This is a genomic window from Luteolibacter algae, assembly GCF_042683045.1.
GTDB lineage: Bacteria > Verrucomicrobiota > Verrucomicrobiia > Verrucomicrobiales > Akkermansiaceae > Luteolibacter > Luteolibacter algae.
This window is the reverse complement of the sequence record NZ_JBHUIT010000008.1, coordinates 66,923-123,938: the sequence shown is the minus strand read 5'-3', so window position 1 is coordinate 123,938 and position 57,016 is coordinate 66,923. Positions and strand designations below refer to the sequence as shown.

At 54.4% G+C, this 57,016-nt stretch carries 53 protein-coding genes (2 of these 53 cut by a window edge); 17 read left to right on the top strand and 36 right to left on the bottom strand.

Annotated features, from left to right (window positions below):
- Positions 1–1,488 carry the 5' portion of a uroporphyrinogen-III C-methyltransferase gene (cobA, locus tag ACFSSA_RS07330; RefSeq protein WP_386819746.1) on the bottom strand. The gene continues 21 nt to the left of window position 1, outside the view, so 1,488 of the gene's 1,509 nt are visible here — the first part of the coding sequence; the start codon lies at positions 1,486–1,488; the stop codon falls past the left edge of the window.
- On the bottom strand, positions 1,485–2,438 hold the full coding sequence (gene hemC, locus ACFSSA_RS07325; RefSeq protein WP_386819744.1) for a hydroxymethylbilane synthase: 954 nt from the start codon (positions 2,436–2,438) through the stop codon (positions 1,485–1,487). Before hemC ends, cobA begins: the two co-directional genes overlap by 4 nt.
- A gap of 206 nt (positions 2,439–2,644) precedes the next feature.
- Between hemC and ACFSSA_RS07320 the strand changes: the two genes are divergently transcribed.
- Genes ACFSSA_RS07320 through ACFSSA_RS07310 form a run of 3 tightly spaced genes read left to right on the top strand, consistent with a single transcriptional unit; the run spans position 2,645 to position 6,617 of the window.
- Positions 2,645–3,136 (top strand): PTS sugar transporter subunit IIA, encoded by a 492-nt coding sequence (locus tag ACFSSA_RS07320; RefSeq protein WP_386819742.1) that lies wholly within the window; start codon positions 2,645–2,647, stop codon positions 3,134–3,136.
- Between the two features lie 16 nt (positions 3,137–3,152).
- Complete coding sequence (argS, locus tag ACFSSA_RS07315) at positions 3,153–4,898, top strand: arginine--tRNA ligase (protein WP_386819740.1); 1,746 nt, start codon at positions 3,153–3,155, stop codon at positions 4,896–4,898.
- A gap of 21 nt (positions 4,899–4,919) precedes the next feature.
- Entirely contained in the window at positions 4,920–6,617 is a 1,698-nt protein-coding gene (locus ACFSSA_RS07310; protein WP_386819738.1) for a putative manganese-dependent inorganic diphosphatase, read from the top strand.
- A 228-nt stretch (positions 6,618–6,845) separates the two neighbouring features.
- Here ACFSSA_RS07310 and ACFSSA_RS07305 read toward each other — a convergent pair whose 3' ends face one another.
- A complete protein-coding gene (locus tag ACFSSA_RS07305; protein WP_386819736.1) occupies positions 6,846–8,132 on the bottom strand; it encodes a hypothetical protein in 1,287 nt (428 codons plus the stop codon).
- 104 nt (positions 8,133–8,236) lie between these two features.
- Here ACFSSA_RS07305 and trpE point away from each other — a divergent pair, with 104 nt between their 5' ends.
- The 4 genes from trpE (at position 8,237) to ACFSSA_RS07285 (ending at position 11,552) form a co-directional block, all read left to right on the top strand.
- On the top strand, positions 8,237–9,736 hold the full coding sequence (gene trpE, locus ACFSSA_RS07300; protein WP_386819735.1) for an anthranilate synthase component I: 1,500 nt from the start codon (positions 8,237–8,239) through the stop codon (positions 9,734–9,736).
- Between the two features lie 44 nt (positions 9,737–9,780).
- A complete protein-coding gene (locus ACFSSA_RS07295; protein ID WP_386819733.1) occupies positions 9,781–10,344 on the top strand; it encodes an anthranilate synthase component II in 564 nt (187 codons plus the stop codon).
- 77 nt (positions 10,345–10,421) lie between these two features.
- Positions 10,422–11,135, top strand: a complete 714-nt coding sequence (locus ACFSSA_RS07290; protein ID WP_386819731.1) for a 16S rRNA (uracil(1498)-N(3))-methyltransferase — start codon at positions 10,422–10,424, stop codon at positions 11,133–11,135.
- Positions 11,136–11,177: 42 nt separating this feature from the next.
- Complete coding sequence (locus tag ACFSSA_RS07285; RefSeq protein WP_386819729.1) at positions 11,178–11,552, top strand: aspartate 1-decarboxylase; 375 nt, start codon at positions 11,178–11,180, stop codon at positions 11,550–11,552.
- An 8-nt stretch (positions 11,553–11,560) separates the two neighbouring features.
- Here ACFSSA_RS07285 and ACFSSA_RS07280 read toward each other — a convergent pair whose 3' ends face one another.
- A complete protein-coding gene (locus tag ACFSSA_RS07280; protein WP_386819875.1) occupies positions 11,561–12,496 on the bottom strand; it encodes a calcium/sodium antiporter in 936 nt (311 codons plus the stop codon).
- Between the two features lie 197 nt (positions 12,497–12,693).
- Here ACFSSA_RS07280 and ACFSSA_RS07275 point away from each other — a divergent pair, with 197 nt between their 5' ends.
- Positions 12,694–13,995, top strand: a complete 1,302-nt coding sequence (locus ACFSSA_RS07275; protein ID WP_386819727.1) for a dihydroorotase — start codon at positions 12,694–12,696, stop codon at positions 13,993–13,995.
- A gap of 47 nt (positions 13,996–14,042) precedes the next feature.
- Here the strand turns inward: ACFSSA_RS07275 and ACFSSA_RS07270 are convergent, their stop codons facing one another.
- From ACFSSA_RS07270 to ACFSSA_RS07245, 6 genes are all read right to left on the bottom strand, one after another.
- A complete protein-coding gene (locus tag ACFSSA_RS07270) occupies positions 14,043–14,384 on the bottom strand; it encodes a zinc ribbon domain-containing protein (RefSeq protein WP_386819725.1) in 342 nt (113 codons plus the stop codon).
- A 154-nt stretch (positions 14,385–14,538) separates the two neighbouring features.
- Positions 14,539–14,661, bottom strand: coding sequence for a type I restriction enzyme endonuclease domain-containing protein (locus ACFSSA_RS07265; protein ID WP_386819874.1), 123 nt, complete (start codon positions 14,659–14,661; stop codon positions 14,539–14,541).
- Between the two features lie 86 nt (positions 14,662–14,747).
- Positions 14,748–17,846 carry a type I restriction endonuclease subunit R gene (locus ACFSSA_RS07260; protein ID WP_386819723.1) on the bottom strand — a complete coding sequence of 1,033 codons (3,099 nt, stop codon included), beginning with the start codon at positions 17,844–17,846 and terminating at the stop codon, positions 14,748–14,750.
- A 52-nt stretch (positions 17,847–17,898) separates the two neighbouring features.
- The gene (locus tag ACFSSA_RS07255) at positions 17,899–18,282 is read right to left on the bottom strand and encodes a GxxExxY protein (RefSeq protein WP_386819721.1); all 384 of its coding nucleotides are present in this window, start codon (positions 18,280–18,282) and stop codon (positions 17,899–17,901) included.
- On the bottom strand, positions 18,269–19,504 hold the full coding sequence (locus tag ACFSSA_RS07250) for a restriction endonuclease subunit S (protein WP_386819720.1): 1,236 nt from the start codon (positions 19,502–19,504) through the stop codon (positions 18,269–18,271). Before ACFSSA_RS07250 ends, ACFSSA_RS07255 begins: the two co-directional genes overlap by 14 nt.
- Positions 19,501–21,057 (bottom strand): type I restriction-modification system subunit M, encoded by a 1,557-nt coding sequence (locus tag ACFSSA_RS07245; protein ID WP_386819718.1) that lies wholly within the window; start codon positions 21,055–21,057, stop codon positions 19,501–19,503. Before ACFSSA_RS07245 ends, ACFSSA_RS07250 begins: the two co-directional genes overlap by 4 nt.
- A 446-nt stretch (positions 21,058–21,503) precedes the next feature.
- Between ACFSSA_RS07245 and ACFSSA_RS07240 the strand changes: the two genes are divergently transcribed.
- Both ACFSSA_RS07240 and ACFSSA_RS07235 read left to right on the top strand, forming a co-directional pair.
- Positions 21,504–21,677, top strand: a complete 174-nt coding sequence (locus tag ACFSSA_RS07240; protein WP_386819716.1) for a zinc ribbon domain-containing protein — start codon at positions 21,504–21,506, stop codon at positions 21,675–21,677.
- Positions 21,678–21,761: 84 nt separating this feature from the next.
- A complete protein-coding gene (locus ACFSSA_RS07235; RefSeq protein ID WP_386819714.1) occupies positions 21,762–22,841 on the top strand; it encodes a M42 family metallopeptidase in 1,080 nt (359 codons plus the stop codon).
- Positions 22,842–22,936: 95 nt separating this feature from the next.
- Here ACFSSA_RS07235 and ACFSSA_RS07230 read toward each other — a convergent pair whose 3' ends face one another.
- A complete protein-coding gene (locus tag ACFSSA_RS07230; protein WP_386819713.1) occupies positions 22,937–23,179 on the bottom strand; it encodes a glutaredoxin family protein in 243 nt (80 codons plus the stop codon).
- Positions 23,180–23,248: 69 nt separating this feature from the next.
- A complete protein-coding gene (locus ACFSSA_RS07225) occupies positions 23,249–25,042 on the bottom strand; it encodes a chloride channel protein (RefSeq protein ID WP_386819711.1) in 1,794 nt (597 codons plus the stop codon).
- Between the two features lie 127 nt (positions 25,043–25,169).
- Between ACFSSA_RS07225 and ACFSSA_RS07220 the strand changes: the two genes are divergently transcribed.
- On the top strand, positions 25,170–26,462 hold the full coding sequence (locus tag ACFSSA_RS07220) for a mechanosensitive ion channel family protein (protein WP_386819709.1): 1,293 nt from the start codon (positions 25,170–25,172) through the stop codon (positions 26,460–26,462).
- Positions 26,463–26,529: 67 nt separating this feature from the next.
- Here the strand turns inward: ACFSSA_RS07220 and ACFSSA_RS07215 are convergent, their stop codons facing one another.
- Positions 26,530–27,828, bottom strand: coding sequence for a glycosyltransferase family 4 protein (locus tag ACFSSA_RS07215; protein WP_386819707.1), 1,299 nt, complete (start codon positions 27,826–27,828; stop codon positions 26,530–26,532).
- A gap of 102 nt (positions 27,829–27,930) precedes the next feature.
- On the bottom strand, positions 27,931–30,087 hold the full coding sequence (locus tag ACFSSA_RS07210; protein ID WP_386819705.1) for a glycoside hydrolase domain-containing protein: 2,157 nt from the start codon (positions 30,085–30,087) through the stop codon (positions 27,931–27,933).
- Between the two features lie 90 nt (positions 30,088–30,177).
- On the opposite strand from ACFSSA_RS07210, the gene ACFSSA_RS07205 reads away from it, so the two are divergent.
- Positions 30,178–31,131 carry a ThuA domain-containing protein gene (locus tag ACFSSA_RS07205; RefSeq protein WP_386819703.1) on the top strand — a complete coding sequence of 318 codons (954 nt, stop codon included), beginning with the start codon at positions 30,178–30,180 and terminating at the stop codon, positions 31,129–31,131.
- A gap of 61 nt (positions 31,132–31,192) precedes the next feature.
- On the opposite strand, the gene ACFSSA_RS07200 is transcribed toward ACFSSA_RS07205, so the two are convergent.
- From ACFSSA_RS07200 to ACFSSA_RS07175, 6 genes are all read right to left on the bottom strand, one after another.
- Positions 31,193–31,783: a PqiC family protein gene (locus tag ACFSSA_RS07200; protein ID WP_386819702.1), complete on the bottom strand. Its 591-nt coding sequence runs from the start codon at positions 31,781–31,783 to the stop codon at positions 31,193–31,195.
- Positions 31,780–32,787 (bottom strand): MlaD family protein, encoded by a 1,008-nt coding sequence (locus tag ACFSSA_RS07195; protein ID WP_386819700.1) that lies wholly within the window; start codon positions 32,785–32,787, stop codon positions 31,780–31,782. Before ACFSSA_RS07195 ends, ACFSSA_RS07200 begins: the two co-directional genes overlap by 4 nt.
- The gene (locus ACFSSA_RS07190) at positions 32,780–33,565 is read right to left on the bottom strand and encodes an ABC transporter ATP-binding protein (RefSeq protein WP_386819698.1); all 786 of its coding nucleotides are present in this window, start codon (positions 33,563–33,565) and stop codon (positions 32,780–32,782) included. Before ACFSSA_RS07190 ends, ACFSSA_RS07195 begins: the two co-directional genes overlap by 8 nt.
- A gap of 13 nt (positions 33,566–33,578) precedes the next feature.
- A complete protein-coding gene (locus ACFSSA_RS07185; RefSeq protein WP_386819696.1) occupies positions 33,579–34,691 on the bottom strand; it encodes an MlaE family ABC transporter permease in 1,113 nt (370 codons plus the stop codon).
- A gap of 125 nt (positions 34,692–34,816) precedes the next feature.
- Positions 34,817–35,521 (bottom strand): hypothetical protein, encoded by a 705-nt coding sequence (locus ACFSSA_RS07180; RefSeq protein WP_386819694.1) that lies wholly within the window; start codon positions 35,519–35,521, stop codon positions 34,817–34,819.
- A gap of 200 nt (positions 35,522–35,721) precedes the next feature.
- Positions 35,722–36,174: a DUF2383 domain-containing protein gene (locus tag ACFSSA_RS07175; protein WP_386819693.1), complete on the bottom strand. Its 453-nt coding sequence runs from the start codon at positions 36,172–36,174 to the stop codon at positions 35,722–35,724.
- 227 nt (positions 36,175–36,401) lie between these two features.
- Here ACFSSA_RS07175 and uxaC point away from each other — a divergent pair, with 227 nt between their 5' ends.
- Together uxaC and ACFSSA_RS07165 are read left to right on the top strand one after the other, a co-directional pair.
- On the top strand, positions 36,402–37,805 hold the full coding sequence (gene uxaC / locus ACFSSA_RS07170) for a glucuronate isomerase (protein WP_386819692.1): 1,404 nt from the start codon (positions 36,402–36,404) through the stop codon (positions 37,803–37,805).
- Positions 37,806–37,844: 39 nt separating this feature from the next.
- Positions 37,845–38,915, top strand: a complete 1,071-nt coding sequence (locus ACFSSA_RS07165) for a lactonase family protein (protein ID WP_386819691.1) — start codon at positions 37,845–37,847, stop codon at positions 38,913–38,915.
- 16 nt (positions 38,916–38,931) lie between these two features.
- On the opposite strand, the gene ACFSSA_RS07160 is transcribed toward ACFSSA_RS07165, so the two are convergent.
- The 11 genes from ACFSSA_RS07160 to ACFSSA_RS07110 all read right to left on the bottom strand — a co-directional run bounded on the left by ACFSSA_RS07160 (position 38,932) and on the right by ACFSSA_RS07110 (position 48,322).
- Positions 38,932–40,044: a serine hydrolase domain-containing protein gene (locus ACFSSA_RS07160; RefSeq protein WP_386819689.1), complete on the bottom strand. Its 1,113-nt coding sequence runs from the start codon at positions 40,042–40,044 to the stop codon at positions 38,932–38,934.
- Positions 40,045–40,046: 2 nt separating this feature from the next.
- On the bottom strand, positions 40,047–41,231 hold the full coding sequence (locus tag ACFSSA_RS07155) for an AI-2E family transporter (RefSeq protein WP_386819687.1): 1,185 nt from the start codon (positions 41,229–41,231) through the stop codon (positions 40,047–40,049).
- Between the two features lie 17 nt (positions 41,232–41,248).
- Complete coding sequence (hemB, locus tag ACFSSA_RS07150) at positions 41,249–42,250, bottom strand: porphobilinogen synthase (RefSeq protein WP_386819685.1); 1,002 nt, start codon at positions 42,248–42,250, stop codon at positions 41,249–41,251.
- 61 nt (positions 42,251–42,311) lie between these two features.
- A complete protein-coding gene (gene acpS, locus ACFSSA_RS07145) occupies positions 42,312–42,701 on the bottom strand; it encodes a holo-ACP synthase (protein WP_386819683.1) in 390 nt (129 codons plus the stop codon).
- A complete protein-coding gene (locus ACFSSA_RS07140) occupies positions 42,698–43,444 on the bottom strand; it encodes a pyridoxine 5'-phosphate synthase (protein WP_386819681.1) in 747 nt (248 codons plus the stop codon). Before ACFSSA_RS07140 ends, acpS begins: the two co-directional genes overlap by 4 nt.
- A 52-nt stretch (positions 43,445–43,496) precedes the next feature.
- Positions 43,497–43,877, bottom strand: a complete 381-nt coding sequence (locus ACFSSA_RS07135; RefSeq protein ID WP_386819679.1) for a DUF2752 domain-containing protein — start codon at positions 43,875–43,877, stop codon at positions 43,497–43,499.
- Between the two features lie 6 nt (positions 43,878–43,883).
- Positions 43,884–44,378 (bottom strand): CD225/dispanin family protein, encoded by a 495-nt coding sequence (locus tag ACFSSA_RS07130; protein WP_386819677.1) that lies wholly within the window; start codon positions 44,376–44,378, stop codon positions 43,884–43,886.
- Positions 44,379–44,437: 59 nt separating this feature from the next.
- Positions 44,438–44,953, bottom strand: a complete 516-nt coding sequence (locus ACFSSA_RS07125; RefSeq protein ID WP_386819675.1) for a GYF domain-containing protein — start codon at positions 44,951–44,953, stop codon at positions 44,438–44,440.
- Positions 44,954–44,981: 28 nt separating this feature from the next.
- On the bottom strand, positions 44,982–46,061 hold the full coding sequence (gene mnmA / locus ACFSSA_RS07120) for a tRNA 2-thiouridine(34) synthase MnmA (protein WP_386819673.1): 1,080 nt from the start codon (positions 46,059–46,061) through the stop codon (positions 44,982–44,984).
- 31 nt (positions 46,062–46,092) lie between these two features.
- A complete protein-coding gene (locus ACFSSA_RS07115; RefSeq protein WP_386819671.1) occupies positions 46,093–47,382 on the bottom strand; it encodes an AI-2E family transporter in 1,290 nt (429 codons plus the stop codon).
- Between the two features lie 43 nt (positions 47,383–47,425).
- On the bottom strand, positions 47,426–48,322 hold the full coding sequence (locus ACFSSA_RS07110) for a class I SAM-dependent rRNA methyltransferase (RefSeq protein ID WP_386819669.1): 897 nt from the start codon (positions 48,320–48,322) through the stop codon (positions 47,426–47,428).
- Between the two features lie 77 nt (positions 48,323–48,399).
- Here ACFSSA_RS07110 and ACFSSA_RS07105 point away from each other — a divergent pair, with 77 nt between their 5' ends.
- The 3 genes from ACFSSA_RS07105 (at position 48,400) to ACFSSA_RS07095 (ending at position 51,252) form a co-directional block, all read left to right on the top strand.
- On the top strand, positions 48,400–49,362 hold the full coding sequence (locus tag ACFSSA_RS07105; protein WP_386819667.1) for a phosphoglycerate dehydrogenase: 963 nt from the start codon (positions 48,400–48,402) through the stop codon (positions 49,360–49,362).
- A 166-nt stretch (positions 49,363–49,528) separates the two neighbouring features.
- Positions 49,529–50,461 carry an aminopeptidase gene (locus ACFSSA_RS07100; protein ID WP_386819665.1) on the top strand — a complete coding sequence of 311 codons (933 nt, stop codon included), beginning with the start codon at positions 49,529–49,531 and terminating at the stop codon, positions 50,459–50,461.
- Between the two features lie 62 nt (positions 50,462–50,523).
- Positions 50,524–51,252: an N-acetylmuramoyl-L-alanine amidase gene (locus tag ACFSSA_RS07095; protein WP_386819663.1), complete on the top strand. Its 729-nt coding sequence runs from the start codon at positions 50,524–50,526 to the stop codon at positions 51,250–51,252.
- Between the two features lie 66 nt (positions 51,253–51,318).
- Here the strand turns inward: ACFSSA_RS07095 and ACFSSA_RS07090 are convergent, their stop codons facing one another.
- The 5 genes from ACFSSA_RS07090 to ACFSSA_RS07070 form a co-directional block, all read right to left on the bottom strand.
- Positions 51,319–51,867: an NADH-quinone oxidoreductase subunit NuoE family protein gene (locus tag ACFSSA_RS07090; protein ID WP_386819661.1), complete on the bottom strand. Its 549-nt coding sequence runs from the start codon at positions 51,865–51,867 to the stop codon at positions 51,319–51,321.
- Positions 51,868–51,915: 48 nt separating this feature from the next.
- Complete coding sequence (gene nuoD / locus ACFSSA_RS07085; RefSeq protein ID WP_386819659.1) at positions 51,916–53,172, bottom strand: NADH dehydrogenase (quinone) subunit D; 1,257 nt, start codon at positions 53,170–53,172, stop codon at positions 51,916–51,918.
- A gap of 80 nt (positions 53,173–53,252) precedes the next feature.
- Positions 53,253–55,292, bottom strand: a complete 2,040-nt coding sequence (locus ACFSSA_RS07080; RefSeq protein WP_386819657.1) for a hypothetical protein — start codon at positions 55,290–55,292, stop codon at positions 53,253–53,255.
- 121 nt (positions 55,293–55,413) lie between these two features.
- Complete coding sequence (locus ACFSSA_RS07075; RefSeq protein WP_386819655.1) at positions 55,414–56,394, bottom strand: hypothetical protein; 981 nt, start codon at positions 56,392–56,394, stop codon at positions 55,414–55,416.
- Positions 56,395–56,399: 5 nt separating this feature from the next.
- Positions 56,400–57,016, bottom strand: the 3' portion of a protein-coding gene (locus tag ACFSSA_RS07070) for a hypothetical protein (protein ID WP_386819653.1). Its footprint extends 313 nt past the window's final position; only the last 617 of its 930 coding nucleotides appear in the window; the start codon falls outside the window, past its right edge; the stop codon is at positions 56,400–56,402.

Below are 57,016 nucleotides of genomic sequence, written 5' to 3'. Positions count from 1 at the left end.
AATCGCCGAGACCAACCCTGTGATATCGTGTTGCACGGCTTCGACCGCAGGCTTGTGATTCAGCCCGCTAAGCGTCTTGGAAGTGATGGGCCCGATGCTAGCCGCGACACAATCCTCCGGCCACGGTAGATCCAGCGCAAAGAAATGCTCCGCTGTCGAACTGGAGGTGAAGGTCACCATGTCAGCTCCGTTTTCGATGAACTTGGCCTGGGCGCCGGTAAAATCCTCGGTTTCGGGAACTGTGCGATAGGCCACGCATTCGTCGACAATGGCACCGAGTTTCATCAGACCATCGTAAATCACATCACGCGATTCCGCGGCCTTCACCCAAAGCACCGTTTGATTCTCGATATTGATTTCCTTGAATGCATCCAAGAGCCCTTCGGCCACGTAGCGTTCGGGCATCAGATCGACACCGATGCGGTATTCGCGGATCTTCGCGGCAGTTGTCGCACCGATCGCCGCAATCTTCGGATTACCGAGACTACGGGCATCCTCATACGTTGCAAAAAAGGCATCGAAGAACTTCTCCACACCGTTCGGGCTCGTGAAGATCAGCCAATCGTATTCGTGGGCATGTGTCACCCCTTCGGCAAAACCTTCACGATCCTCCGGCAGCTCGATTCGAATCGTCGGCAGCTCGATCACATCCGCGCCAAGATTTTGCAGCCGCTTGGTGAGATCGCCCGCTTGCTCGCGAGTGCGAGTCACAACAATTTTCTTACCGAACAACGGACGTTTCTCGAACCAGTTGATCTTCGCACGTTCCTTCACGACGTTTCCGATCACTGCCACCGCCGGAGAAGAAAACCCTTCCTTCTCCGCAATATCCGCAATCGTTTCGAGAGTTCCCTCGATGGTCCATTGCGAGCCGGTGGTCGCCCAGCGAACCAAAGCGATCGGCGTATCGGCAGCGGCTCCGTTCTCGATGAACGAGCTGGTAATTTCCCGCAACCGCGCCACTCCCATCAGGAAAACCTTCGTGCCGGGAGTTTTCGCAAGCTGCGCGTAATCAATCGAGGAATAGCCTTTTGTCGGGTCCTCGTGTCCGGTGAAAATAGTCAGCTGGGTATTGTGATCGCGATGCGTCACGGGAATCCCCGCGTAAGCAGGGCCCCCGATCGCGGAGCTAATGCCCGGCACGATCTCAAAGGCAACTCCGGCTTCCGCAAGCTCCGCTGCCTCCTCGCCGCCACGGGCGAAAATCATCGGATCGCCACCTTTCAGGCGGGTTACGATCTTACCGTTTTTCGCATGGTCGACGATGATTTGATTGATCTGATCCTGTGGAACGGCGTGATCTTTCGCACGCTTGCCGACGTAGATTTTCTCACAGCCTTTCTTTGTCCAATGGAGCAGTTCCGGACTACTCAGCGCGTCGTAGACGAGGACATCCGCGATTTCGATGCATTCCTTTGCACGAAGGGTGACAAGACCGAGATCGCCGGGTCCGGCGCCAACGAGATAACAGATACCTTTGGAGTTCATTTGAGAGATTGAAAAAGTTCGAGTGCGACGGCGAGCGGGTCCGGGCCCTTGGCTTCACCAGTTTTCGGAGTGCCGCCTTCCTCAGGGAAGACACGGGCGTAGAGACTGATTTCCTCGCCTTCCAGGCAAGAGTAAACGCCGACAGGGGTATGGCAACCGCCATCGAGCAGACGCAGGAATTCCCGCTCGGCGGTGACTTTGATCCATGTTTCCCGGTGGTTGATCGCCGCCGCATATACTGCGGACGCATCATCGCCATCACGGATTTCCAGGCCGATCGCTCCCTGCCCGGCGGCCGGGAAAAATTCGCTTTCGTCCAGCCGCGTTGCGAAAACCTGCGGATGCCCGGTTACTGTTTCCGCATCCCCTGCCGGTCTTTCAGGCAGAAAGCCGAGGCGCACCAGGCCAGCCTCGGCGAGAAGAATCGCATCATATTCGTCATTGTCGGCGAGCTTGCGGATACGTGTCGGCACATTTCCGCGCAGATCGAGCAATGTCAGATCCGGGCGGAGAAATTCGATTTGCCTGGCACGGCGCACACTGCTGGTGCCTACCCGAGCTCCCTGCGGCAAGGCGGCCAGCCCACCGGACGCTTTGGATAGCAAAACATCCTTTACCGGCGCACGCTCCAAGGTTGCCGCGAGAATAAAACGAGGATCGAGAACCGTGGGCATATCTTTGAGACTGTGCACCGCAATGTCGATCGAGCCATCGGCCAGGGCTTCCTCGAGCTCTTTGATAAACACACCTTTATCGAAGATTCCCTCAGCCTTCGCGACATTGGCCAGAGACACATCCGTGCGCCTGTCACCGGTCGTCTTGATAATTTCCCGGCGGAAATCCGTCTCGGGAAACTTTTCTCCGAGCAAGCCCTCGGTCGTTGTGGCCTGCACGAGCGCGAGCTCACTGCCTCTCGTGCCGATGATGATTTCTTTCCTGGTGCCGCTCATAATTTCGTCCGCCCCTCAATGCAACGCGAGACGCTCCGGTGCAAGGCTAAGAAACGTCAGCCAACCGATTCACCCTTTATTTTCAAGGTTTTGCAATTACTGTATCCTTGCAAATTCTGCAAATCTTCTTGCCAAGAACCATTTGGAAAGATAATCCCGCCCACTCTTCCTGTGAGTGCATCTCTCGAAATGAACGCCTGATACTTATGAAGTTAGCTAAACTGCTCAATATCGACCGCATCCTTCTGGACATGAAGGCGACAGAGCATTGGCCTGCCATCGAGGAACTCGTCGATTTCCTCAGCGAAAAAGGCGACATTCCGGCCACCTGCCGGGAAGGGATTCTCACAGCACTTCAGGAACGTGAGGCCCAGATCAGCACCGGGATCGGCTCCGGCGTGGCGATTCCCCACACATTCTCCGACACGATGGAAGAAGTCGTGGCAGTTTTCGGCAGATCCAAGGCGGGGATCGATTTCGAGGCCCTCGACAATGCCCCGGTTCATTTCATTATTCTCTTCATCGTGCCCCGCAAGGACTACCACCTTCACCTCCGGACACTTGCCGCGATCGCAAAGATGTTTACCAACTGTGAAGTCAGGCGAAAATTAGGCGCGGCCGAAAGCAGGGATGAAATTTTGGAAATTCTTGACCCAAAACCCTTGCGTAAAGGTCAGGAAAGCGGCGAGCCTTGCTGACGCCACTTTTTTCCAAATGACTCTCCTTCAGAATCTCGAATCCCGCCTCGCTTCAGCCCTAGAAAAAGTTCTGGGCGAAGCCATCGCCCCCAATATCGCTCCCGCGGCGGATCTTCGCTTCGGCGATTACCAGAGCAATTCCGCGATGGTTCTGGCGAAACGCCAAAAGACCAACCCACGGGTGCTGGCGCAGCAAATTCTCGATGAGATTGATCTCGGCGAGCTCGCCACGGCAAAAATCGATGGTCCGGGCTTTCTCAATTTCACCATCCTGCCGGCCGCTTATGCCGCCCACGCAGAGTCTTTGCTGAAAGACCCACGCCTTGGTGCCCCGGAGCCAGGGAAAGGAATTCGCGTCGTTGTCGATTTCTCCGCGCCAAACGTTGCAAAACCGATGCACGTCGGCCACATCCGCTCCACAATCATTGGCGACTCACTCTGCCGCATCGCCCGATTCCTCGGCTACGATGTGATTGCCGATAACCACATCGGCGACTGGGGCACTCAGTTCGGCATGATCCTGCATGGTTGGAAGACCCTTCTGGATCACGATGCGCTGGCGGCCGATCCGATCACAGAGCTGGTCCGCGTATATCGCCAGGTAAACGCATCGGCGAAAGACGACCCCTCCGTTTTGGAAACCTGCAAGTCGGAGCTGGTGAAACTCCAGGCAGGCGATGCCGAAAACCTCGCCATCTGGCAACAATGCATCAATGTATCGAAGACCGGGCTTCAGAAAATCTACGATCGCCTGGATGTCCGTTTCGACCACTGGCTGGGTGAAAGCTTTTACAACGATATGCTCCCCGGGCTGGTGGAAGAATTTGTCGAGAAAGGCCTGGCAAAGGAAAGCAATGGTGCGATCTGCGTTTTCTCGGACGGAACGAAAGCCCAGGAACAGGACCCTTTCAAAGTTCACCGCGAGGATGGCTGGAACGACAACCCTGCGATCATCCGCAAGGCGGACGGTGGCTTTCTCTATGCCACCACTGACTTGGCAACCATCAAATATCGCATCGACGAATGGAACGCGGATCAGGTTTGGTATGTCGTCGGAGTGCCGCAACAGCTACATTTCCGTCAGATTTTCGAAGCGGCGGAGCGCTGGGGCAAAACCGGAGACTTCCGCCACATTGCTTTCGGCTCCATCCTTGGGGAGGATCGCAAACTGATGAAAACCCGCTCTGGCGATAATGTCGGCCTTGTGGATGTACTCGAAGAATCGGTCGAACGCGCAGCAGCAGCCATTGCGGAAAAGAATCCTGATCTACAAGGAAAAGAGGCGGAGGAAATCGCGGAAATCGTCGGCATCGGGGCGGCGAAATTCGCGGAACTTTCCCAGAACCGTCTTACCGACTACGTTTTCGCATGGGACAGAATGCTTGCATTGCAAGGGGACACTTCACCCTACCTGCAATATTCGAATGTCCGTATTCGTTCGATCTTCCGTAAGCTGGACAGTGAGTTTTCCGCAGAAGGCATCAAGATTATTCTGGAGAAGCCGGAGGAAATCCATCTCGCGCGTTTGCTGGCACGTTTCGGGGAAGTCGTGCCGCTGGTCCTTGAGGATTACCGCCCAAACTTGCTGACGAATTATCTCCTGGAGCTGGCACGCGCCTTCCATTCCTATTTCGAGGCATGCCCGGTTCTTAAATCGGAAGAACCCGTAAAATCCAGCCGACTGGCACTTTGTGAGCTAAGCTCAAGAACGCTGGAAAAAGGTCTCGGATTACTAGGAATCCGTTGCCCCGAGCGCATGTAACATTCATAGTTTAGCAAGATCATGTCTCCATTTTACGTTATTGGGCATAAAAACCCTGACACCGATGCCGTATGCTCTGCCATCGGTCACGCCGCCCTTCTACGCGCCTGCGGAGAAGAACCCGAAGCCGTCGCAGCACGCTGTGGAGAGGTTTCCCAACGCACGAAATGGGTCTTGGAAAAGGCGGGTTGTGAGGCTCCGGTCCTTTTGACCGACGCTCGCACGGATGCCGGCATGATCTGCAAGCGCGAGATCATCCAGGTCCGCCCCACCGATACATTCCTTGTCGCCTACAACCGCATGTTGGCAGCTTCCATCCGCTGCGTGCCGGTGGTGATGGACGATGGAAAAGTCATCGGAATGCTGCAGTATATCAATCTTCTCAAGCTCCTACTGCCGGAAAACACCGAGGGAATCAGCGTCCGGACAGTCCATGCCTCGCTCAACAACCTGGCCGCGACCCTCGGAGCGGAAAGCCACGGCGCGACGATCTGCGACAGTGATGCGGAGGAAGATCTGATTCTCCTCGTCGGCGCCTCCTCCCAGCAGACGGTGGAGTCCCGTCTCAAACAGGCGACCAATGAGGGCAATATCCAGCGCTTCCTGGTAATCTGCGGCGACCGCCCAATCGTCCAGCGGCTTGCAATCGAAAAGGGTGCAAGAGCCTTGCTGGTTACCGGCAGCAATCAGATTTCCCAGGAGATTAAAGACTTCGCCATTGCCAAAGGCACAGTGCTTTTGCGCTGCCGGCAGGATACCGCGAGTGCGAATACGCTGATCCGCTGTTCACGAACCGTCCAACACGTGATGGAAACCAATTTCATCTCCATCCGCGAGAATGAGCCGGTTTCAAAAATCCGCAAACAACTCGTCACCGTCGATCAGGACTTGTTTCCAGTCATGGAGCTGGGCACAAATACGATGCTTGGCGTATTGGCAAAATCCGATCTGGTCGATCCCCCGAAACTGCGTTTCGCCCTCGTCGATCACAACGAATACGCCCAGGCGGTTTCCGGGATCGAGGAAGCGACAATCACTGAGGTCATCGATCACCACCGGCTTTCCGGAGACCTCGTTTCACGCGAGCCCATTCGCTACCTGAACGAACCTGTGGGCTCCACCTGCACACTCGTCGCGCGGAAATTTTTCCACCGGGATCTCATTCCTTCACCTTCCGTCGCACTCTGCCTCTGCGGCGGAATCGTCTCGGACACCCTTTGCCTGACCTCACCGACAACGACAAAACTTGATCGAAAAATGCTCACCTGGCTGAGCGGCATCGCCCGGGTTGATGCCAAAGAGTTCGCGGAGGAATTTTTTGCCGTCGGCTCGTTGATCGCCAACGGCACCGCAGATGAAATCCTCAACTCGGACCGCAAGGAGTTCAATGAACAAGGCACGTTCCTGAGTATCTCGCAAGTGGAGGAACGGGATCTCCATGGATTCAAAGCACGCCGGGAAGAGCTGGAAAAAGCGTTAAAGGATCTACTGGATGCTAATAAATATGACATCGCCGTTCTGGTAATCACGGACGTCGCCCTGCTCAAAAGTATGGTCCTCGCAGTCGGTAAAGAGAGCATCGTGGCAGGACTTCCGTTCAATCGTCTGGATGATAACCTCTATGTCGCACCCGGCGTGGTCTCGCGTAAACGCCAGATCTTTCCGGCGGTTTGCGAGGCGATCGAGCACGCGCATCTACAGCCATCAGAGGATTCCTAGAGCCTTCCATATCTTTGCGGCACTGCGGTGAAGATATCGCCGCCATCTCCTCGCAGCGCCAAGTGGAATCCGAAGAGCAGCTGAAGCCCATGGTAGAGCTCATGAAACGCGACTCCGAGCTGACGGCACTTACCCATAGGTTGAGCTCTCACATAGATGAGCTCAGCTCCCAAATCCACGATCACATTATCGCCGGAAAATCCTAGATTCCGGCCACCTTTTCATGCGTTAATCCTCGCCAATTATGCAAGGGACCAGAACTCCGTCACTCATTCCATGGATTTTTTTCTTATCCGCGGGAACCAGCGTTGCCAGACAGCCGCCAAACGAAGTCTCGCCATTCCTATCGGTGAAAAAATACGGACATAGCCGGGCGCGCACATCGACCATTTTCACGCTGCCATCCTCCTGATAAATCGGATGCTCGAAGCGCCGGCCTTCGTGAAATTCCTGCATCAGCCATGCTTGCTCGCCCGTCTGCTTCAGAGCAGTATCCAGCCGTTCCTTCCACTCTTGGGCGGAAAGATCGTGGCCGATGAAAACCCCGCGAGAGCCCCAGGCGGATTCGTGGAACCCACTGATCTTCAATACCAGCTGGCGTTCCTTCTGGGAAAAGTCGGCGACTTCTTTCCACGAATGGACATCCAGTTTCGGCAACGCCGCATGCGGAGGCAAAGGCTCGGGATCGATCACCCAACCAAAGGGAACGAGATTTCTCAATCTCTGCAAATGGCTTCCCCGCATCGTTTGCTCCCAGAGCTTTTTCAACGAGGGTGACCACAAAAGTGCCAGCCACAGTTTTTCCTCCAGGTGCGGTTTGAAGGGTGGCGTGACATTGATTTCGCCTTTCGCTGATTTCCCGGCCAGATCGCGGAAACCCGGGATTGCCTTCCAATCAAAATTTTCAAAAAAGCGGTAAACGTCCCGTCCGTTTTCCACGTAGCTCTCTGCCGCTTCGGTCTTCCAGCCATCCCCAAGCCGGGAAGCCAGCCAATCCATTTCCGGACGATAATCCCTGGATTCCTCCGACACCAGGATATCGCCACCGTCCGGCATAAGAGAGCGGAAACCTTCCACCATCCCATCCGGCCCGCCGAGCACTTCAAAACCGGCGTCTGCGTAGACCTTCGAAAGCCATGCGGTGATTCCCATCCCGCCCGGCACGCTATCGAGCTCACTTGCCGCGAAATGGCCTTTTGCCAAAATCAGATCCGGGCGGATGACGCGCGGAAATTGCTCTGCCATCCCTCCCTCCCGCTGCAGCCCGGCCAGCCAGTCCGGCTTTCCCTGATCGAGCAGTTCAGCCAGCCACGGGGCGATTTTTCCCGCCGCAGACCGCCGATACAGCATATCACTCGCCTGCTGGAACTTTGCCAGTGGATGGCCCAGGGATGTCATTTCCCGTGCCTCGGCAGCACTGAGCTTCAGGGGCTGCGGGGACCACTGCCAGTTTCCACCGCCAAACAATCCGCCTTCCGGCAGAGCCTTCTTCAAATCTTCCAACGCAATCTCCACGCGCCAAACATCCCTGCATTAGGAAAAAATGCAAAGCCGGAAACCAACATGCTTTCCGCCATCAACATTGACCAAGCGCCACTTTCTGCACCATCCTCCCGCCCGTGAGTCATTTACCCGTCGAGCCATCCATCGAAGCCTTCGAGCAATTTTCAAAACAAGGAAACGTGATCCCTGTTTTCACTCAGCTTGCCGCAGATTTCGAAACACCCATCTCCGCTTACCTCAAGCTCCGCGACACGAAAAATTCCTTCCTTCTCGAGTCTGCCGAAGCAACTGACAAAGGCGGACGCTGGTCCATCGTTGGCTCCGGACCAAAACGTATTTTCACTGCCCATGGTAAGGAAATCACCATCAAAGACGGGAGCAAAACCCGCTCTTTAACTGCTCCGGATGATGTTCTCGCAGCGCTCGAGCGTGAAATGGCAGCCTTCAAACCCGTGGAAAATCCCGCACTACCACCTTTCTCGGGCGGAATGGTCGGCTACCTTGCCTACGATGCGATTCGCCAGTTCGAGCCATCTCTGGGCGAGCCACCTTCGGATCCCCTCGGCGTGCCGGATGCTCTGTTCATGCTCGCGGATACCTTACTGGTTTTCGATCATCGCCTCCGCCGCCTGCAGATCATCGCCAATGCTTTTCTCGATGAGCACGCCTCCCCCGCCGAGGCCTACGCGACAGCCTCCGGGCGAATTGCCTCCATCATCGAAATACTCAACCGCCCGCTCCACGTCCCGGCGCTCAACGGCCTCGCGAAGATCACCGACGAACCCGCCGAAAGTAATACGACCCAGGCCGAATACGAGCAAATCGTCCGCGATGGCAAGGAATTCATCGCGGCCGGCGATATCTTCCAGTTCGTTCCGAGCCAGCGCTTTACCGTGCCCTTCGATCAATCCCCGGTCGATCTCTACCGTGCGCTCCGCCATGTCAACCCATCGCCCTACATGTTTATTCTGGAAATGGAAGACTTCGCGCTCGTCGGCTCCTCTCCGGAAGTCCATGTCCGTTCCATCCGTGGCCGCATCGATATCCGTCCGATTGCCGGCACCCGCTGGAGGGGCAAAACCCAGGAGGAAGACGATGCCCTAGCCGCCGAGCTTCTGGCAGACCCCAAGGAACGTGCCGAGCACCTCATGCTTGTCGATCTGGCCAGAAATGACGTCGGCCGTATCGCGCAGCACGGCAAGGTTTTGGTCGATGATTTCATGATTATCGAGCGCTACTCCCACGTCATGCATATCGTCTCGAACGTCTCCGGCGTGCTCGATCCCGAACATTCCGCCTACGATGTGCTTCGCGCCACGTTCCCGGCGGGGACGGTATCCGGCGCACCAAAAATCCGCGCGATGCAGATCATCAACTCATTGGAAAAAAACAAACGTTGCGCCTACGCCGGAGCTGTTGGTTATTTCGGCTTCGATGGCTCGCACGATTCCTGCATCACCCTGCGGACTTGCCTACTAAAAGACGGCAAAGCCCATGTCCAGGCTGGCGCGGGAGTCGTCGCAGACTCCGATCCAACCTACGAATACAACGAAACCGTCAACAAATCCAAAGCCCTGCTCCGCGCCATCGCCTTGGCGAAGACCATCGAGGATTGACCGACCTCTTACCCTTAAACGATCACCAAGCACCGACTTTTCCCATGCTCCTCATCTTAGACAACTACGATTCCTTCACCTATAACCTTGTCCAATATTTCGGCGAACTGGGTGTGGAGATGAAAATTTTCCGCAACGACGCCCTGAGCGTTGAAGACGTGAAAAAGCTCGCTCCGGAAAGAATCTGTATCTCCCCCGGCCCATGCACGCCTAACGAAGCCGGCATCTCCCTTGATCTCATCCGGGAGCTCGGTCAGACGACTCCCATCCTTGGCGTCTGCCTCGGCCATCAATCCATCGGACAAGTCTACGGAGGCGATGTCGTCCGCGCCGACAGGCTGATGCATGGCAAAACCTCGGCAATCCATCACAACGGCAAAAGTGTCTTCGCCAATCTGCCGAATCCTTTCGAGGCCACCCGCTATCACTCACTCATCGTGAAGCGTGAGACTCTGCCGGATTGTCTGGAAATCACCGCTTGGACCGAGGAACAGGAGATCATGGGCCTGCGCCATAAGGAACACCCAGTGCATGGTGTCCAGTTCCACCCGGAATCGATACTCACGGAGAACGGAAAACAAATTCTCGAAACTTTCCTCAGCCTCTAAGCCCAGCTTTCCGGGGGTGCTTTCTCGAAGACCGTTCACCGCTTTCCCACCAAACGCTTCCTCTCCCTTTTCCCACCATGCCACGCTTTCACCTTCCTCCGGAACAATGGACTGAAACCCCGTTCCTCGACGGGACTGAAGCCAAGCACCTCGCCCAGGTGCTTCGGATCCAGCCAGGCCAGACGATCACGGTTTTCGATGGCCGCGGCAGTCGTGCCGAAGCGAAGGTGCTCAGTGTTTCCAAGCAACGCGTCGATCTGATGTTGGAGCTTGCCGAATCACACGACACGCCGCTACCGGAAATCACGCTCGCCCAAGCGATTCCAAAAGGAAAAAACATGGAGTGGATCGTTCAAAAAGCCGTCGAGCTGGGTGTTTCAAAAATCCAACCGCTCGTCACCCGCCACACCATCGTCAGCCCTGGCGATGACAAGGCGGAAAAATGGCGCCGCATCGCTCTGGAAGCCTGCAAGCAGTGCGGACAGGACACGATTCCAATTATTGAGGATCCACTTGATTTCACCCAATGGATCGCCAACCAGGACACAGCCGAGCTGAAAATTCTGGCGTCTCTTGCGGAAAATCCGAAAAATTTCCGCGAAACACTCCAGTCGCATCCGGATCTGGAGGCGATCACCGTGGCAATTGGTCCGGAGGGAGATTTTTCCGAAGATGAAACCACCGCCGCGATCGCCGCCGGCTTCATCCCGGTCACCCTGGGAAATCTGGTTCTCCGGGTGGAGACGGCGACGATGCTCTGCCTCTCCGCGATTCGTTTCCAATACATCTAAAACTTGACTAGAACGCCTTCCAAGGTGTTCGTTCCCCCCGAAATGAATGGCGATCAAGCATCAGGCAAGCTCTGGGTCCGTGAGGTCCTGAAGTCAAAGCTCCACCGCGCAGTCATCACCGAGGCTGATGTCGAATACGAGGGCAGTATCGAAATCCCCCGCGATCTGATGGATGCAGCCGATTTATGGCCCGGCGAGAAGGTCCTGGTTGCCTCCATTACCACCGGCGCACGGCTTGAGACCTACGTTCTCGAAGGTCCGCCAAACACCGGGAAAATTCTCATCAACGGTGGTGCCGCACACCTCATCAAAAAGGGAGAACGGGTGGCGATCATGGCTTTCGGTTACTCCGATACCCCATTGAAACCGAAAAACCTCCTCATGGGAGACAACAACGAGATTCTCCGGAATCGCTGAAATTCCATTCAGCGGGGCCAAAGCACCATCAGGTAACCCAGATAGCAGAGAAGCAATACGCTGCCTTCCCAGCGGGAAATTTTCATTCCGCTCATCGAAAATGGCAATAGAAGGCAGCTCAGCCCCAGCATTACCAATCCATCCCGCAGCTCGAACCCGGAGGAATCGATATCTCCGGAAACGGATGCTGTGAGGCCCAGGATACAGAGGATGTTGAAAATATTTGAGCCGACAACGTTCCCGATAGCGATGTCCGACTGCTTTCTGAAAGCGGCAACCACGCTCGTGGCCAATTCAGGGAGACTTGTCCCGGCGGCAACGATCGTCAGTCCGATGATTGCATCCGAAATTCCGATTTTTTTAGCGAGGAAGGTGGCACCATCAACAAATAGCCCGGATCCGTAGACGAGCAGCGCCAGTCCTCCGGCCACGAAGACGAGATCGATCAGAATCGACTTCGATGGCTGGAGATCAACCTCTCCGGGTGGCGCTCCCGATGCGGCAAAGCTCTTCCGCGCGGCTTTGATCGTGAAAAAAAGATAGATCAATAGGCCGATCACCAGCAGAATACCCGCAACTCTTGTGACATTTCCGGAAGCGATCAGAAACATGCCAACCAGCGATGTGCCAATCAAAACGGGAATATCGCGTTTCAAAATATCAAGATGGATGCCAAGCGGGTTGATAAGCGAGGCAATTCCCAGAATGACCGCGATATTGAAAATATTGGATCCGACGATATTACCGATGGCTATCCCTCCCCGGCCCTCCAAAGCGGCGGATACACTAACGCTCAGCTCCGGAGCACTGGTCCCGAAAGCGACCACAGTCAGGCCGGCGATCAATGGGTGAACTCCAAGGCGTAACGCAAGGCTCGCACTACCACGGACAAGACCCTCGGCTCCAAAAAATAACAATAACCCACCAATAATGATCAGAAACATAACGACGTGCTTTGGAAGAATGGTTGTTTCCGGATGTTCGTGGTTTGGTCGGCGACTGCCCACGATCTGGTGTGTTGGGCGCAACACAATCCGTATCCCGGTTCCCCGTCAAGCGCAGATTTTGAGGGCCTGATTCCTGTCCCCGGAGACAAACGCGGAGAAGGTTTTCATTTCGTTTGGGAGTTGAAGGATGGATTTTGAATCCTAACATCGGCGGCATGAACCTGCTGCTGCAAAACGCCCGTATCGCTTCCGAATCCTCAGCCGAGCTGAAAAGCGCCGACGTCCTCATCCAGGATGGTGTGATCCAGAAAATCGCTTCCGGCATCTCTCCCGCGGACGGCACGCGCGTGATCGATTGTAAAAATCAGATCCTCTGCCCAGGCTTCTTCGATGCCCACGTGCATTTCCGCGAGCCCGGCCAGGAGCAGAAGGAAAACATCGCCAGCGGCTCGGAAGCTGCGATCAACGGCGGGATCACCGGCGTGGTGATGATGCCGAACACCGCCCCGGCAATCGATTCGGGCGCCAGCGTCGCCGCCGTGTTGAACTCCGCTAAAAAGAACTCACGCATCCCCGTCTACACCTCCGGCTGCGTCACCAAGGGCCGCGAAGGCAAGGAGCTAGCCGCCATCGATGGCATGCGTGATCAGGGCGTGAAAATGCTCACCGACGATGGCGATACCACGATCAACTCCTCCATTCTCTACCGCGCGATGCAATACGCCTCGGAGTTCGGCATGTTCTTCGCCTCACATTGCGAGGTCCCGGAACTCGCCGGGCCGCGTGCGCTCAATGAAGGTCCCGTCTCCTACCGGCTCGGAATCGCAGGTTCTCCGGCATGCGCGGAGGAAATCATTATCGATCGCGATATCCGCCTCGCCCACGCCACCGGCTCGCATATCCATATCCAGCACGTTTCCTCAAAAATGGGCATGGAAACCATCCGTTGGTGGAAATCCCGCGGCGATGTAAAAGTCTCCGCTGAAGTCTCGCCGCACCACCTTCTTTTCACCGACGAGCACATCGGCGATTTTGACACGCATTACAAAATGAACCCGCCGCTGCGCACCAAAGCCGATAACGAAGCCTTACTGGAAGGCCTTCTCGATGGCACATTCGATATGATCGCCACCGATCACGCGCCGCACACACCTTTCGAAAAATCGCAGGATTTCGTCTCGGCGCCCAATGGAATCACCGGCCTCGATACCGCGGTCGTTTCCCTCTACCACCACTTTATCAAGGAAGGAAAATTCGGCTGGGATACCCTGGTTAAAAAATACTCCGCGGAGCCCCGCCGCATGATGTCCCTGGAGGTCCCGAGCATCGAGGAAGGCGAGCATGCCAACCTCACGCTCTTCAATACCGAGGCAACCACCACATTCACCAAGGATTTTATGAAATCCAAAGCGCAGAACACCCCGTTCCTCGATAAGACCCTCAGCGGCCGTATCGATCTCGTCGTGCTCGGCGATGAAATTCTCTTGGAGCGCTGATTGGCTGATCGTGCGTCCCAAGTAACTTATTGCCGTTCTAAAAAAACTTAGAACGGCATGTCCTTGAGCATCTTCGTCGCTTCGTCAAACTGCTGAACGAACCGGACAAAAGTCTGATACATTCCCCAGCAGATCAGTCCGATGATCACCGTGATCACCACCTTCCATACGATATTCAGCTTTGGATGGAGCCAAATCAGTGGCAGGGCGAACGGCGGCACGGTCAGCAAAGTCATGACGATGACCCCCGGCTTGCAATACCACGGCACCCCGTCCCCTACTGCCGCAACCGCCACCGGCCGTTTGGATTCATCGAGAAATTCCATGCAGTGCTTGCACTTCACCGCAGCATCCTGGATCTCCTCCGCACAATAAGGGCAATTTTTCATAGTCTGAATGCCCTATTACTAAACTTACCCTAACCGATGTCGATTGCCGATTCCCCCCCACCCGGACCGCGGGCTTCAGCCCGCCCCGTCGTCCCAGCCAACCCCTCCATTTTTATCCGGCTGAAAAATTCCGCCGCTTTGTTCTTGTTCAAACCTACTCCGCGCAAAACAACTCCGCCTGCGCCAGCATTGTCTTCACCGCGTCCTCCTGGAGATCCGGTAGGTAGCGGTATTTAATCGGTATCCGCTTCACCGTCACCTTGATCCTCGCCCGCATACTTTCGCGCAGCGGTGACAAACTTCAGCGGACTAGTGAAATCCCGGAAGCCGTAATGTGTCGCCGCCCTTGATGCGCCCCGAATCTCAAATATCCCCACCCACGCCTTTGAACTTTTCAACAAAGGCGGCGATTTTCTGGAAAACGCTTTGCTTCATGGTGAGATACTTGGGATTCAGCGGACTCATCTTGGGCAGGATGCTGTTGAGTTCGGTGCCGTTCTCGCTGGCGTATTCCCGCTTCAGCGAGGTGAGAAGATAGCGCTTGGCGGCTTCTTCGTTTAGGCTTTCGGCTTGGATGAGGGATTCAGCTTCACGCTTCTGCTCCGTTTGGGCGTAGGCGAAGAACGCTTCGATGATGCTCGTTTTCTCGCGGAATTGATCCAGATCGGCCTGATTAATGAAATCGACCACCAGACTCTCCTTGGCGCGGTTCCCGATGCTGGCGCGAATTACCCGGCGGACGTCTTCGATCAAGGCACCCTTGTCCTTCAGCTTCTGGTTCTTCTCGAAGATTAGTTCGAGGATGTAATCCAGGTTGATCTCCTGCGATTTTAGCAGGTCGATCTCAAAGACCACGTCATCCCAATCCACCGTGCTTTTCTCTTTCTCTTTGCCCTCTTTCTCGCGCCGCAACCAGTCGCGGATGTCGTTGTAGGTGGAACGGTAGTCCTGAACCTTGCGATCCGGCAGCACCTCGGTCGCCTTGATGTTTTCGAGATCCTCATCGCTCAGATAATGCTGCGCCTTGAAGGCATCGACGGCCTCTGCATCAGCCGGATCGACCTGTTGCCAGTCTTTCAGACTGACAAATTCATCGAAGTTCTGGAGCGCGTTCTCGATCTTCAGATATTCCCCGAAAAGTTTCGTGAAAGTCTTTTTGTCGGCTTCTTTCTCGATGGCCGCCGGATCGGGAAAACGTTCTTTCAGCTCCGCGACCACCTCGACGAAGCCGCGTCGCGCCTCACCAGTGGCCACTTCGGTGAAGCCCTCCATGTATTCCTTGTAGCTCTTCTCTAGAACAACGTTCTTGGTATTGGCATCGCCGAACAAAGTAATCGCGTCGATGGTCGCCTGCTCCAGATCGCGGAAGGTGATGATGTTTCCGAAAGTCTTGGTGGCGTCGTAGATGCGGTTGGTGCGGGAGTATGCCTGGATCAGGCCGTGGTAGCGCAGGTTTTTATCGACGAACAAGGTGTTGAGCGTCGGTGCGTCGAAGCCGGTGAGGAACATGCCGACCACGATCAGCAAGTCCACTTCCTGCCGCTTCACACGCTGGGCGAGGTCACGGTAATAATTCTGGAAGCCGTTGCTATCGACACCGAAATTGGTTTTGAAAAACCCGTTGTAGTCGGCGATCGCCGCGTTCAGGAACTCCTTGGCGCTGCTGTTCATGGCGGAGACTTCGAAGCTCTCATCGGGGATCGTGCCGATAGCTTCCTGCTCCTCATTGGGGGCGAAGGAAAAGATCGTGGCCACCTTGAGAGGCCGCTCACTCTCGCTTTGCAGGGATTTGAAGGTCTCGTAGTAGAGTTTTGCGGCGTCCACGCTGCTCACCGCGAACATGGCGTTGAAGCCCTTGCCGCCCGCTTGCAGGCGGTGGGTCTTTTGGCGGTAGTTGTTGAGGATGTATTGGCTGATCTCCTTGATCCGATCCGGGTGCAGCAGGGCTTGGCGGTTCTCGGCGGCGTTGAGTTTTTCCGTGTCCTGTTCGGTTTCGATGGCCTTGAAGCGCGGGCGCACGTCGTTGTAGTCCACCTTGAATTTGAGCACCTTTTCATCGCGGATGGCATCGGTGATGACGTAGGAGTGCAGCTCGCGGCCAAACACGCTGGCGGTGGTCTCCGCACCGCTGGCGTTCTCCGGGAAAATGGGCGTTCCGGTGAAGCCGAACTGGTAGAACCGCTTGAACTTCTTTTGCAGGTTGGCTTGCGCCTCACCGAACTGACTGCGGTGGCACTCGTCAAAGATGAACACCACCTGCTGGCCATAAACCGGCAGCGAAGCCTCGGTTTTCATCAGGTTGTTCAGCTTCTGGATGGTGGTGACGATGATCTTGTTGTCGTCCTTCTGCAGGTTGCGCTTGAGGGCGGCGGTGCTGTCCGAGCCGTTCACGCTGTCCGGCGAGAAGCGCTGGTATTCCTTCATCGTCTGGTAATCCAGATCCTTGCGATCCACGACGAAAAACACCTTGTCGATGAAGTCCAGTTCGGTCGCCAGACGCGCAGCTTTGAAGCTGGTGAGCGTCTTGCCCGATCCGGTGGTGTGCCATATGTAGCCTCCGCTTTCCGGCTTGCTCCAGTTCTTCGATTCATACGAGCTGATGATCTTTTGCAGGATGCGCTCGGTCGCGGCGATCTGGTAGGGACGCATTACAAGCAGTGTATCGCTGACATCAAAGACCGAATACTGTAGCAGCACCTTGAGTAGGGTGCGCTTCTCGCAGAAAGTCGCGGTGAAGTCCTTCAAATCCTTGATCAGCGAATTGTCCTTCATCGCCCAGTGCATCGTGAAGTCGAAGCTGTTCTTGTTGCGCTGGGTGGTGTTGGCGAAGTAGCGGGTATCCGTGCCATTGGAGATGACGAACAGCTGCAGGAACTTGAAAAGCGAATGCTCGCTGTTGAAGCTCTCCTTGCTGTAGCGGTGAACTTGGTTGAAGGCCTCGCGGATGGCGACCCCGCGCTTTTTCAGCTCCACTTGCACGAGGGGCAAGCCGTTTACGAGGATGGTTACATCGTATCGGTTGGAATGGCTGCCGCTTTGCTCGAACTGCCGGATGACCTGGCAGGTGTTGCGCAGCACGTTTTTCTTGTCGAGCAGGTAGATGTTCTGGATGTGCCCGTCATCGAAAACGAAATCGTGGATGTAATCATCGTGGATCTTGCGGGTCTTTTCCACGATGTGGTCGCTCGGGCGGTCGAGGTAGGTCTCGACGAAGCGCCTCCACTCCGATTCGGTGAACTGGACATTGTTGAGGCTTTGGAGCTGGATGCGGGCGTTGGCGAGGAGTTTTGCCGGCGTGTTCAGCTCGCGCTCGAAGGTGTAACCGAGGTCTTCGAGATCTTGAATCAGCTCGCGCTCCAAGGCATCCTCGCTTTGGTAGGACTCCATGAGCTTCAAATCCTTGACGTATCGATCAAGAACGATGAAGCGGTTGGTCTCGGCGATGGTTTTGTATTCGATCATTGTGAAGGAGAATTTTTAACCACGAATGGACACGAATTTTCACGAATGGATTTCATAAGACAATGCGCTCCCATTCGAGTTTGGCGTGCTTGAAATTTAGGATGACTCCTACCCGCAGCCCGATGATTTTAAGGTAATTGATGATTTGGGCTCTTTCGTTGTTTCCGATTTTTTCAATGGTTTTGGCATCCACAATGATTGAGTCAAAGGCGATCAGGTCGGGAATGTATTCACCGACATTCACTGACTTGTAGATCACGGGAAAGCGTGGCTGCTGTGCCCACGGAATGCCGCGCAGCTTGAACTCCACCACCAGAGCATTCTCATACGGCTTTTCCAACAACCCATGCCCCAGCGTATTCAAAACCTCCATGGCACAACCCACAATCTGGAAGACCTCTTCCTTAAACAATAATTCGTGTTTATTGGCGTTCATTCGTGGTTCCTTTCTCTTCGGGTTTTGGGAAGCTCAGCAGCAGATCGCGGTAATAGGCGTATTGCTTCTGCCGCAGCTCGATCTCGCGCGGCAAGCCCTCGCTGATGGAGTGGGTGAGCGTGTCGAACTTGTCGAGGATGGCGACGATGCGCTCCTGTTCAGCGAGTGATTTCTCAGGAGATTCTGGGTGAGGTATGGGTATGCGGACTTTCGAAACACCATTAATCAAGAGTCTTTTCATCTTGCCCTGACTCACGTGTTTTTCCTTTTCGGAAATAAATTTGGCGGTTTGCATGTAGTAAGATAAATATTTTGGATTCATCGAATGGCGGAAAGCATAGCTGTCATCATGAATCGCTACTTTTCCCTGTCCTAGCCATGCAACTGCTTTACCGACATCCTCAACGGTTTCACCCACGCCTGCCATTACAACGTCCCCTGGTTCCGCGTAGCGTAATGACGATGCCATTTCTGGGCGCACTTGTGAAATAGCACTGGATGCAAAGACACCGTAGTGTGTGTAAATCTCGCCATAATGAATGACAGCCACCCCTTTATCCACATAATCAGCTTTAGTAAACCGCTTGCCTCTAATGAATTCACCCGTCTCCCCTAACGTCTTCCACTCCACATCCCCGTCTTCAAAGCTGAGCAATCGGTCGCGGTAGTGGTCGTATTGTTTTTTCCGGTTGGTCAGCTCGGTGGTCAGCTCGGTGGTCAGCTCGGTGGTCAGCTCGGTGAAGGTGTCCAGAATGCGGACGATTTCTTTTTGGACGTGCAGGGGTGGGATCGGGATTGTCTTATTGGAATAATTGCCAATCCACTGACGCTTGTGATCGCCGTCAACAAGCCCGCTTGGTAGGGTATTCAACCAGTAGTAAACGTATTTTAGACTATATGAAGACTCATCTGAAGACTTCAGCATCTTCATTGCCGATGATTTAACCTTAAAATCGAAATCGACCCATTTGTTCGCGGTTGTGAAATCGTCGAAAATAATAACAGGTCTGTTCGAAGCCTCACAAATCCCTGTGGTTTCATTCGTGTAACCCAAAATGAAGGTCTTTCCAGCGGTGAGCACTGGCAGATCGAATTCGTCATTATAGGTTTTTGATGTCACCAAATATTTAGTGGGTTGCTCATAATCCACAACCTCCCCCAGCGGCTTCCACTCCACTTCGACGCCATCAAGCAGGTTTTCCAAGTAACTTGAGTCGCTCATGACTCGGCCTCCTCTCCCTCAATTTCCGCGATAATGGCATCAATGTCCGCCCGCAAGCGGTCGATCTTGGAGACGGTGGTGGCCAATTCCGCATTCAGCTCGGCAATGTCCACGACCTCGCGGGTATCCTTGGCTTCGACGTAGGTGCTGACGGAGAGGTTGTAGTCCTTTTCGGCGACGGTGGGGTGATCGACGGAAACGGCGAAGTGTTCCGCGTTCTCCTTGCTGTCGAAGACCTCCATGATCCGCTCGATGTGCTTTTCGGTGAGCACGTTGTTGTTCGTCTCCTTTTTGAAAAGGGCGCTGGCGTCGATGAACTGGGTCTTGGTGTCGGGCTTGTGCTTGGAGAGCACGAGGATATTGACCGCGATGGTGGTGCCGAAGAAGAGATTGGGCGCGAGGGAGATGACGGTCTCCACGTAGTTGTTGTCTACCAGGTATTGGCGGATCTTTTGCTCGGCACCGCCACGGTAAAAGATGCCGGGGAAGCAGACGATGGCGGCGCGCCCCTTGGCGGAGAGGTAGCTGAGGGCATGGAGGACGAAGGCGAAGTCCGCCTTCGACTTGGGGGCGAGCACCCCGGCGGGAGCGAAGCGATCGTCGTTGATGAGGGTGGGGTCGTCGCTGCCTTTCCATTTCACGGAATAGGGCGGATTGGAGACGATGGCATCGAAGGGCTTGTCGCCGAGGAAGTGGGGATCGGTGAGGGTGTTGCCGAGCTGGATGTTGAACTTGTCGTAGTTGATGTTGTGCAGGAACATGTTCATCCGCGCCAGGTTGTAGGTGGTGTGGTTGATTTCCTGCCCGAAGAAGCCGTCCTCGATGATGTGGGCGTCGAAGTGCTTCTTGGCCTGGAGCAGCAAGGAGCCGGAACCGGCGGCGGGGTCGTAGATCTTGTTGACGCTGGTCTGCTTGTGCATCGCCAGTTGGGCGATGAGCTGGGAGACGTGGGTTGGCGTGAAGAACTCGCCTCCGGATTTGCCTGCGTTGGCGGCGTAATTGGAGATGAGGAACTCGTAGGCGTCGCCAAAGTAGTCGATCTGGCTCTCTTCGAAATTGCCGAAGTCCATTTCACCGACACGCGTGAGCACGGCGGCGAGGCGGAGGTTTTTGTCTTTGACGGTGTTGCCGAGGCGGTTGCTCGTGGTGTCGAAGTCCGCGAACAAGCCCTTGATGTCCTGCTCCGAGGGGTAGCCGTTGGCGGAACTTTCGATGGCCGAAAAGATTGCGGCGAGATCGGTGTTCAGGCTCGCGTTGGTGTTTGCGGTCGCGAGAACCTTGGAAAAGAGCTGGCTGGGGTAGATGAAGTAGCCCTTGGTCTTGATGGCATCGTCCTTGATCTCCGGCGTGATGACGCTGTCGTCCAGTTCCGCATAATCGATGTCCGGATCACCGGCCTCGATGTAGGCGGCGAAGTTTTCGCTAATGAAGCGGTAGAAGAGGGTGCCGAGGACGTATTGCTTGAAGTCCCAGCCATCGACCGATCCTCGGACGTCGTTGGCAATTTGCCAGATCTGCCGCTGGAGCGCGGCGCGTTGTTGGATGCTTGTCATTTATTATTTCTCGAAAAGGTAGTAGTGGGTCGCTTTCTATCCAACTCTCCTTTAACCGGAAGTAAAAAAATAAGAATATAGAAACGTCCAACCTTTGCACATAATGGAGGAATGATAGAAAAAATTGAAGGGAGAATAGATCAAATCCGGTAGAATCATGTAGGGATACTATGGACCGGCAAGCGAGACACCCGTATTTTACCCGTTCAAGCCCAGCCCGACCGTTTAACGCTAGCAGCTCTTTGTAAGATATTTGAATTGGGTATATTAAAAAACATAACGAATCGATCACTCAAAAGCCCGGGGGATCATGAGTTCATGGCAATGAATTCTATTTCCACGGAACTGGCTTTCCGGATAGGATGTCCGGGTGGCATGGTATCCGTGACCGGCCTGAGGTGGTTGGTTCCCTTCGGCTGATTCCACCGCCTTTGCCAACTATTACCATGGACACTTATCCAGTCACCTGCCCGACCTGTTTCGAATCCTTCGAGATTGCGGTTCCGCCGGAGCCAGAGATGCCAACGGAGTATGATTACGATTGCGAGGTTTGCTGCAGGCCGATGTTGATCATTCTGAATTCCTCCGAGGATATTTATGCGCAGGGATTGGACGAATAGAGATTCCCGGGGTTTCCAACCCGTGGGAAATTTTTCTGCATTCTTCCTTTGCGAGTTGGCAACAGGGCGGTTGAATTTCACTATATGAAAAAAGCCGATAAGGAATTTCTATTCAATCTACTAGAAACACCCTCACCAACGGGATTTGAGATGCCCGGGCAGCGGGTATGGGCGAATTATCTTAAACCGATCGCGACCTCCGTGGAGTGCGATGCATACGGCTCCACCTGGGCCACGCTCGAGGGGAAATCGAAGAAGATCGTCATGCTTGAGGCGCATGCGGACGAGATCGGTTACATCATCAAGCACATCGATGACAAAGGCTTCCTGCGAATCGATCGCGTGGGTGGCTCGGACGCGGCGACGGCACGGGGACGCCGGGTTCACATCCTCGGCGACAAGGGAACCGTCTCCGGCATTATCGGCAATACGGCGATCCATCTTCGCCGCGATGAGCTGGGTAGCGAGAAATCCCCGGCTGTCCACGATCTGTGGGTGGATGTCGGCGCATCCAATGCCAAGGAAGTCGCGGAGATGGGATTGCGCGTAGGTCATCCTATGGTGAATCAGGACGGTCCTGCGGAGCTCGCCCACAAGCGATTGATTTCCCGTGCGCTGGATAACCGGCTCGGCTCCTACATCATTGCCCAGGTGATGAAACGCATCGCCGCCTCCGGCAAAAAACCAGCAGTCACGCTCGTCTGCCTCAATGCGATCCAAGAAGAGATCGGCGGACACGGCGCGCTGATGGCGACTTACCGCCTCAAGCCGGATATGTGTCTGTGCCTGGATGTGACCCACGCCACCGACACACCGGGAATCGATCCAGCGAAGTTCGGCCTGGTGAAGCTAGGCAAGGGCCCTTCCCTCACCCACGGGACGTGCAATCATCCGCTGATCATCAAACGTCTGTTGGAGATTTCAGAAAAAGAGAAAATCGATATCCAGCACGAGTCCTCCAGCCGTTTTTCCGGAACTGATACCGACAAGATCTTCACTTCCCGGGAGGGTGTCCCGTCCGCACTGATCTCCACTCCGCTGCGCTGCATGCATTCAGTTGTGGAGACCGCTCACCTCGATGACATTGAGGCCACTATCCAGCTCCTACAGGCGTTTGTTCTCTCGGTGAAGGATACGGACAATTTCCATCAGTCGCTCGATTGAATGTTTCAGTAGATACATCCAGCTAATCAGAAAAGGCACCCGCAGGTGCCTTTTCTTTTTTCCAAAATATTGAATCGGCCGAAGCGGATGAGCGCCTAGACTTTTCCTTCGAGGAAGGGAACCAGCTCATCGACGCCGAAGTCCGCGAGAACTTCTCCGTCCCAATTCATCGTCGGCGCCTTGCTCTGGCCCGAGAGATCGATCATTTCCTGCATCGCTTCGCGGTCGCCGGAGACGACGACTTTTTTCACCGTGATGTTGTTTTTATCCAGGTAGTGCTCGACTTCGCTACACCATGGGCAACCATTTTTCACATAAAGGATTCTGCTGTCTGACATGCTGGAAATGTGCCTGAAAGGAAAGCGGGCGCAACTTCTAGTTTTTTCAAACAAGTGTTTCCCGAAAGCCTAGCCTTCAGCCGCATTCTGCTGGCGGGCGATGTCATTTAGCGTGAGCCAACCAAGTAGCTTGTTTTTCTCTGCCTGGCTAACGACTGGAACTTGCTGGAAATTCCGGACGATCATTTGATTGGCCGCATCCCGGATGGATGTATCGATGCTCACGGAGACAATTTCCCTGCCTTCGACAATTTCCTGAAGCGAGTCCCTCAGGATGTTTTCGGCGATTTCGTGCTTGGTGATGATGCCGACAAGAAGGTTGTTCTCATCGACTACAGGATAGGCGTGGAATTTTTTGTTTTCCGCAGTGATCTGCTTGAGAACATCCGCTGGCTTGTGCGATGCCTGCAGGGAAAAGACCTCGTGGGTCATAATCGATTGAACAGGTAGCTTGCGATAATCCTGCGCACCACGATAGGCCGGAAGCGACCGGAGCGAGATTCCATCTTGGAGCAGAAGCGAGCTATACATGCTGACAGGTTGCAGGTGCTTCGCGATCTGCCAGGCGAGCATATTGCCAGCCATCAAAGGCAGGATGAGCGAGTAATTTCCCGTCATTTCAAAGATGATAATCAGCGAGGTGAACGGGCAACGCACGACTGCGGCAAACATCGCCCCCATGCCGAGCAAGACACAGCCACCGATGACTTTCGGGTCGCTCGGGAAAGCAGGAATCAACGCACTGATCTGCTGGAGATCGACAAGGCCGACACCGATCAGGCCGCCAAGCATGCCGCCAAGAAAAAGCGTCGGCGAAAACAAACCACCGGAGCCACCGGAAGCGTAATTGATGACCACAGCGAGAAACTTCGCAATGAGCAGGGTAGCGATGATCCCGACCGAAAGACGGTTCTCGAAAGCGGCTTCGAGGCTCTGGTAACCGATGCTGAAGACAGAGTTCTGGGCATTTCCGAGATGTCCCGTGAAGTAAAAGGCTGCCAGGCCGAGCAGGCCGCAGGAGAGGCCACCCGCTGCCGGACTGATCCAGGATGGCAGCACCTGCCGCGTTTGAAACCACTTCCGCAGGTTTAATGTGCTCCAGACAAACAAGTGGCCGATGACACCCGCCGCCAGCCCAAGTGGCAACGCGACCAACATCCAAGCGGACGTTTTATAATCCTCCGCAATGCGAGCCGTCAGCACCGGATCCTCACCGATCAAGGTGCGCGAGACGGCTGCAGCCACGACAACGGCGATGACCATCCCGCCGAGGGCTTTCATCGAGAAATTATCCAGGAGCTCTTCAAAGACAAAGGTCAGAGCAGAGAGCGGGGCATTGAAGGCCGCGGCAATACCCGCTGCCATGCCGACAGGAAGCATCGACTGCACACGGGCTGGATCATTGAAAGCCCAGCGACCGATGCGCGATGAGATCGCCGCACAGACGTGGACCGTTGGCCCCTCACGGCCGAGACTGTTGCCGAGGCCCACGTAGAGTGAGCCGAGAATGAAACGGAAAATGCCGGATTTCCCCGAGATTTTCCCGCCTTTGTTATAGTAAGCGGCTTTCGTCTGCGGGATACCGCTGCCAGCCGCTTCCGGCGCCACGTAGCGCACAGTCAGCCCCACGAGCAGGCCCGCAAGGGTCGGGGCGGCGAGAAGTGTGGCCGCGAACCAAAGCGGATCCCGCTCCTCCGCCTGCTCCCATAGCCACTCGAAGAGGTGATGGATCGAAAAATGAAACGCCACCGCAGCCAGGCCACACAAGAAACCCGCCAGCACACAGAGAACGAGAAATCGTTGGGCATCGTTCAAGCGGTTTCGCATCCAGTCGGGGAGCGTTTTCTTCGTCGTCTCAAGCATCTAGCTCCACGCGGTATCACGGGGGCCAACAATTGACCAGCACGCCTTTCCATCGGGTGGGAAAAATTCATAGCGTTTGCCCCCGCCCCACTTGACCTGCGGCCATTCTGTTGCAGGGTGGAGCTTCATGACACGCCACCTTTCTATTCTTCTAGCACTGCTCGCATGTCTTGTGCTTCCGCTTTTTGCACAGGAAACCGAGAACCAAACTACGCCGAGAGAAATCAACCTGAAAATTTCCAAAGACGTTCTTTCGCTTTTGCTCGACCCGATGACCAAAGAGGAAATCGAGGAGGAAGCAAAAAGCTGGCAGGCAGTCCTCAAGGAAAAAGCGCAGGCGATCGCCGATCTGGAAATCCAGCAGATCCAGGGCGAAGGCGATAGCGCGGAAAACAGTGCGAGATTGGCCGGCCTGCGGGATGAGAAAGCCGCGATTATCCAACGCGCCGAGTTGGTTCTCGATGCCTACGAGATCAAGGGTGGCGATCCCGAGCCCGGCAGAAAGTATATCTCCGCAGTGAAAGGAATCAAAACCGGGGTCAACGATGTCAGCTCCCGCGTGCACGCTTTCAACAGCTGGTTCACTTCACGGGATGGCGGCATTCAAATGGTGATCCAGGCATGCCAGTTCGTCGGTGTGATTGTCTTGTTCTGGATTGTCTCCATCTTCGCCAGCAAACTGATCAAACGGGCGATTGAAAAACAACCGCACTTTTCCTCTCTGCTCAAAGTTTTCGTAAACAAGATGAGCCGCCGCATCATCCTGGCGATCGGGCTCATCGTCGCGCTCGGCACGGTCGGCGTGAATGTTGGTGCCGCACTGGCCCTGATCGGAGGTGGCGCATTTATTCTCGCATTCGCCCTGCAGGATACACTCAGCAACTTTGCGAGCGGTATTATGCTGATCATCTATCGTCCTTTCGATGTCGGCGATGCGGTTGAGCTGGGCAGCGTCTCAGGCTCGGTGGACAGCGTCAGTCTGGTCAGCACCACAATCCGCACCTTCGATAACCAGAAAGTTCTCATTCCCAATAAAAAGGTCTGGGGCGAGACGATCACCAATATTACCGGCATGCCGACCCGGCGCGTGGACATGACCTTCGGCATCGGCTACGATGACGATTCCGATAAAGCCCAGGAAATTCTTGAGCGGATCGTCGCGGAACATGAGCTAGTTCTGGAAACGCCGGCTCCCGCCATCCATCTGCACGAGCTTGCCGACTCCTCGGTGAATTTCATCTGTCGCCCGTGGGCCAAAACCTCGGATCACTGGACCGTTTACTGGGATATCACCAAGCGGGTCAAAAAAGAATTTGATGCCGCAGGAATCAGCATCCCGTATCCGCAGACAGATGTGCATCTGCACACAATCCAGCCCGCTGCAGCGGAAGCCGCTGGAAAGCAGGAAACCGGGGCCTGATAGACTTCGATCCATGCTCCCGCCCGCGAGGGTGGGAGCGTTTCTTTATTCTGGCGGTCCCTTCGCGCTAGGCGGCGTGGGAGCAGCCAACCGCCTTTTCAATCAGTCGTTCGAGAATCTGCACCCGATCAAACTGAAGCGCGAATCTCCGGGCGTTTTCGGAGAGTTTCATCCGTTCCGCATGGCTCATGCCACCGGCACGATTGAGACAGCTGCGGAGCTCATTCACATTCCCGGCCTCGTGCTCAAGGCAATAACCGCCGCTCGCTTCCGGGATGCCGCCGGTGCGGGTGGTAATCACCGGACCCAGACCGCCGGCCAGCATTTTTTCCGCAACGGCAATACCGAACGTTTCGACAAATTCTGTTTTCGGCTTGCTCGGCAAACACCAGGCAAAACAACCGTTCATAAGCGGACCTTTTTCCACATCGCTGACATCATCCAGGATCATCACATCCTCCATTCCAGCTGTCTCCTCACGGATCTTCTGCTTTGCCGGGCCGTTGCCACAGATCACTAGCTTTTTGCGCCCCCGCAGATCGCAATCCCGCCATGCTTCTATCAGATCATCCACACCCTTGGCTGGCGCGATTCTGGAGAGGAACATCACGTAGCCATCACGGGAGAGACCACGTTTGGCAAGGAGTCCGTCCACTTCTGCCGATCGCTGATCGAGATTCAAATAATCGTTTGTATGAATCGCAGGAAAACTGATACCCACCCGTCTTTCGAGTTGCCCGGTAAAATTCGTCCCCAGCCGGGCATCGACTTTACGCCCGGCCTCGACAATCAGATCCTTGGTAAAACGACTGACGGCCACGGGGTGATCGTGTTCCAGATAATTTGAAAGCACTAGTTGAGCGGCGCCCAGCCTGTCCTCTGCGAGAGCGTTTCCGACGATGTTTGTGATATCCGAGCCCACCGCTTCCCCGATCGTAAAAACGTCGGCCTTCGTTCCGCTGTTTCTGAAACTGTTGACCGCTTGCATGACCATCGTCCCATGCGGCACCAGATAGAGATCCATCAGCATGGTCTTTCCGGGTAAGCTATGAAGAAGATCCACAAGATGACCTCCGATGCCGAGACCTAGCCGTCCGTCTAAAACTTTATAATCCCCGAGAGGCTCCGGGCGGTCCATACTGATCCCCCGGGAATATGGGGTGATGCTGGAAGGATCTTTGAGAGGAAGGGAACTTTGCTCCAAGGTCTCCAGTGGGTAGCTCACGATGTGGACATTTTTCATTCCCATCGCCAATGCTGCCTCAGCGAGGTTTCTGGCCTCTGTGGAATGACCGCAGATGATGGGATCCGCGCGAACTAGGAAAATTGCATTTTGGACAGGGCATTCTGGTGGTGTGAATAACATGGCATTTATTGGGATTCACCCCTGTAGGGCAGTTCGTATGCCAACCCCTCGATCACGATCACAGAAAGCCTATCCTTCTGATGGAACGGTCGATTGAATCGACTACGGGGCAAAGCTCGGTGGCAAGGCTTCCGTTGCAAAATCGGAGGCTTTAGCACTCATGACCAACCGCAGCTCACCTCCTGCCATGAACTCGCTCATTTTAAGCCATCCGCGATTTATTTTACGATTATTCAGATAAGCTTCTTTGATGAAAATATTGTCGGTGGAGTTGTCTTCTGCGACCACACGGAAATCACCGGAACGAAGATGGAATACGGCTGTATCAAACAACGGACTACCAATCAGAATCACCGCCTGGCCGCAGACGGGAAACAACCCACATGCGCTCCACGCATACCATGAGGATAACCCTCCGGAATCGTCATTCCCGGGCAAACCCCCAATACCTGTTGTAAACTGGCATTGCATTACCCGGCGCACCACTTTTGCCGTCCTGTCATGTCGGCCGGCATAGATGTAAGCGTAGGGAGCCTCCATATCCGGCTCGTTGTTCAATCCCTCGAACCGGAACAAACGCTCCCCATGTCCCGCTTCTGAGAAACCGAAGAACTTATCCAGCAGGGAAACGAACGACTTGGCTCCCCCGGCCAACCCAATGCGCTCCGACATTTCGTGAAGAAAGCGGAACGAATAGTTCCAGTTTTCTCCCTCGTAATACGTTGAGTCTTCCCGGAGTAGTCCTGTTTCAGGATCAAATGCATTTCTCCAATGAACCGAAAGCGCGGCGGCCTTGTCGTGGATCACCTGGTGCCCCAGGCTCCGCGCCATGCGTGCCATGCAGAAGTGCGCATAGGAGATGTCCAGAGTGTGAGAGAGCGGCGTGGCCAAAAAGCTTCTCGCATATTCACCAAATCGACCTTTCCTGCCTTTCCCGCTCTGGCTGGTTTTCCACAACAACGCCAGAACCCGATCCCAATCCGCCTCGATTCCCCTGCACCGGGCGTCCTCTAGAATCGCATGACATAAGCCGGTCGCTTGTTTTGTGAACCGATCCGGCACATTATCCATCAGGTAGCTGACAGGAAATCCCCCTTCCCGCTCCGCCACCTCACAGAGAAATTCCACAAATGCACTTCCTCGCTCGGGCCATAAAGTCATCATCAGCGGAAGCTGGGTCTTGTAGGCATCCCAGAGCGTCGACAGATCAAAGAAGAAAGGTCCGTCTTTGGCGGAAAAGGGATTCTCATCGCTGAAGTCGGCAGGCTTCAGACAAGAGTGATAAACAGCCGTTTTGAATATCTCCTGCTGCTCTTTTGTTCCCCCGCTGACTTCGATTTTTGTCAACACGTCCTCCCATTTCGCCGCCGCCGCAATTGCAGCCTCCTCAAGGCTCAAACTACTCTCTGTCGCCATCTTCGCCCGCTCATAGGACCTCAGGGAAAATCCAAACGATAGTTCCAAACGGCTCACGCCCTCCGCGCGGAAGCCGAAACCGAACGCTGGCCGGTTCTTCTGACGCTCAAGCGAAAGGACATAACCCTGGCTATCGATCTCGTCATCCTCTTCCCAGAGGAAAGCTTCGGCTCCTTCACAGTGACAGCGGAATTTTATCGGTATCCCCTCCATGAGCACTTGTCCGCATATGGACCCATCTTCAAGAATATCCACCTCCGCCCATTGCGGATAGGTCCTCATTTCATCAATCAAAAGACCGCCTGCGGATAGATCCACCACCACTCCCGGCTCGACTCCCGTCGGAAAATCATAGCGATGTCTCACGCCCTTCTCCGTCGCGACGACCTCGAACCGGATGCCGGATTTTTCAAACCGTCCTCCATAGAATCCAGGCCATGCCCTTTCATCGACAAGCTTTTGCCGCTCCGTGCGGGCCTCCAGATAGCCATCCACCAATGGCGTGGTGAGTAGGTAATTATAATACATCCGGATCCGCCCGGTGCCGGATTGCTGGAAATGGGCGATTCCCAGAGCCTCCTTCTCCCCATACATCACCGGAGGTGAATCTCCGCTGAGCGAAAGCCCGTAGCGACCGTATCCGGTGACATATGCTCCCGAATAGGCACATGCGGAAACCATTCCAAACGGCAATGACGCACCCGGATGGGTGTTCCCCACCGGTGGTTTGGCACACCACCAGGTCGCGGCAATTCCCTCCGGTGAAGGTAGATCCGACTCGGCATTTCCCAAAAATGGATCCACTTGTGCGACATTCGGTAATTCATTGGGTTTCTCTATCATAGCCATATCAGTCCCTGCGCTACCTAGCATCTGGCAGACCAATCCAAAAATTCTCTGGCAACGTCACTATGCTTCACTAGCATTCCGGGGATGAATAAATCCATATTTGCCCTCTTGGCTGCCTGCGCGACTCTCAGCTCCCCAGTGCAGGCAGCGCCTCACAAGCTTCTCTTTTTCACCAAGTCCAGCGGTTTTGAGCACTCGGTGATTTCCTGGAAAGAAGGACAGCCCAGCTTTGCCGAAAAAATCTTCCTTGAGATTGGGGAAAAAGAAGGATGGGAGTTCGAGTTTTCAAAAGATGGCTCGAAGTTCACTCCGGAGTATCTTGCGGAGTTTGACTCGGTTATTTTCTATACCACCGGCGATCTGACGCAGGAAGGGACAGACAAACAGCCAGCGATGACCGCCGAGGGCAAACAGGCGCTTCTCGACTATGTGAAAGACGGCAATGGCTTTATCGGCCTGCACTGCGCCACGGATACTTTCCACACCGCAAACGAGTCGCAGAAGGGAGAAGACAGATACAAAAACCATGGCGAGCACGCCGATCCGTATATCTGCATGATTGGCGGCGAATTCATCGTCCACGGCGCCCAACAAAAAGTGACCAACAAGGTGATCGACAATAAATTCCCGGGTTTCGAAAAAGCCGGTGATAGCTTCACCCTTATGGAAGAATGGTATTCCCTCAAAGACTTCCGTGAGGATCTACACTGCCTGACGGTTATTGATTCACCATCCATGAAAGGCCCGATGTATGACCGCCCGGAATTCCCGACCACGTGGGCACGCGCAGAAGGGAAAGGACGTGTGTATTACACGGCGATGGGCCATCGCGATGACATCTGGACCAACGAGACATTCCAGAACATGCTGGTTGGGGCTATCAAATGGACTACCGGCGAAGTGGATGCAGATATCACACCCAACATTTCGGAAGTCGCGCCCGGAGCGATGACCAATCCGAAATTCGTTGAGAAAAAAAAGGCCCCGAATCCCGCGAAAAAGAAAAAGGCAAAAAAGAAAGAAGCCGCCACACAGTAATTCTGTCCATTGAAGCTTTTCGTTGCACGAGCCTGCCTTCAGGCTCGTGCTTTTTTGTGCTCTAGAGGGACTTCGAAATCGTGCGGGATAGTCTGGCGAGCGCTTCATTCATCGCCACGATCCGTCCGCTCATCCCGACATTGAGGCCTTCCGCCTTGCCAGCCTGGATTGGAACAATCGTTTTAAATGGCTTTGGTGAGGCATCTCCTCCATTGATCGGTTGAACCTTCCAGGTGCACTCCAGCACCAGCGAGCCATCGGGCAGCGGGTCGAATCGTTCAATCCTGATTTCCACAAGATCCGTATAGTCGCGGGTGATGAAATTGGCCGTGGGCTGAACGTTTGTCGAGCCAGTGAGCCTCCGGAGATTATCCGCGATCACACGGGCGATTCCCGCATCAAGCGGCTCCGACCAAAGCTCTTTCTCATGAACCTGCAGCCTTCCATCGCCAGTTCTCGTCACGAGCTCCACGCGCTCCAGATAAGGAGGAAGAGAAGGACGGGCGATTGCCACAGCAGGCGCTGAGCCGGTGGCTGTTTTTCCAGAAACTGAGCTCTCCAAGAGATGGCGCACGGGATCGTCTTCCACTGGCTTCAGCAGGGTGCAACCGGAAAAACACAGCGGGATCAATAGTAGCAGGTAAGTTTTCATTCGTTGTTTTTTCCTCTTAGCAGGCTGTTCGGATTGCGCTTCAGGTCATTGGTGAGCTCACGCAGCGCACGGGAAGTAGTCTCCGTTTCATGAAGCAGATTCTGAAAATTCAGCAACATGGGTGAGCGTGGATCGCTCACCCGTGAAAGCTCCTCCGCGGCCGTCTCTATTCTGGCCAAGCTGCGGTTGGTCGTTTCTGTGAGCTCGTTGATTTGCGCGATCAATGGGTTCAGGTTTTCGTTTGCCTTCGCGCTGATCTCGTTAATTTCCTTCAGGGCCCCATCCAGATTTTCCAGCGAGCTGGACAGCCTCTCGTCACTGGTAAAATTCCTCACATCCGCAGTGATCCCGGTCAGGTTGTCATTGATTTTTTTGAGGTCCAGCTCCGCGATTTGTTTGTTCGCCCCTTTGAGAACATCCCGCATTTCCGTCAACAGGCCATCGATGTCCAAATCATTGATTTTCTTGAGGCCGTCGGTAATTCCAGAGATCAATTCATCGATCTCCGTGGGGATCGTAGGGACTACAGGATACTCGCTCTCCTTCGTTGGCTGGTAAGTAAAACCCGGAGCCCCGGGCACGATATCGAACTCGATGTAAAGCTGTCCTGTCACGAGGCTTTGCTGCTTCATCCCGGCGCGCAATCCTTGTTTCACCGCCACCTTGACCCCTTCTTTCGAAGAAAAATCCAGCATACCTTCCTGGCCGCCGGAGATGTTTTGCAATTCCTTTGCCGTCAGCTCCACCACCACGGGAATGATTTTGCGGTTTTCCATCGTGTCGATAATCACATTGATCGAGTCCACGCGGCCGATCCGCACACCACCAAAACGAACATCCGAGCCAACCTGCAATCCATACACGCTTTTATCGAAATAGAGTGAAATCTTATGGGTCTTTTCGAAATATTTTCCGGCTCCGAGGACAACCAAGGCGGCTCCGCCGATCAATATGCCAAGCAGTGTGAAGAGACCTATCATGGTCGAGCTCGCTTTTTTACTCATGGGATTCGTCTTGTTCTATGGTTTCACCGCGTTTCAGGAAAAGTCTTACCGTATCGTTATCCGAATGATCACGCAGCTCTTTCGGATCACCGGTTGCCCCTTGGGTCCGGGTATTGGTATCAAGAAAAATTGAATTATTCGCGATAGCGAAAATACTGGCCAGCTCGTGGGTCACGATCACAAACGTCGATCCCAATGAATCGCGCAGACGCAGGATCAGCTCATCGAGACGCTGCGAGCTGAGAGGATCCAGCCCGGCTCCCGGTTCATCGAGAAACATCACCTCCGGATCCAGCGCCATCGCTCTGGCGATGCCTGCCCGTTTGCTCATGCCGCCGCTCACTTGTGCCGGATAGTAATCCTCGTAGCCTGAGAGTCCCACCAATGCCAGCTTGTAGTAGGCGAGATCCTTGATCTCCGCGCGCTTGAGATCCGTATGCTCCTCGATCGGCATCGAGATATTTTCCGCAAGCGTCATGGACGACCACAACGCCCCCGATTGATACATCACGCCGAATCTTCGGATAAATTTCAAGCGCTCCTCCGCTGCGGACGAGGTGAAATTTTCCCCATCGTATGAGATCGAGCCCTTGGCAGGCTCTTTCAGCCCGATCATATGCCGCAACAAGGTGCTCTTTCCACAACCGCTTCCTCCCATGATCACGAAAATGTCCTTTTCCCTGACATCGAAGTTCAGATCCTTCATGACCACGAATGAGCCGAACGCCATCGTCAGGTCTCGGACGGCAATCTTCGGTTTTGTTTCGTGATGTTCCATGCTCGCGGGTTGTTTATATACCAAGAATTGTGAAAAGCACAGCGAAGCCGGAGTCCAATATGATGATCGCCGTAATTGACGCAACTACGGCACGAGTCGTAGCTTGACCGACTGCGGCGGATGAATTGCCGGATCTCATCCCCTGCAAACAACCGGCTATCGCAATGGCGGCTCCGAAAAACACACTTTTGAAGACCCCCAGCGAAGCCTGTGTTAGATCGACGGTTGTGAGCATTTCGGCAAAAAACAATGAAGGAGGAATCCCCACCCCCGCACCGACGAGCATCCCTCCGAGTATGCCAACGGCATTGGAATAAATGGTCAGAATCGGCATCATCAGAACGAGCGCGAACACCCTGGGAAGCACGAGGAAATCAAACGGATTGAAGCCAAAAGTTTTCAACGCATCAATCTCCTGGTTGGCATTCATACTACCGATATGGGCAGCGAAAGCAGCGCCAGTCCTGCCGCTCATTATAATAGCAGTCATCATCACCCCCATCTCACGCACCATGGCTATCCCGACGAGATCCGCCACATAAAGGCTCGCGCCGAAATCGGCCAGCTGCACATTACCGACGAATGCGAGAATCATCCCGATGAGAAAGCTGATGAGAGAGACAATCGGCAGAGCCCCTGCCCCGCATTCCTGGACGGCCAGGAGGAAATCCTCCGAGCGGAACTTCGCCCGGCCGGTGAAAAACCTCGCCGTGGAAAGAACGGTGTCACCGATGAATTCCAATACGGATTCCAGCGATGTCCATGCCGCCGTTGAGCGAAGGCCCAGCAAGGATAATCCGTTTGGCTCTTTTTCGGAAGATTTCGCCTCACTCCTTTCCGGGACTTTCAGAGCCAGCTCCATCAGCCCGCGTAAATCGTTTGGCAGTCCCTCCAATCCCGGATCTTCGGGCCGCATTTCACGCAAGTGTTTGAGCAAATAGGCCGGCAGCGTGGAATCAAATTTTCCAAGCTTCCCGGTATCGAAAACATCCGGCCAACCCTGCCGACTGTCACCTGTGATCTCCTGCCGATTTCCCCTCAGCCAGTTTCCGGAAAGCCTAAGAACCAACTTCCCGCCGTCTTCTTCCCAGATGGCCTTTGGTGGTTCTGTCGACTCTTGATTCATTCTTGGGAAGCGGATGCCGGAGAGAGGAATGAAACATCCCTTTTCTTGGTCTCGTCAGCATACTTCCAGTCGGTAAAAATTCCAGTAGGAAAAAGATGATACTGGATACTCCGTAATCGAAAGAATTACCTCAATTCCCCTGTTTTCAAGGATGGATCGAATTTTCTCTGGAGCTTGGAAGATCGGTCCGCAGGCGTCGGACCTCCCGCCCCGCTCATCATTTCCCGCATTTCATGATCGAATCCGGGATCGGCATGCCCCGCCGTGTCCGATGGATCTACTCCCATTGCGGAAGCCGCCTCATCGATTTGTGTCCCACGTTCTGCAACCTTATCCAAAGACTTCTGATAATCTGCCACAAGGCCCCGGATATCTCCTGCCGATTTTGCTTCACTCACTGCATTCTCAAGCGCGGTCACACGCTCCGGAGATTGGACAAACCATGCATAGGACCCTCCGCACAGTCCCAGCAGAAGAGCTACACCGACCAAAAATCCATTGCGGCGTCTACGTTTTTCACGAGTCACCTTTTCATCCAGCAGCTCACCCAATTCCGCACTAATGGTATGATCCACCGAGCTAAGCGCCTGAGCGGGAAACGAGAAACTTGTCCCTCTTTCCGGCTCCGGATGATTCAATACCGGCTGAACTGGAATGGCTTGGTCCTCCGGAATCTTTTCCACCGGGACATTGATCTCTTTCCCCTTCTCGGATTGCCTTGGAACCGGGCTTTGCCGTAGCTGTTCTTCTGGGGTCCCGAATCGGCTTGGTGCCTTTTGCCCCCGGAGGGCGGCATCGAACAACTTGTCTAAATCCTCGGGACTAGTCATAAATTCAAGACAGCGAGATAGTTAAGATAAGTCAATTTTTATTTTGACCTTCTATATTGTGTATACTCTATCGAACACCTAACGGAAGATGCATATAAACAGAAAGGCCAGCAGGTATTCCTACCCGCTGGCTATACTGACATCAGCCCCGCCGATTCACACCGGCGAGGCCAATACCATGAGTTCGACAATCCCGGAGATTAGTCTACGACGTCTTCCAGACGCTCAAGAGTCGCAATGTGGCTCTGGGTGCGCGGCAGAAGTTCGCTGCGGATCATTGTTTTACATTCGGCCATTACGTCATCGTTTTTAAGCGCATCCTCATAGTCGTTTCTGCCATGTTCCTCGCCATTTTGCAGAGACTCAATGGCGGACTCCGCGCCAAAAAGGTTCGCTGCCGATTGGACCGCTTTCGCGAAGGCTCCCCACGCGCCGGAGTCCGTGTCTGGCTCCCCGCCCATCTCACGGATATTCTGTGTGAGACGGTTCGCGGACTGCCGATGCTCCGACTGAATTCTTGTCAGCTCTGCGGTGACAGGAGTTCCCGGAAACTTCACAATGGCTTTTCCATAGGTTTCCACGGCGGATAGCTCGCCACGGAGCAGACTATTGCAAACCTTAATACATTTTTCGTTGATCGTGCTGTTATTCATATTGGTAAGTTGTTTTTCAAGAATCGGGTTTAATCGAAATTCTTTACATCGCAGATCCAGTGCCAGCGCCTTCAACCCTTTGGATACAAGGATTTCCTAATTACGGGCCATTCAATATGCATAGGTATCCAGTTAGGTTTCTGCTAATTGCAATGCCGCTTAATGAAGGACATTTCCTCTGTTTCTTCCTTTCCCTTATAACTGAATCAGGCTGAAATCCGCCCGCCATGGGCTACCTCGACGAAAATTTCCTTCTTTACTCAGATACCGCACGCAGACTTTTCCATGAAGTCGCGGCGGCCCAACCAATCATCGACTATCACTGCCACCTTCCAGCGGATGAAATCGCTACAAATCACCGCTGGGACAATATTGCGGATTTGTGGTTGAAGCATGACCACTACAAGTGGCGGTTGTTGCGTGCCAATGGCATTGCCGAAGAGCTCATCACGGGCAACGCACCGCCGCGGGAAAAGTTTCAGGCATTTGCCGAAACCGTCCCCTACACACTCCGCAATCCGATGCATCACTGGGTTCACATGGAGCTTCAGCGCTACTTCGGTATCCACACACTTCTGACACCGGAGACAGCGGATGAGATCTGGGAGAAAACGAACGCAAAGCTCGCCGAGGCTGATTTTTCCACCCATGGCTTGCTTAAAAAATTCGACGTAAGAGTCGTGGGCACCACCGATGATCCGGCGGATTCCCTCGACGATCACCTTGCGGTTGCGGCATCGGGGATTGCTACCAAAGTCGTTCCGACCTACCGGCCGGACAAAGCATTTCAAGTGGATCGTCCGGATCTTCTTAATCCATGGATCGACAAGCTGGAAAAAGCCGCGGACATATCCATTGGGAGTTTATCAGATCTTCTGGAGGCTCTGAAAAAACGTCACGATGACTTCCACGCAGCCGGCGCCCGTCTTTCGGATCATGGTCTGGATCGCTGCCCGGCCCTACCTTGCAGCGATGCGGAGGCAGCAAACATTTTCGATCGTGCCCGTGCCGGGTTCGCCGCATCGGAAGACGATAAGGAGCGCTTTTCCTTCTACCTGCTCGTTTTTTCGGGGCAACTGGACGCGGCTCGCGGCTGGACGAAGCAACTGCACCTCGCGCCAGTCCGCAACACGAACTCGCTCATGTTCAAAAAAGTCGGTCCGGATGCAGGATTCGATACCATGGGCGATACCCAGCAAGGCAAGGCCCTCTACACTTTTCTCGACGCGCTCGCCTCCCGTGAGTCCCTGCCGAAAATGGTTCTCTACAACTTGAATCCGCGCGATAACTATCTCTTCGCGGCAATGACCGGAGCCTTCCAGGACGGCACGGTTCCAGGGAAAATCCAGTTCGGCTCCGGATGGTGGTTCCTAGACCAGAAGGAAGGTATGGAGATGCAGCTCAACGCACTATCCAATACCGGCTTGCTTTCCCGCTTCGTCGGGATGCTGACAGATTCCCGCTCGTTCCTTTCCTTTCCACGTCACGAGTATTTCCGCAGGATCCTCTGCAATCTCATCGGCGGTGAAGCCGAAAAAGGAGAGTTGCCCGATGATTTTGAAATCCTTTCCAAACTCATCGCCGATATCTCATTCCACAATGCCAACAGACATTTCGGCTTCAATGTCTGATGCCGAAAGAACCCTATTTCCTGACAAGTATCAAAACCCATGAAATCCATTTCAGCGCTTCTGCTTAGCACCGTATTCATCCAGGCACAGCCGGTTTTTATCGGAACCAGTGCCGACGGAATTTACCTCTCAGATTTCGATGCCACAAATGGCGTGCTTACCGCGCCCGAACGGATCGCCGAGTATAAATCCCCGGGCTTCCTCGCGTTTCATCCGGAGAAGCCGATTTTATACGCTGTCGGCGGTGACAACAAAGTGGCGGGCTTTACGATAGACGATGGCAATACGTTGGAATTTCTCGGGGAGGCGGATGCCGGTGGAGTGAATCCCTGCCATCTTGCAATCGACGCATCCGGCAGGACGGTTGCTCTTGCGAACTATGGCGATGGATCGTTTACCACGATCCGGATTGATGCGGATGGAAAACCGGGAGAAATCGTTTCCCTGAAAAAAATCTCCGGTTCCGGCGCTCATCCGCAACGCCAGAAAGCAGCTCACGCACATGGTGTCTATTTTGATAACGCAAACCGCTTTCTCCTGGCACCCGACCTGGGAACCGACCAGGTGCTGATCTATAAGTTCGACCCAGCGACATCCAAGATCGAGGAAAACCAACCGTCATCGCTCAAGACCGCACCCGGTGCAGGTCCCCGGCACATGACATTTTCCGCAGACGAGAAGCACGCCTACGTTCTCAACGAAATCAACAACTCCATCCTGGTGGCCGAATACGATGCCGCCTCGGGCTCTTTCAAAGAGATCCAAACGATCCCGACTCTACCTGACGGCTTCACCGAGAGGAACACTACCGCGGAAATCGAAGTTCATCCGGGCGGGGATTTTGTCTATGCGTCAAACAGAGGCCATGACTCCATTGCAGTATTCAAGCGCGATCAGGAAAGCGGCAAGCTGACCTTCGTCCAGCATGCGCCATGCGGAGGGAAAATCCCCCGTCATTTCAAGATCGATCCTTCGGGAAAATGGCTGCTCTGCGGACACCAGGACAGCGATACCATTTCCGTTCTTGGCATTGACGAAAAAACCGGGAAACTCGGCGAGCCGAAAAACACTGTCAAAGCACCGCGCCCGATCTGCTTGCTTTTCCGTTGAGATTTTCCCGACGGGTTTAGCCGATCCTCTCCACCAATCCGAGGCATCGTTCACCCGGCATGACGCTGAGTTCCATTTGGTTCATCACATAGCCGAATGAAACCCCGCTATCGGGATCTCCGAAAGCGTGGCTCCCACCCGCTCCGGGATGCCCGAAGGCTGCAATGGACTCACCGTAGAGCTTCCGTTTCTTGTTGCCGTTTCCATCCACCGGATCTTTTTGGCATCCGGCGGTAAAGGCGGTTTCGCGGAGAAGAACTTTGTCCTCGCCCGAGATCTGCAGCTGCCCCAATGAGCGCAGAACTTCTCCGGAGAGCGGGCTCTCTATCGCGCCGATGGCAGCTTGGTAGAACTTTGCCAACGCACGAGCGCTACCCACTCCCCCCATTGCGGGAAGCGCGGCCGACCAAGCTTTCGGCTCATTCATTTCGGAAATCGCGTGCAGGCCTTTGGGGGAGGAAAATGCTCTCCTTGTCAAACTTCCAGGCTGGTTGAAAGCAGCGTAGAACCCTTCCTCGAAAGCGCCGGGCTTCGCTCTCCCGGGAACCAGGGTCGCCACTCTCCCCCATTCCGATTCCGGCAGGCCTATCCAGAAATCCAGCCCGAGTGGACGGGCAAGATCCTCGTTCCAGACTTCTCCAAGTGAACGTCCGGCAAGACGTCTCACGCAGTCATCCAGCAGAAAACCATACGTTCTGGGATGATATCCATGGCCCTCGCCCGGCTGCCATTCCGGCTCGGTATCTTCCAGCGCAGAGATCACTTCCCTGTGATCGAAAACGCTCGCTACCGAGGACATTGCCGCCAAACCACATTGATGGGAAAGGAGCTCCCCGAACGTGGCGCTATCCAGCGGGAAGCCGCTCCAGATTTCACTCACCCAGGTATCCAAATCCAGTCCACGCAAGGAGAGAACGTGTAACAACGTAGCTGCAGCGGGACCTTTCGTCGCGGAATAAACCGGGGCCAATGTATGAGAGTTCCAGAGATTTTCCTTTGCTCGGTCGCTATAACCACCGGATAGATCCACTAGTTCCTCCCCATTCTTCCAGACACTCACTGCAGCGCCGATTTCTCCTCTGGAGGTAAAGCTCCCTTCAAAATATTCCTTCAAGTCCGCGGTGTCCATGATCACTCTTTTCCGTTTTCCAGCTGGGCTTGCTGCCGTGCGCCGGTCCATTCATCGACCAACCGGAAAGCTACGGCGAGCAAAGTAGGACCGAGGAACACCCCGATTAGGCCAAATGCGACCGCTCCTCCGATCATTCCCAAAAACATCAGGGCGAAAGGCATTTTGTTGCCTTGGCTTACCAGAAAAGGCCGCAGAACATTATCCACGCTGCTGATGGCAAAAAATCCCCAGATCACCATGAAAACCGTCCATCCAGTTTTTCCCTGCATGAAAAGCCATACGGATGCGCCGCCCCAGATCAAAGGAGGGCCAACAGGGATGACAGCTAGGAAAAAGGTTAATGTGCCAAGCAGCACGGCACCGGGGATACCTGCTATAAGGAAGCCTATTCCGGCTAAAATTGCCTGGGCGGTAGAAGTTCCCAAATATCCGTAGACGACTCCTTTGACAGTCTGCCCCGCGACGTTCATCAGCCTGCGCCCACGCTCTCCGGCGATGCGACTCACCGCCACTTTCAAGCGCGAGCCCAGCTTTTCCGCATCTCTCAATATGAAGAATACGAGAAACAGACTGATGGTAATCTGCACCACTCCCTTGCCCAGAACCATACCCATCCACATCACAAACTTCCGGAGAGAGTCCACACCCTCATCCAGCATGGTGTTCAGGCCACTTTCCTTGTCGCCTGTTGCCGCCTCCCCTTCGACGGCTTCATTCGTGTCTTCATTTTCCTCTTCGGCCGCCTTCTGAGCTTTTTCGCGATTGGTCCACTCGCGTCGATTAACGATGAAATCATGCCAGTAAGCGGAAAGATCATTCCCCAGAAACGGGATCCCGCTCAACCATGCAGGGGCTTCCTCGGGCGCATTGAGGACTTGCTCCTTCGCTTCCACAGCGAGCTTTTTGCCGTCATCTACCAGACTCAGCCCGATCAAGGTAATCGGGGCGACGACCAATAACACGGCGAGTAAAGTCACCGTAAGCGCCGCCCATCCGTGCTTACCGCAGAACCACTTCACGAATTTCCGCTGCACCGGATAGAGGACGAAACTCAAAACCAGAGCCCACATCAACGCCTGGGCGAAGGGTCTGATCACGAAATAACAAAGCAGCGCCAGCATCACCAGCGCGGCAAGCCCCAGCCATTTTTCAATTCCGGTTTTGGTATTCGATGGATGCTGCATGGACCGCTGATTCAGGATTACCTAAACGTGCCTTCGCTTAGCCATCGCGCTACATCTTTTGCAAAATATGTGAGAATCATGTCCGCCCCGGCACGTTTGATTCCGAGCAAGCTCTCCATCACCACCGCTTTTTCATCCAGCCATCCGCCGGCACAAGCGGCCTTGATCATCAGATACTCTCCACTGACCTGATAAGCAGCCATCGGCAGGGTGGTTTCGTCACGAAGGCGGGCGATCACATCCAGATAGGGACCGGCAGGTTTCACCATGACGATATCGGCGCCCTCCTCCTCATCCAACAATAGCTCCCGGACGGCTTCCCGGATATTGCCCGGATCCATCTGATAAGTTTTTTTATCCCCCTCTTTCGGTGCGGAATCCAAGGCTCCGCGGAAGGGCCCGTAGTAGGCGGAGGCATACTTCGCGGTGTAGGCCATGATGCCCACGTCGGAAAAACCGGCCTCATCCAGCGCCATACGGATTGCCCCGACCCGGCCATCCATCATATCGGATGGGGCAACGATATCCGCGCCGGCACGGGCATGGCAGAGAGCCTGCCTGCACAGGACCTCCACAGTCTCGTCATTGAGTATTTTCAGGCCACCATCGCTGCCCCGCACCACAAGCCCGTCATGCCCGTCGGAATTGTATGGATCAAGCGCCACATCCGTGATCACACACAGCCCGGGGCAAGCCTCCTTCAATTCCCGGATCACCCGTGGGACCAATCCTTCATCATTCGCACACTCCGCGGCATCGGCACTCTTCAGCGAATCCTCGATTTTTGGGAAAAGCACAACAGCGCGAACACCCATTTCATAGACAGCTAAGACTTCGGCGACCAGTCCTGCCACCGACCACCGGGTGCAGCCAGGCATGGAGCTGATTTCCACCGGATTAGCATCATCATGGAAAAATACCGGCAGGATCAAATCCTCCACGGCTAGCCGATTCTCCCTCACCAATCCACGGATTGCACCACTGCGTCTGTTGCGTCTGCCACGAATCATCATTTCCATAGGCACAGACTCGAATATACAGTTTCGGTTTGCAACCCGCTTCCCTCCCCGGAGAGAGAGTTTATACAGGATTCCGGATGGCCACAGCATTCGCAGCCGCATAATCCCGGGCATGGCTGAGGCTTACCTGAACACTCGCGATTCCCTCCGCGGTGAGAAAGTCAGCGGCGTTTCCATGGAAAAACATCGTGGGCGCACCGGATTCGCCACGAATCACTTCTATCTCCAGCCACCCCGCCTGACCTCCGATCCCTGTCCCCAATGCTTTGGAAACGGCTTCCTTGGCCGCGAAGCGTGCGGCGAAATGCAGCGCCGGCCGCTTTTGTCGGGAACAGTATTCCTGCTCCTTCTGCGTGAACAGTTTTCTGAGGAACAACTCCCCCTGCTTTTCTATTGCGGCTTCGATTCTGTCGACTTCCACCACATCAATTCCGATACCGTAGATCATCATTGCGAGGAGCGATAACCCTTCATTCCTTCCAGCATTTCCGCAACTGCCTGACGCATGCCCACAGTCATCGCACGCGAAACAATCGTATGACCGATATTCAGCTCCGCGAGATGGGGAACAGTGAATAGTTGCGGAAGATTCCGGTAATTGATCCCGTGGCCAGCGTTGACCTGTAGGCCCAAGCCGTGGCCAAGACGTGCACCGGCGGCGAGACGCTCGATCTCTTCCGCCGGGTCCTCAGCATTGGCAAAAGCGCCGGTATGCAGCTCGATCATATTCGCTCCCATACGTGCCGCAGCTTCGATATGCTCCGGCACAGGATCGATGAACAAGCTTACCTTGATCCCAGCACTTTTCAGGCGATTCACCGCCTCCCTGACTGTCCCAAAAAGCGCGGTAACATCCAAGCCACCCTCGGTGGTCACTTCCTCCCGGGTTTCCGGCACCAAGCACGCGAATTCAGGCTTCAGCCGCAGTGCCAGATCAAGCATCTCATCCGTGATTCCCAGCTCAAGATTCAGCGGTAAATCGACAGCCTCCTTCACCCTGAAAACATCGGCATCCTGCATATGTCTCCTATCTCCGCGAACATGCACCGTGATCGAGTCCGCGCCTCCGGCTTTTGCCTCCAGCGCAGCCTCCACGACACTCGGCTCCGCATTCGGAGACTCCGGCAAAAGCGCATACCGCGCCTGACGCAGCGTGGCAACGTGATCAATATTTACTCCAAGCAGAAGACTCATGGCTGGAGCTTATCGTATGCCCTGCCACCCGCAAGTCCCAAGGCATGCTTCGTCACCACCAAATATTGCGAGCTATCCACCATGTGATAACGATTCCCGCAATGATCCCCGCCCCCCATCTTCCCGGGCTCAAGCGCACAGGAAGGGGCTTCCCCCGGGCCCAGCCGATCACCTCCAACCCCACCCCGATCATTCCGAGCGGGAGCAGGACTATCCCCACAGGATTGAAAAGAAAACCTTCCAGAAATCTACCGTTGAGAAACGCATAGGTGCCACGTGTCATCCCACAGCCGGGGCAATCAAATCCAGTGGCTTTACGGAAAAAACAGCCGGGCATCCAGCCAGCGCCGCCGGTTTCCCTCAAAGCATACGCGGCAAGCACCAGCCCCAGGATCACACATATCAGCACAAGTATCCGGCCCTTATATACCACGGCAGATCAGTTGAACCCCTGAGAGGCTCCGGCTATCACGGCCATAATGATATAGAGCAGGAAAATGACAACCCAGCTTCCGACTGCAGCGATTACCCAGGTCTTTGCCGATTTTGATGCGGCATGAGCACCGGCAATATCACCTCTAGCGACCATTCCGTCGACTTTTGCTGCGTAGACGATGGCTACGACTCCGAACGGCATGCAGCACAGCACCGTAGCTACGATGGATTGCCACAGGTAATTGGGAATATTCTGAGGTATTTGATTCGCCTGATAAGCAGGCGGCTGATGGATGGGAACCTGTCCCATTCCATTTGATGGGACTGAAGGCTGCATACTCTGGAACTCAGCGATTTGCCCCAATGGCTTCCAGTCCGGCATTCCCTCTTTCCAGACCAGATCCGAGGGCTGGACTTCGCCGCTCAGCGCTTTTGAGCGCAAATCTGCTTCCGCGATGGGTCCGAGCTGCGTTCCGTTCTTTGAGTAATACCAAGACATGATAGGTGGAATATTTCTATCCGGCTACAAGTCGTCAATCCCGGAGCACAAATAAAGCTTCATCTTTGGAAGACCTCTGCGAAAAAGAAAAATACTAACATCACCAGCCACGGCAGTATCGAAAAAGCGAGGGAGACCAGCATCCAGATTTTTGCGAGTCTGGATGCATTCTCAGCCGCCGGGATTTGGCCTGTAAGACGCAGTGGCTCGACCTTTGTGCTATATACCATCCCAACAATCGCGAATGGCAGCCCAATAAAACAAAAAGAAAATAGGCCCAAGCCTATCGCTACGATCGACATCCAGAAATATGTTGGAACTTTCTGAGGGTATTGCGCAGTGCTGTAAGCCGGAGGCTGGGGCAATGGAACATTCCCAGCAGGATCCGCCCGGAGTGGCGGCGGACCGGTATTGCAAAGCTCCGGCACTTGGTCGAACCGTAGCCAATCGCTCATCCCATCCTTCCAGACCAGATCACCACTCAGGATTTCACCGCTATTCGCCTTTCCCTTGAGTATTTCGATGGTTACGGGACCCAACTGCTTTCCCTCTTTTGCATAAAACCATGTGCTCATCTCCGGTATCAGTCTTGAAGAAACTCAGTCATCGTGCGGCTTCCACCACTCCTCCGCCGAGGAGACGTCCACCCTCATAAAAAGCACAAATTTGCCCCGCCACCACCGCACGCTGCGGCTTCTCGAAGGTGAGGCTTATGCGATCATCCTCCATTTTATCGACCCGCGCGATCTCTGCCTTTGCCCGGTAACGTGGTTGGGCTTCCACCCGTTTCAACACCGTGATGTCTTCATTGATGGAGGTAACGTTCCCGATCACACATTCCCTGGAATATAGTCCTTCGGTATCCTCCCGGTCCCAGCCGATCACCAACTGATTCTCCGCCGCTCTCTTGCCCACTACCACATATGCCATCCCCTCCTTTGGAGAAGCGACTCCATGGCCTTTTCTTTGGCCAATCGTATAGAAGTGTAGACCGCGGTGCTGCCCCATGACCCTTCCGCCGAGATCCACGATATCCCCCGGTTTGTCCTCTAGATAATGTGAGAGGAAATCACTCATTTTCACCTGCCCCAGAAAGCAAATTCCCTGGGAATCCTTTTTCTCCGCGACAGGTAGATCGAATCTTCTCGCCACTTCCCGCACTTCCGGTTTGAGCATTTCCCCGGTGGGAAACCGCGCGTGTTCCACCTGGAAAGCTGTCATGAGGGAAAGGAAGTAACTCTGATCTTTATTCGGATCCGCTCCGCGTAAAATCGCCGCCTGCCCGCCCGGCAGCACCCGTCTACGAGCGTAATGCCCCGTCCCGACAGCCTCAAAACCCTGGCTCAATGCGTAATCCAGAAAAACCCCGAACTTCATCTCACGATTGCACCAGACATCGGGGTTCGGCGTCAGCCCTTCCTCATAGCCATTGACCAGATACTCCACGATCTTGTGTTTATACTGGTCGATCAAATCGATCACCCGGAACTCAATACCCAAAGTCCTCGCGACTGCATGCGCATCCTCGATGTCCTGCTCCCACGGGCAATCCCCCGGGATGCCTTCCTCGTTCATCCAGTTTTTCATATAACCGCCCACGACTTCGTGCCCCTCTTCCACAAGAAGAGCCGCAGCCACCGCGCTATCCACACCACCGGACAAACCAACCATCACCTTCGACATGCGGCGAATGTCCTACCGTGCCGACGATATTTCAAGCACTGAGCACTCGCTGGAATTTCTCCAGTTTCCTGGTGTTCTCACAGACGATTTTGAAAATGACCAAAGCGGGCATCGCGATCAGCATTCCCGCCACTCCCCAGAAGCCCGCCCAGGCGAAGATCCATACAAAGACCACCAGCGGATTGATCCTGAACCGTCCTCCGAGGACCGTCGGTGTCACCAGATTACCTTCGATCGCAGTCAGGCCGAAATATACCAGCGGCACCGCGAGAACCATACCCGCTTGCTCAAAATTCACAGCAGCTGCGAGAAATATTACAAAGGTTCCCAAAACAGCCCCCAGATAAGGGATGAAATTCAACACCATCGCCATCACACCCCACAGCACAGGGCGCGGCATCCCCATGCCCCACATCGCTAGCCCGATACAAATCCCAAGCCCTCCATTGATAATCGTGATGGTGAACAGGTAGTGAGAGACATCACTCGCCATCCGCCCGAGAATTGTCGCCATCAATTCATTTTCATTAAGCTGATTCGTGATGCGCCTGCCGTAGGCCAGAATAAATAGAACCAGCAATAGAAACGAAACCGTCCCGAGCCCGAAATCCCGCATTTCGGCGAGCAAAATCGCCATCGGATCCTCATGGATCTCCACCTGGACGGGATCCACAGTCGCAACATTGTCATCGTCGCTCGCCGCTCCATTCTCCTTTGCGATAAACGGCGCACCTTGCACGGCCTTGATTTCCGGGACGACTTTCCCTTCCGCTCCGTTGCCCTCCGGGAATTTTTTATCCGGATTGCCCAGAAACTCCCCGGCAGATTGTTCTCGTTCCGCTGGTGTCGCTTTCACAACTTTTTCCACCGTTGCAGCTTTCTCCACTCTGGTCGCGATTTGGGAAAGCTCCGCCTGCACCACTTTCATCGGACGGAAAACCTCCTGCACCCGTTCCAACACCTCCTCTTCGTCCACATTTCTCATCCAATCCGCAGCTGGAAGAACCGCCTGATACGCTCCAAAAGCGAGCGCCGCCATCAGACCGATCATTGTCATCGCCGCCGCCATCAAACGTGGAAGTTTTATCTTCCGCAGTGCCAGATAAACAGGCTGTAGCACAAGCGAAATCAAAATGGCCAATACCAGCGGAAGCAGAACCGCCTTCATCTCATGCAAGACGTAACAAACCACGATTAGGAACAATCCCACCTGGGAAAACCCGACCATACTCATCCCCGCGGGAGTGCGGGGCCACCTCATCCGCCGCTGTGCTGCTTTCTCACGCGGCGGCTTCGGCTCTCCTGTTTCCTCGTGGTTCATCAGAGAAGGTTTACTACAGAACCGTGCACAAGCTAGCGGAGTTTTACTCCACCCACACGGATTTCAAATAGCTCTCTTCGGAAAAATCTTCCGGCATTTTCTGATGCCTCGCGGAAAGCCCGGGTAGTTTGACCATTTTTTCAAACTCCTGATCGCTCATCCGACGGTAATTCGTGCAGCACAGCATCCAGCCACCCTTGCCCAAAACCCTGCCAGCCAGCCCGGCCAACTCGCCGAAATCCTTTTCCACCCGGAAGACCTTACCTTTTTCATCCCGGGAGAAAGTCGGTGGATCGATCACAATCCCATCGAACTTCCGCCCTTGCTTTGCAAAACGTTTCAACCAATGAAACGCATCTCCCTTGCAGAAATGATGCATCGAGTCATCCATCCCGTTATGGCGGAAATTCCGCTTTGCCCACTCAAGATAGACAGCGGAGAGATCAAGCGTGGATGCCTCTGCCCCGCCCTTTGCAGCTGCCACGGAAAAGCCCCCTGTGTAGGAAAACAAGTTCAGGATCTTCTCCCCGCCGCTGGCCCGGCGCATGACTTCGGCACGATTGATCCTTTGATCGAGAAAAATACCCTGTGAATAACCACTTTCGAAAGAGACCTCATAGGTCAGCCCGTTTTCAAGGATATGGAAGGGTCCGCCAACCTCGGGCCCGTAGAGATGAAGCGGCGAGTCTTTTTGGTGCTGGTCAAGCCGCTTCCAATACACAGATCTCCCGGAAGCCTTCAACCAATCCTTGACCTCGTTCGAAATTTCGCTGCCGGGAGTCATTGCCATCCATTTTCCCGCATAATCCTCCAACGCAAATCCAGGCACGCCATCCCCCGCGCCATCAATCAGGCGCAGCGCGTTTGTTCCTTCGGTCAAAATTTCCGCCCTCTTCGCCACCGCCCCATCCAACAATTTCCCGATCACGAAAAAAATCATCCACAGTCAGCCAAAAACGTCCATTCCTTCTTTCTTCTCTGTTTACTGATTCACGATGTCTTGCCACCTTTTGCGCGATGAAAGTCCTTCTGACAACCTGCAGCTATCAAGACACTCCCGGCCCACACCACGAACTCATGGAATCCCAAGGCTGGGATATTACCCGCGAGCGCGGACCGCTCTCTGAAGCCCGCATGCTTGAGCTCGCCGAAGAGGGTTTTGACGCATTCCTCTGTGGGGACGACGCCATCACCCGTGCGGTTCTGGAAAAATGCCTCCCCAAGCTCAAGATCATTTCCAAATACGGCATTGGCCTCGATAAGATGGACATCCCGGCCACCAAAGAACTGGGAATTCCTGTCCTTTTCACCCCGGGTGTGAACCATGACACGGTAGCGGAGCACACCTTCGCTCTTCTCCTGGCTCTGACCAAAGGTCTTTATCCGGCGATCAAGGCGACCAAGGCTGGCAAATGGACCAGGGAGACCGGCTATGAGCTTTATGCCAAACGCATCGGTCTCATCGGCTTGGGTCGCATTGGCCAGGAAATGGCAAAACGTGCCACCGCATTCGGCATGGAAGTCCACGCATTCGGCAACTATTGGCCGGAAGAGATCGCAGAGGAATATCGGATCACCCGTCATCACGATTTGAACACGCTTTTCGAAGCTTCTGAAATCATCAGCCCGCATACCAAGCTGACAGCGGATACCCACGAGTGCGTGAATGCTGCCCGCCTCAACCTCATGCCGGATAATTCCTGGTTGCTCAACACCGGCCGTGGAGAGCTGATCAATCAGGCAGATGTAATCGCAGCTCTGGATTCCGGAAAACTCGCAGGCTATGGAACCGATGTCCTCGATGAAGAGCCGCCAGCCGCCGATCACCCTCTGCTGCGCCATCCAAAAGTCATCGTGACTCCGCACATCGGCTCCCGCACTTTTGAATCCGTCCCACGGCAGGCGATGAAGTCACTCACCAATCTGATCAACGCCATCAAAGGCGAGGGTGAGACCAATTGCGCGAATGGCGTTATCTAAAAACTTCCCACAAAAAGGCCGGACCAGGGAGTGATACCCGGTCCGGCCTTTTTGTTTCAAAGAGCACGCTCGAGCGCTTGCTTCTTTGTCCTTATCACGCATCTTCATGATCGGCATGCGCGGCTTCTTTCTATTCCCATTACTTCTCCTGACCAGCTGCCAAACTTTGCAATTTTACAGCCAGGGAGTTCGGGGACAGCTGGAAATCCTAAAAAAATCAAGACCCAACGCGGAAGTCATCTCTTCGCCAGCCGCAACCCGGAAACTGAAGGACAAGCTGATACTTGCCGAGGAGTTGTGCGACTTTGCCAGCAAGTATTTGGCTCTTCCCGGCGATACCGCCTATCACCGCTATGCGGATCTCGGCCGGGATCACGTGGTATATGTGATTCATGCCGCTCCGGAATTTTCCATGGAACCAAAGACCTGGAAATATCCAGTCATCGGCGAGCTCGATTACCGGGGATACTTCAAAAAAAGCACTGCGGAAGCCTACGCCGAGCAGCTCGAAGCCGAGGGATACGATGTCCACCTGGGCGGCACCGATGCCTACTCCACTCTGGGTATGTTTCACGATCCGCTCCTCAATACCTTTATCACCTACCCGGAGATCGACTTCGCCGAAACAATTTTCCACGAATTAACCCACCGTCGTATTTTCAAAAATGGTGATACGACCTTCAATGAATCACTCGCAACAGCAGTGGCGGAGGAAGGCGTGAGACGCTACCTGAAATTCCGGAACCGGAGGGATGACCTCGCGGATTATGAAGAACGCCTGAAACGAAGAGCGGAATTTTTCGATGAAATTGCCAGAACCCGCGAAGAACTCAAAAAGCTATATGCTTCCGGGGACACGGAGCCAGAGAAACGACGGAAGAAGAGAATGGTTCTCGCGGAGCTAAAGGCACGAGCGGATTCGCTGCAGAAACGCTGGGGTGGCAAGCAGTTGGCAGAGTGGATCAAGCTAGATCTCACCAATGCCCACTTACTGGCATTGATCACCTATAACAGCGAGATTCCGAAATTCCGAAGACTTTTGGATGAAAACGAGGGCGATTTCGAAGCCTTTTTTGAAGCCGTGGATAAACTGAAATGAATTTGGCTTCGGGCTCGGCCTTTGAAGCTTTCACTTTGTCCAAGAACCTTTAGAAATTCCACATGCGCTCTTTGCTATTGCTTACGCTCGTTGCCATCCTTCCCTGCTGCTCGCCTGTGGCCGGCCCCTCAGGTTCCAGTTCCCATGGCGGATTGGATGAATGGGGAAACCGCCCCGGCCCACAAGGATTCCGCACAGTCATCATTGATGCGGGACATGGAGGTCACGATTCCGGCGCGGTAAGTCGCCACACCGGGCAAAAGGAAAAGGATCTTACTCTGGATCTAGCAAAACGCCTTCGCTCAGAGCTTGGCTCATCTTTCCGCACAGTCATGATGCGCGACAATGACCGCTTCGTCGACCTGGACGATCGAGTGGCTTTTGCCAATCGCTACCCGGATGCCATCCTCGTCAGTCTACATTTCAATGCAGGACCATCACACCTCAGTGGTCCGGAAACTTATTACTGGCGTGTCGATTCTCACGGGCTCGCGGTCCGGTGCCATAAAGCCATGAAATCGTTGGCCTCCGATAGCCGCTCACGGAAAATGGTTCGTCGTCGTCTCCGGCTTACCCGGAATCCCGGGATCCCCTGTCTTCTCCTCGAAGGGGGTTATCTCAGCAATGCGCAGGAAGCTCGAAAGATCGCTTCCCCAGCCTATCGTCAAAAACTCGCCGAGAACATCGCTTCGGCGATTCGCTCACAGTCTGCCCACGGCGATGCAGGCACGGGAGCCAGACCTGCGTTTATCAAGGCACCGCCCAGCCGCCCGACCGACGCCCCGGAATAGTTTCTCCCGGGCGGGAAAATTGCTGGAAGTCTGCCGGAACTTGGGTCTGAAAATGGCTTAGTCCTCTTAGTCCTGGCAGGCCTTCTTCATCATCTCCACATCCACACCTTCGTAGAAATCATCATTCACGAGGCACACAGGCGCTGTCCCGCAGGAAGCGAGGCACTCAGCAAATTCCACCGAATATTTACCGCATGGTGAGACACTGATTGGATGATGGTGGGGATCCGCGGAAGTGCGGTCGATGCCGAATTCCCTGCACAGATCATCCATCAATTCACCGCTCCCGCCCATGGCGCAGGAAAGTGTGCGGCAAACCCGGATATGATATTTGCCGGGAGAATACTGGCGAAAGCCGGGATAGAATGTGACTACTTCCAATACCTTGATTGGTTCCAGCTCCAGTTTTCCAGCTACCCAGTCGATCGATTCTGGAGAGATAAAGCCAAACTTGTGCTGAACGATGTGTAACAAGGGAAGAACAGCGGAACGCTTGCTCTCCGAGTAGTGGGAAATACGCTCATCAGCCTCCCTTTCAAGCTCTGCACTTACGGAAAAAGCAGGATAGGAAGAAGGAGGTGTAGGGGCGGAATCTTCGGACGCGGGATGTGACATGACAGAATAGAAGAAAGAAAGAACGTTATTTTTGAGGGAGCTACCGGGTTAGCGATCGCACTCACCCATCACGAAATCAAGGGAGCCAAGAATCGCGGGAATGTCGGAAACCATATGCCCCTTGAGCAATTCCGAGACAATCGAAAGATTGCAATAGGAAGGACTGCGGATCTTGAGCCGGTTCGGCACTCCACCACCTTTTGAGTGAATGTAGAAGCCAAGCTCTCCCTTGGGATTTTCCGCAGCGAAATAAACCTCACCCGCTGGAGCTTCGATACCTTGTGTGGCAACGATGAAATGATGGATCAGCTCTTCCATGGACATCAGCACCCGCTCCTTGTTCGGAAGCATACTCTTGGTATCCGCGATGTTCACAGGGCCTTCCGGCATGGAATCCAGCACCTGTCTACAGATGGAAATCGACTGACGCATTTCCTCCATACGGATTTGATAACGGGCATAGCAATCGCCCTCATCGGCAATAGGCACATCAAATTCATATTTCTCGTATCCGAGATAGGGGCTGTTTTTCCTGAGATCGCGGTCCACTCCCGAAGCGCGAAGGTTCGGTCCAGTCATACCGTAGGAAATCGCGGATTCGCGACTGATGACGCCCACGTCCATCATCCGGTCCCGGAAAATTTTGTTATTATCGAGCAGTTTGGAAATTTCTCCGATTGTTACCTCGCATTCGCCAAGGAAAGTGCGAACTGCCGCATCGAAGCCCGGCGGCATATCCCGGAGCTGACCGCCCACCCTGGTGTAGGATGTTGTGAAACGCGCTCCAGTGAGCTGCTCGCACAGGTTGTAAATTTTTTCGCGCTCCGTGAAGGTATAGAGGAATACTGTCATTGCCCCGACATCCATGGCGCAAACCCCTACTCCCAGCATGTGCGCGGAAATACGGGCAAGCTCGCAGCAAAGCACACGCAGTGCCTGTCCGCGGGGAGGCAATTCCCAACCCATGAGTTTTTCCACAGCACAGGCGTATGCCACGTTATTGGCGAGAGGTGCGAGGTAATCGAGACGGTCGGTATATGGCACAAACTGATTGTAGTGCATGTTCTCCGCGATTTTCTCATCGCCGCGATGAAGGAATCCCACATCTGGCTCAGCGGAGTGAATCACTTCCCCGTCTAGCTCAAGGATCAGGCGCAATACACCGTGGGTTGCCGGATGGGATGGCCCCATATTCAGGACCATTCGCTCGCCCACCAAATCATCGGTCTCCTCCTGATAGGACTCAACTGCCTTGGCGGCCTTCCCCAAGGTATCGGGGGCTTCATATTCTTTGGAAATACTCATACGTTCGCTTGCCGGAAATAAGCACTTAAAGCGCCCTATATCGCAAGGGCTTTGTCAGTTTTTTCTAGATAATCTCAGTATCAACCCTTGCCATATCGTTCACGGAACTGTCTGAGAAGATCGTCTACCCGATCGGTGGATGGTTCCCGGGAGTCATCGTCTGAAGATGGTGCGATGGTCTGGAAAGGCTGCTCTGGGGGTGAATCCGTAGCTGGAGGAGCTGCCTGGAATGGCGGTGGCGTATCCTTGGGCTCCGGATTCGGCGGAGCGGCCTGGAACGGGTTGGCATCCGGCCGGGGATCTGAAACCGGAGGTGCCGCCTGAAACGGTGGAGGTGTGGATGGCGCCGGTGGAACTTGCGGCTCCCGTTCGCCGGGCTCGATAATTTTGGCTGGCTGATAATCTGAGCCGGCAGCCTGGAACACTGGCTCCGATGACTCTGCATGGGAGATCGGATCCGCCGGTTTATCTTGCTGTGACTCAGCTGTCGGTTTTGAAGCGGATTCGGTGGGCACCGCTTGAGAAGCACCTTCCTCTTGCGATTTTTCCGGTTCAGCTTCTGCTTCAGACGGCTTTGCAAAAGAGTTTCTGATATCGAATCGCGACTCTGAAATCTCGGGTGACGGCCATGAAAATGATTCTTCTTCGATGGATGAGTTGCGCGGTTGAGGAGAAAAAGAAGCACTTTCAGGCTCTTTCCCAGCCACTGCCGGTCTCAGGAAAGTTCCGGAGAAATCCGGTAGTGAAACAGGCTCGACCACCGATTCTTTGGGAGCCTGTTCGGGTGTTGGCGCCGCGTTCTCATAAAGCGAATGACCTTTTGCGATGAAATCGCTGGTCATTGGCGGAGTGGCAAAAGAAGCGGATCCCGCGGCGAAGACAGATTTGGTCTCAGGCTCATCATCAAACGTAGTCCCGTTTGAAGCTTGCACTTCGGCATTTTCCTCTGGAATTTCGGCCTCCACGTCCACCGGCTTCGCACCGGGCTCCCGGATGTCATTCTGACCGGACACTTTCGAGGAAGCTTTCTCCCAGGTTTCGGCGGCTTCCTTGATTAGGCCACGAGCATGTTCCGGGAGATTTCCTCCATCCATTTCTGCCAGGATCCTTTCGCCGTAGCCCGGTGAGCGTGACTCAAGAATTTCAAGCATCTCTTCCTTTTTGAGAGCTTTGAGCTCGATCTCAACCTCGGAGAGCCGATCGGCAAGTCCCCCGCTAAGCCGTGGCAGGAAGGCGCTCTCCCAAACATCCTGATTAATGGAGATTATGATTTCCAAACGCTCCACGGACTGCCGCAGGGATCCGATAAAGGAGGCAAATTTCAATGCCGCAGATTCATCGGCGGAAAAACCTTCGAGCTCATCCGATACCAGAACCACCCGCAATAACGAGGTCGTCAAACCCAGCAAGGCCACCAAACGCTCATGAGCGACGGATTCCGAACCGGGCTCGTCAAATACGGAGCTGGATAGTGCACGGCTACGCCCCGGATTATCAATCGCGGTTGCGGAAAAACGGAACATCGCATCCACCCAAAAAGATACTTCCCGCAATGAGAGTCCGTTGCGCTGCGACAACTCCAAAGCAAGCCGCGGACCTAGAAGTTCAAAGTTTTCCCGTGCCCAATGAGCTGTCACCGCACTTGGATGGTGAAAGTCAAAAGTCTCGATCGGCCGGGTGCGGAGGGCGTTCAACGCGCCTTCCCGGTCTTGGCAGGGCACTTCCCCGGAGCGAACCAACGGTTGTAGCGATGAGGAAAACAGACGTCTGGCCACCAGGTCCAACACAGTCAGCCCTCCGGCAGCCGGGAGACCACGGACCAGCCGACGTAAGGTGTCCTCTAGAACGGTCACCGCATCGATACGACTACCTCCGGTAGCCTGGATGGGAATAAACTCGTGGGTCCCCCCAAGCTCATGCTGAAGCCGGGTTAACAAGTGGGTCTTTCCATGGCCGGCACGTGGGGCTTTCAGAAGAATACAATGTCCCGGCTTCTCGAGTGCGACATCCAGCCAGGCTTTCATCGACGCACGTGCCTCGCTGTTCACATTTTCCGAGTGGGCTTCTGGGAGCTTCCCGAAGGTTTCGAAAAGCTTTTGGAATGGATGTTCGCTAGGCATGGGTCAATAATTGTTAACTGGGCTCAGCATGCGAAGGTTTTCTTTCAGCCACAAGCGATTTCCGGCATTTTGCCTCAAAGCAGGACGTCTGAATCAAGCGCATGGGGGGATGATAGGTTAATTATTTCCTGATGAAATAATCGTCCATATTCGTAGGGGGGGAAATCGGCACTTTCAGCAGGCTCTCTTCCTCAGGGATATTGAAGTAGGCCTCAATCTGTGAGACTGCCTGGGCAATGCCATATACCGGGTAATGCTCCCGGGAACGAAGCCAGAGGTTTCCGAGAATATCGTAGGCAGTTCTCTTATCTGGAAAAATTGAATTAACCAAAGACATCACAGGCTGGGTGGGCTGCTCATGATAGCTGAGCACAAAGAGCAGCGCCAGAACGGTAGGCGGTATCCTCTCCTGCTCTTGGTGAATTTCACGCGCGAGTTTCAGGGCCTCTCCCTCTCTCCCGGGCACTCGCGCCAGTGAATATAGCGCGGCGCGTTTCGTGTAGTCCCGTGAATTCCCGGTCGCCACAGCTGACATGAACGCATCATAGGCCTGTTCGTAGGCCTCCGCCGGGGAACCAAATGCAGCTATTTTATTCGAGTCCGAGAGCAACACCCCGAGTCGCTCCCAAAGAGCCGGATCATCCGGATTGTTACGAATTCCGCGCTCCAGAAATGCTTTTCCTTTTAGAACCGACTCACGCCACAGAAGCTTTCTGCGAAGCGCCGGGATTTCGGACTCATAGAGGTAGTAGGAAGCGGCGTTGTAGGCTTGATGCCAGCTGCCGGTATCCCAGTAATAACGGGTCCGGGGCGCGAGATCGACAATCGTGTCGAAGGTTTCCTCCACATCCGCCCATTTCTGCTCACTGAAAAACCCAAATGCCCTCAGATTGAGAAAGGTTGCAACCAAAGTCCGCAGTCCTCCGAGCGAAACGGCTGAAAATGTCTGCCCGATCTTCTCCCCAGTGCGGACTTCAAGCTTTGGCGGCAGAAGATGTGCCGCATATAACTCGTCGGTCAGCTTTTTTTCGAAAGGCAACCGCAAAGCGCCCATGCCGAGAATGGCGGCTCCCAAAACCAGATACTTCTTTCCTTGAGTCATCGGTTTTAAAATTCCTTTTCAGCAAAGATGAACCATGAGGCAATGATGTAAAACACCGCATAAAATACTCCGATCATGGTCAGCTTCCCTAGGATGAAAAGCGGCAGGACCTGCCCCTCGATCACGGAATCTATGACGTTGAACAATTGGAAATCCGGGAGCACCAGCGACACCAGCAACGTCAGGGCTTTTGCTATCCAGCTATCACTCGTTCCAGCCTCTTGGGCGAAATAGGCAGCCCGGGCATCCGCCTGAAAATGCCCGATGAAGTAGATCAAAAAGCTGATGATCGTGGTGAAAAGGGTGCTACTCGAGAATGTGGAAATCAACAGCGACATCGAGGCAATAATCGAAGCACGCAAAAATACGGAAAAGACGGCTCCCTGCAGAGAAAACGTCGCCCCTTGCGCCAGAATATCCTTTTTCAGCAAAAGAACATCCTCCGCAGGCCAGCCACGCCTTTCCGCCATTGCCACCTGGGCCTCTAGGATCATATTCGTGCGCAAATGCAGGATGCCAGTCATCAGCACATCCATTAAAGCAAGTGAGACAAAGACCAATAAAAGCACGCCAAGAAGCTTCCCTGCCAAGTAATCCAAGCGCGGGACCGGCTTAGCGAGAA

Bases quoted from the DNA above. Each gene is read 5' to 3' on its own strand.
- ACFSSA_RS07320 (WP_386819742.1), top strand. From the start codon at position 2,645: ATGAAGTTAGCTAAACTGCTCAATATCGACCGCATCCTTCTGGACATG.
- ACFSSA_RS07130 (WP_386819677.1), bottom strand. From the start codon at position 44,378: ATGTCTTGGTATTACTCAAAGAACGGAACGCAGCTCGGACCCATCGCG.
- ACFSSA_RS07215 (WP_386819707.1), bottom strand. From the start codon at position 27,828: ATGTTATTCACACCACCAGAATGCCCTGTCCAAAATGCAATTTTCCTA.
- ACFSSA_RS07250 (WP_386819720.1), bottom strand. From the start codon at position 19,504: ATGAGCGACTCAAGTTACTTGGAAAACCTGCTTGATGGCGTCGAAGTG.
- ACFSSA_RS07115 (WP_386819671.1), bottom strand. From the start codon at position 47,382: ATGAACCACGAGGAAACAGGAGAGCCGAAGCCGCCGCGTGAGAAAGCA.
- ACFSSA_RS07225 (WP_386819711.1), bottom strand. From the start codon at position 25,042: ATGCTTGAGACGACGAAGAAAACGCTCCCCGACTGGATGCGAAACCGC.
- ACFSSA_RS07280 (WP_386819875.1), bottom strand. From the start codon at position 12,496: ATGTTTCTGATCATTATTGGTGGGTTATTGTTATTTTTTGGAGCCGAG.
- ACFSSA_RS07125 (WP_386819675.1), bottom strand. From the start codon at position 44,953: ATGAGCACATGGTTTTATGCAAAAGAGGGAAAGCAGTTGGGTCCCGTA.
- ACFSSA_RS07260 (WP_386819723.1), bottom strand. From the start codon at position 17,846: ATGATCGAATACAAAACCATCGCCGAGACCAACCGCTTCATCGTTCTT.
- ACFSSA_RS07210 (WP_386819705.1), bottom strand. From the start codon at position 30,087: ATGATAGAGAAACCCAATGAATTACCGAATGTCGCACAAGTGGATCCA.
- ACFSSA_RS07220 (WP_386819709.1), top strand. From the start codon at position 25,170: ATGACACGCCACCTTTCTATTCTTCTAGCACTGCTCGCATGTCTTGTG.
- ACFSSA_RS07285 (WP_386819729.1), top strand. From the start codon at position 11,178: ATGAATGGCGATCAAGCATCAGGCAAGCTCTGGGTCCGTGAGGTCCTG.
- ACFSSA_RS07190 (WP_386819698.1), bottom strand. From the start codon at position 33,565: ATGGAACATCACGAAACAAAACCGAAGATTGCCGTCCGAGACCTGACG.
- ACFSSA_RS07110 (WP_386819669.1), bottom strand. From the start codon at position 48,322: ATGATTTTTTTCGTGATCGGGAAATTGTTGGATGGGGCGGTGGCGAAG.
- ACFSSA_RS07140 (WP_386819681.1), bottom strand. From the start codon at position 43,444: ATGAGTCTTCTGCTTGGAGTAAATATTGATCACGTTGCCACGCTGCGT.
- uxaC (WP_386819692.1), top strand. From the start codon at position 36,402: ATGGGCTACCTCGACGAAAATTTCCTTCTTTACTCAGATACCGCACGC.
- ACFSSA_RS07205 (WP_386819703.1), top strand. From the start codon at position 30,178: ATGAATAAATCCATATTTGCCCTCTTGGCTGCCTGCGCGACTCTCAGC.
- ACFSSA_RS07240 (WP_386819716.1), top strand. From the start codon at position 21,504: ATGGACACTTATCCAGTCACCTGCCCGACCTGTTTCGAATCCTTCGAG.
- ACFSSA_RS07290 (WP_386819731.1), top strand. From the start codon at position 10,422: ATGCCACGCTTTCACCTTCCTCCGGAACAATGGACTGAAACCCCGTTC.
- ACFSSA_RS07175 (WP_386819693.1), bottom strand. From the start codon at position 36,174: ATGAATAACAGCACGATCAACGAAAAATGTATTAAGGTTTGCAATAGT.
- ACFSSA_RS07230 (WP_386819713.1), bottom strand. From the start codon at position 23,179: ATGTCAGACAGCAGAATCCTTTATGTGAAAAATGGTTGCCCATGGTGT.
- ACFSSA_RS07160 (WP_386819689.1), bottom strand. From the start codon at position 40,044: ATGGACACCGCGGACTTGAAGGAATATTTTGAAGGGAGCTTTACCTCC.
- ACFSSA_RS07310 (WP_386819738.1), top strand. From the start codon at position 4,920: ATGTCTCCATTTTACGTTATTGGGCATAAAAACCCTGACACCGATGCC.
- ACFSSA_RS07245 (WP_386819718.1), bottom strand. From the start codon at position 21,057: ATGACAAGCATCCAACAACGCGCCGCGCTCCAGCGGCAGATCTGGCAA.
- ACFSSA_RS07255 (WP_386819721.1), bottom strand. From the start codon at position 18,282: ATGAACGCCAATAAACACGAATTATTGTTTAAGGAAGAGGTCTTCCAG.
- ACFSSA_RS07265 (WP_386819874.1), bottom strand. From the start codon at position 14,661: ATGCGGGCGAGGATCAAGGTGACGGTGAAGCGGATACCGATTAAATAC.
- ACFSSA_RS07090 (WP_386819661.1), bottom strand. From the start codon at position 51,867: ATGTCACATCCCGCGTCCGAAGATTCCGCCCCTACACCTCCTTCTTCC.
- ACFSSA_RS07235 (WP_386819714.1), top strand. From the start codon at position 21,762: ATGAAAAAAGCCGATAAGGAATTTCTATTCAATCTACTAGAAACACCC.
- hemC (WP_386819744.1), bottom strand. From the start codon at position 2,438: ATGAGCGGCACCAGGAAAGAAATCATCATCGGCACGAGAGGCAGTGAG.
- ACFSSA_RS07155 (WP_386819687.1), bottom strand. From the start codon at position 41,231: ATGCAGCATCCATCGAATACCAAAACCGGAATTGAAAAATGGCTGGGG.
- ACFSSA_RS07180 (WP_386819694.1), bottom strand. From the start codon at position 35,521: ATGACTAGTCCCGAGGATTTAGACAAGTTGTTCGATGCCGCCCTCCGG.
- ACFSSA_RS07270 (WP_386819725.1), bottom strand. From the start codon at position 14,384: ATGAAAAATTGCCCTTATTGTGCGGAGGAGATCCAGGATGCTGCGGTG.
- mnmA (WP_386819673.1), bottom strand. From the start codon at position 46,061: ATGTCGAAGGTGATGGTTGGTTTGTCCGGTGGTGTGGATAGCGCGGTG.
- ACFSSA_RS07075 (WP_386819655.1), bottom strand. From the start codon at position 56,394: ATGACTCAAGGAAAGAAGTATCTGGTTTTGGGAGCCGCCATTCTCGGC.
- ACFSSA_RS07295 (WP_386819733.1), top strand. From the start codon at position 9,781: ATGCTCCTCATCTTAGACAACTACGATTCCTTCACCTATAACCTTGTC.
- nuoD (WP_386819659.1), bottom strand. From the start codon at position 53,172: ATGAGTATTTCCAAAGAATATGAAGCCCCCGATACCTTGGGGAAGGCC.
- ACFSSA_RS07165 (WP_386819691.1), top strand. From the start codon at position 37,845: ATGAAATCCATTTCAGCGCTTCTGCTTAGCACCGTATTCATCCAGGCA.
- ACFSSA_RS07195 (WP_386819700.1), bottom strand. From the start codon at position 32,787: ATGAGTAAAAAAGCGAGCTCGACCATGATAGGTCTCTTCACACTGCTT.
- argS (WP_386819740.1), top strand. From the start codon at position 3,153: ATGACTCTCCTTCAGAATCTCGAATCCCGCCTCGCTTCAGCCCTAGAA.
- ACFSSA_RS07200 (WP_386819702.1), bottom strand. From the start codon at position 31,783: ATGAAAACTTACCTGCTACTATTGATCCCGCTGTGTTTTTCCGGTTGC.
- hemB (WP_386819685.1), bottom strand. From the start codon at position 42,250: ATGGAAATGATGATTCGTGGCAGACGCAACAGACGCAGTGGTGCAATC.
- ACFSSA_RS07185 (WP_386819696.1), bottom strand. From the start codon at position 34,691: ATGAATCAAGAGTCGACAGAACCACCAAAGGCCATCTGGGAAGAAGAC.
- acpS (WP_386819683.1), bottom strand. From the start codon at position 42,701: ATGATGATCTACGGTATCGGAATTGATGTGGTGGAAGTCGACAGAATC.
- ACFSSA_RS07095 (WP_386819663.1), top strand. From the start codon at position 50,524: ATGCGCTCTTTGCTATTGCTTACGCTCGTTGCCATCCTTCCCTGCTGC.
- ACFSSA_RS07080 (WP_386819657.1), bottom strand. From the start codon at position 55,292: ATGCCTAGCGAACATCCATTCCAAAAGCTTTTCGAAACCTTCGGGAAG.
- ACFSSA_RS07105 (WP_386819667.1), top strand. From the start codon at position 48,400: ATGAAAGTCCTTCTGACAACCTGCAGCTATCAAGACACTCCCGGCCCA.